The 46,024-nt window shown below is 66.7% G+C and carries 43 protein-coding genes and 1 pseudogene; 20 read left to right on the top strand and 24 right to left on the bottom strand.

Annotated features, from left to right (window positions below):
• The first annotated feature begins 147 nt into the window (after positions 1–147).
• Both A5784_RS08265 and A5784_RS08260 read left to right on the top strand, forming a co-directional pair.
• Positions 148–918, top strand: a complete 771-nt coding sequence (locus A5784_RS08265; protein WP_232005982.1) for an LpqN/LpqT family lipoprotein — start codon at positions 148–150, stop codon at positions 916–918.
• A gap of 50 nt (positions 919–968) precedes the next feature.
• Positions 969–2,009, top strand: a complete 1,041-nt coding sequence (locus tag A5784_RS08260; RefSeq protein ID WP_064944136.1) for an alpha/beta hydrolase — start codon at positions 969–971, stop codon at positions 2,007–2,009.
• 6 nt (positions 2,010–2,015) lie between these two features.
• Here A5784_RS08260 and A5784_RS08255 read toward each other — a convergent pair whose 3' ends face one another.
• The 6 genes from A5784_RS08255 to sfnG all read right to left on the bottom strand — a co-directional run bounded on the left by A5784_RS08255 (position 2,016) and on the right by sfnG (position 8,546).
• Entirely contained in the window at positions 2,016–2,666 is a 651-nt protein-coding gene (locus A5784_RS08255; RefSeq protein WP_064944134.1) for a hypothetical protein, read from the bottom strand.
• A gap of 11 nt (positions 2,667–2,677) precedes the next feature.
• The gene (gene purH / locus A5784_RS08250; protein ID WP_064944132.1) at positions 2,678–4,240 is read right to left on the bottom strand and encodes a bifunctional phosphoribosylaminoimidazolecarboxamide formyltransferase/IMP cyclohydrolase; all 1,563 of its coding nucleotides are present in this window, start codon (positions 4,238–4,240) and stop codon (positions 2,678–2,680) included.
• Positions 4,237–4,866: a phosphoribosylglycinamide formyltransferase gene (purN, locus tag A5784_RS08245; RefSeq protein ID WP_064944130.1), complete on the bottom strand. Its 630-nt coding sequence runs from the start codon at positions 4,864–4,866 to the stop codon at positions 4,237–4,239. The genes purH and purN overlap by 4 nt, the downstream gene beginning before the upstream one ends.
• 10 nt (positions 4,867–4,876) lie before the next feature.
• The gene (locus tag A5784_RS08240) at positions 4,877–6,322 is read right to left on the bottom strand and encodes a cell division protein PerM (RefSeq protein ID WP_064944157.1); all 1,446 of its coding nucleotides are present in this window, start codon (positions 6,320–6,322) and stop codon (positions 4,877–4,879) included.
• Between the two features lie 60 nt (positions 6,323–6,382).
• Positions 6,383–7,279, bottom strand: coding sequence for a DUF5336 domain-containing protein (locus tag A5784_RS08235; protein WP_064944128.1), 897 nt, complete (start codon positions 7,277–7,279; stop codon positions 6,383–6,385).
• A 136-nt stretch (positions 7,280–7,415) separates the two neighbouring features.
• Entirely contained in the window at positions 7,416–8,546 is a 1,131-nt protein-coding gene (sfnG, locus tag A5784_RS08230) for a dimethylsulfone monooxygenase SfnG (RefSeq protein WP_064944126.1), read from the bottom strand.
• A 119-nt stretch (positions 8,547–8,665) separates the two neighbouring features.
• On the opposite strand from sfnG, the gene A5784_RS08225 reads away from it, so the two are divergent.
• Positions 8,666–9,514, top strand: coding sequence for an LLM class F420-dependent oxidoreductase (locus tag A5784_RS08225; RefSeq protein WP_064944124.1), 849 nt, complete (start codon positions 8,666–8,668; stop codon positions 9,512–9,514).
• Between the two features lie 6 nt (positions 9,515–9,520).
• On the opposite strand, the gene A5784_RS08220 is transcribed toward A5784_RS08225, so the two are convergent.
• On the bottom strand, positions 9,521–10,255 hold the full coding sequence (locus A5784_RS08220) for a sensor domain-containing protein (protein WP_082944715.1): 735 nt from the start codon (positions 10,253–10,255) through the stop codon (positions 9,521–9,523).
• 51 nt (positions 10,256–10,306) lie between these two features.
• Complete coding sequence (locus tag A5784_RS08215) at positions 10,307–11,833, bottom strand: acetyl-CoA acetyltransferase (protein WP_064944120.1); 1,527 nt, start codon at positions 11,831–11,833, stop codon at positions 10,307–10,309.
• 164 nt (positions 11,834–11,997) lie between these two features.
• On the opposite strand from A5784_RS08215, the gene A5784_RS08210 reads away from it, so the two are divergent.
• The 4 genes from A5784_RS08210 to A5784_RS08195 all read left to right on the top strand — a co-directional run bounded on the left by A5784_RS08210 (position 11,998) and on the right by A5784_RS08195 (position 16,820).
• Positions 11,998–13,110, top strand: a complete 1,113-nt coding sequence (locus A5784_RS08210) for an ATP-binding protein (protein ID WP_064944118.1) — start codon at positions 11,998–12,000, stop codon at positions 13,108–13,110.
• 28 nt (positions 13,111–13,138) lie between these two features.
• Positions 13,139–14,215, top strand: a complete 1,077-nt coding sequence (locus tag A5784_RS08205) for a MarR family transcriptional regulator (protein WP_064944116.1) — start codon at positions 13,139–13,141, stop codon at positions 14,213–14,215.
• A 45-nt stretch (positions 14,216–14,260) separates the two neighbouring features.
• Positions 14,261–14,875 carry a TetR/AcrR family transcriptional regulator gene (locus A5784_RS08200; protein ID WP_197514665.1) on the top strand — a complete coding sequence of 205 codons (615 nt, stop codon included), beginning with the start codon at positions 14,261–14,263 and terminating at the stop codon, positions 14,873–14,875.
• A gap of 76 nt (positions 14,876–14,951) precedes the next feature.
• Positions 14,952–16,820 (top strand): S9 family peptidase, encoded by a 1,869-nt coding sequence (locus A5784_RS08195; protein ID WP_064944114.1) that lies wholly within the window; start codon positions 14,952–14,954, stop codon positions 16,818–16,820.
• A 72-nt stretch (positions 16,821–16,892) separates the two neighbouring features.
• Here the strand turns inward: A5784_RS08195 and sucD are convergent, their stop codons facing one another.
• The gene (sucD, locus tag A5784_RS08190) at positions 16,893–17,804 is read right to left on the bottom strand and encodes a succinate--CoA ligase subunit alpha (RefSeq protein WP_064944112.1); all 912 of its coding nucleotides are present in this window, start codon (positions 17,802–17,804) and stop codon (positions 16,893–16,895) included.
• Positions 17,805–17,827: 23 nt separating this feature from the next.
• Positions 17,828–18,991, bottom strand: coding sequence for an ADP-forming succinate--CoA ligase subunit beta (gene sucC, locus A5784_RS08185; protein ID WP_064944110.1), 1,164 nt, complete (start codon positions 18,989–18,991; stop codon positions 17,828–17,830).
• 313 nt (positions 18,992–19,304) lie between these two features.
• On the opposite strand from sucC, the gene A5784_RS08180 reads away from it, so the two are divergent.
• From A5784_RS08180 to A5784_RS08170, 3 genes are read left to right on the top strand one after another with little or no spacing between them, the layout of a single operon-like run.
• Positions 19,305–20,354 (top strand): M23 family metallopeptidase, encoded by a 1,050-nt coding sequence (locus A5784_RS08180; RefSeq protein WP_156750451.1) that lies wholly within the window; start codon positions 19,305–19,307, stop codon positions 20,352–20,354.
• Entirely contained in the window at positions 20,355–21,005 is a 651-nt protein-coding gene (locus A5784_RS08175; RefSeq protein WP_156750450.1) for a hypothetical protein, read from the top strand.
• Positions 21,002–21,460: a hypothetical protein gene (locus A5784_RS08170; RefSeq protein WP_156750449.1), complete on the top strand. Its 459-nt coding sequence runs from the start codon at positions 21,002–21,004 to the stop codon at positions 21,458–21,460. The genes A5784_RS08175 and A5784_RS08170 overlap by 4 nt, the downstream gene beginning before the upstream one ends.
• Here A5784_RS08170 and pcrA read toward each other — a convergent pair.
• Positions 21,457–23,790 carry a DNA helicase PcrA gene (gene pcrA, locus A5784_RS08165; RefSeq protein ID WP_064944104.1) on the bottom strand — a complete coding sequence of 778 codons (2,334 nt, stop codon included), beginning with the start codon at positions 23,788–23,790 and terminating at the stop codon, positions 21,457–21,459. The genes A5784_RS08170 and pcrA overlap by 4 nt on opposite strands.
• Before the next feature lie 71 nt (positions 23,791–23,861).
• On the opposite strand from pcrA, the gene A5784_RS08160 reads away from it, so the two are divergent.
• Positions 23,862–24,104, top strand: coding sequence for a chorismate mutase (locus A5784_RS08160; RefSeq protein ID WP_029372559.1), 243 nt, complete (start codon positions 23,862–23,864; stop codon positions 24,102–24,104).
• Here A5784_RS08160 and A5784_RS08155 read toward each other — a convergent pair.
• Positions 24,101–24,535, bottom strand: a complete 435-nt coding sequence (locus A5784_RS08155) for an Lrp/AsnC family transcriptional regulator (protein ID WP_064944102.1) — start codon at positions 24,533–24,535, stop codon at positions 24,101–24,103. The two genes, A5784_RS08160 and A5784_RS08155, sit on opposite strands and share 4 nt — an antisense overlap.
• A gap of 79 nt (positions 24,536–24,614) precedes the next feature.
• Here A5784_RS08155 and A5784_RS08150 point away from each other — a divergent pair, with 79 nt between their 5' ends.
• On the top strand, positions 24,615–25,316 hold the full coding sequence (locus tag A5784_RS08150) for an AzlC family ABC transporter permease (RefSeq protein ID WP_064944100.1): 702 nt from the start codon (positions 24,615–24,617) through the stop codon (positions 25,314–25,316).
• On the top strand, positions 25,313–25,651 hold the full coding sequence (locus A5784_RS08145) for a branched-chain amino acid transporter permease (RefSeq protein WP_156750448.1): 339 nt from the start codon (positions 25,313–25,315) through the stop codon (positions 25,649–25,651). Before A5784_RS08150 ends, A5784_RS08145 begins: the two co-directional genes overlap by 4 nt.
• Positions 25,652–25,657: 6 nt before the next feature.
• Here A5784_RS08145 and A5784_RS08140 read toward each other — a convergent pair whose 3' ends face one another.
• Entirely contained in the window at positions 25,658–27,691 is a 2,034-nt protein-coding gene (locus tag A5784_RS08140; RefSeq protein WP_156750447.1) for an SGNH/GDSL hydrolase family protein, read from the bottom strand.
• Positions 27,692–27,797: 106 nt separating this feature from the next.
• The gene (locus A5784_RS08135) at positions 27,798–29,246 is read right to left on the bottom strand and encodes an NAD-dependent succinate-semialdehyde dehydrogenase (RefSeq protein WP_064944098.1); all 1,449 of its coding nucleotides are present in this window, start codon (positions 29,244–29,246) and stop codon (positions 27,798–27,800) included.
• Between the two features lie 50 nt (positions 29,247–29,296).
• Between A5784_RS08135 and pgi the strand changes: the two genes are divergently transcribed.
• Positions 29,297–30,952, top strand: coding sequence for a glucose-6-phosphate isomerase (gene pgi / locus A5784_RS08130; RefSeq protein ID WP_064944096.1), 1,656 nt, complete (start codon positions 29,297–29,299; stop codon positions 30,950–30,952).
• 86 nt (positions 30,953–31,038) lie between these two features.
• Here pgi and A5784_RS08125 read toward each other — a convergent pair whose 3' ends face one another.
• On the bottom strand, positions 31,039–31,788 hold the full coding sequence (locus A5784_RS08125) for an SDR family oxidoreductase (RefSeq protein WP_064944094.1): 750 nt from the start codon (positions 31,786–31,788) through the stop codon (positions 31,039–31,041).
• Between the two features lie 29 nt (positions 31,789–31,817).
• The gene (locus A5784_RS08120) at positions 31,818–33,380 is read right to left on the bottom strand and encodes an MFS transporter (RefSeq protein WP_082944714.1); all 1,563 of its coding nucleotides are present in this window, start codon (positions 33,378–33,380) and stop codon (positions 31,818–31,820) included.
• A 193-nt stretch (positions 33,381–33,573) separates the two neighbouring features.
• On the opposite strand from A5784_RS08120, the gene A5784_RS08115 reads away from it, so the two are divergent.
• Both A5784_RS08115 and scpB read left to right on the top strand, forming a co-directional pair.
• Positions 33,574–34,893, top strand: coding sequence for an acetyl-CoA hydrolase/transferase family protein (locus A5784_RS08115; protein ID WP_064944092.1), 1,320 nt, complete (start codon positions 33,574–33,576; stop codon positions 34,891–34,893).
• Between the two features lie 7 nt (positions 34,894–34,900).
• Positions 34,901–35,671 carry a methylmalonyl-CoA decarboxylase gene (gene scpB, locus A5784_RS08110; protein ID WP_064944090.1) on the top strand — a complete coding sequence of 257 codons (771 nt, stop codon included), beginning with the start codon at positions 34,901–34,903 and terminating at the stop codon, positions 35,669–35,671.
• A gap of 5 nt (positions 35,672–35,676) precedes the next feature.
• Here the strand turns inward: scpB and A5784_RS39065 are convergent, their stop codons facing one another.
• A complete protein-coding gene (locus A5784_RS39065; protein ID WP_232005983.1) occupies positions 35,677–36,144 on the bottom strand; it encodes a zinc finger domain-containing protein in 468 nt (155 codons plus the stop codon).
• Positions 36,145–36,285: 141 nt separating this feature from the next.
• Positions 36,286–36,609: pseudogene (locus A5784_RS39060) on the bottom strand (DNA-formamidopyrimidine glycosylase family protein); the annotation flags it as partial.
• On the opposite strand from A5784_RS39060, the gene A5784_RS08100 reads away from it, so the two are divergent.
• Positions 36,574–38,307, top strand: coding sequence for an FUSC family protein (locus tag A5784_RS08100; protein ID WP_197514663.1), 1,734 nt, complete (start codon positions 36,574–36,576; stop codon positions 38,305–38,307). The pseudogene A5784_RS39060 and the gene A5784_RS08100 sit on opposite strands and share 36 nt — an antisense overlap.
• Here A5784_RS08100 and A5784_RS08095 read toward each other — a convergent pair.
• Both A5784_RS08095 and cobF read right to left on the bottom strand, forming a co-directional pair.
• A complete protein-coding gene (locus A5784_RS08095; protein WP_064944084.1) occupies positions 38,275–38,661 on the bottom strand; it encodes a phage holin family protein in 387 nt (128 codons plus the stop codon). The two genes, A5784_RS08100 and A5784_RS08095, sit on opposite strands and share 33 nt — an antisense overlap.
• Before the next feature lie 5 nt (positions 38,662–38,666).
• Positions 38,667–39,419: a precorrin-6A synthase (deacetylating) gene (cobF, locus tag A5784_RS08090; RefSeq protein WP_064944082.1), complete on the bottom strand. Its 753-nt coding sequence runs from the start codon at positions 39,417–39,419 to the stop codon at positions 38,667–38,669.
• Positions 39,420–39,543: 124 nt separating this feature from the next.
• Between cobF and A5784_RS08085 the strand changes: the two genes are divergently transcribed.
• Complete coding sequence (locus A5784_RS08085) at positions 39,544–40,797, top strand: diiron oxygenase (RefSeq protein WP_064944080.1); 1,254 nt, start codon at positions 39,544–39,546, stop codon at positions 40,795–40,797.
• Here A5784_RS08085 and A5784_RS08080 read toward each other — a convergent pair.
• Positions 40,781–41,953, bottom strand: a complete 1,173-nt coding sequence (locus tag A5784_RS08080; RefSeq protein ID WP_064944078.1) for an MFS transporter — start codon at positions 41,951–41,953, stop codon at positions 40,781–40,783. The two genes, A5784_RS08085 and A5784_RS08080, sit on opposite strands and share 17 nt — an antisense overlap.
• A 224-nt stretch (positions 41,954–42,177) precedes the next feature.
• Here A5784_RS08080 and A5784_RS08075 point away from each other — a divergent pair, with 224 nt between their 5' ends.
• Positions 42,178–42,915, top strand: a complete 738-nt coding sequence (locus A5784_RS08075; RefSeq protein ID WP_156750446.1) for an ATP-binding protein — start codon at positions 42,178–42,180, stop codon at positions 42,913–42,915.
• A gap of 45 nt (positions 42,916–42,960) precedes the next feature.
• Here A5784_RS08075 and A5784_RS08070 read toward each other — a convergent pair whose 3' ends face one another.
• The gene (locus A5784_RS08070; protein ID WP_064944074.1) at positions 42,961–43,680 is read right to left on the bottom strand and encodes a GAF and ANTAR domain-containing protein; all 720 of its coding nucleotides are present in this window, start codon (positions 43,678–43,680) and stop codon (positions 42,961–42,963) included.
• Positions 43,681–43,803: 123 nt separating this feature from the next.
• Between A5784_RS08070 and A5784_RS08065 the strand changes: the two genes are divergently transcribed.
• Positions 43,804–44,667, top strand: coding sequence for an LLM class flavin-dependent oxidoreductase (locus A5784_RS08065; protein WP_064944140.1), 864 nt, complete (start codon positions 43,804–43,806; stop codon positions 44,665–44,667).
• Between the two features lie 6 nt (positions 44,668–44,673).
• Here the strand turns inward: A5784_RS08065 and A5784_RS08060 are convergent, their stop codons facing one another.
• Positions 44,674–45,831 carry an ROK family transcriptional regulator gene (locus tag A5784_RS08060; RefSeq protein WP_064944072.1) on the bottom strand — a complete coding sequence of 386 codons (1,158 nt, stop codon included), beginning with the start codon at positions 45,829–45,831 and terminating at the stop codon, positions 44,674–44,676.
• Positions 45,810–46,024: hypothetical protein (locus A5784_RS39055; protein WP_232005981.1), on the bottom strand; the 215-nt coding region annotated here is incomplete at its 5' end. The genes A5784_RS39055 and A5784_RS08060, both read right to left, overlap by 22 nt.

Below are 46,024 nucleotides of genomic sequence, written 5' to 3'. Positions count from 1 at the left end.
CCCATGCCCCCGCCGCCGCGGCCGACGTCCCCGTCGAATCCGTCGAGCGCACCGGCGCCGCGGCCCACACCGCCGTCGGAGCCCCCGGTCTTCACCTCGTCGTGGTCCGTCGCAGAGCCTCCCCGCAAACCACCGACCAATCCTCCGATGCCTGCGCCCGCGACCAACTTCGGCCCGCCGCCGCTGCCGTACGTGGCACCGGTGAAGAAGTCGGGTGGCAAACGCAAAGGCCTGCTGATCGCGGGCGCAGTCGCTGCGGTCGTCCTGATCGTCGGCGGTGTCACGCTGGCGGTGACCTCGGGTGGCGACGAGGTTCCTCCCGGGCCGCAGACCACCACAGCCGCGGCGTCCACGAGCCCGACGACGACGGCCTCCACGCCCCCGCAGCCGCCCGGCCACTCGTACACCATCGCCGACTACATCCGCGACAACAAGATCGCCGAAACGCCCATTCACCGCGCCGACCCCGGCGCACCGGTGTTCACCATGCCCACCCCGCCGCCGTGGACCGACGCGGGCAACCGCACTCCGGCGTGGGCCTATTCGGCGATCGTCAACGACAGCGTGACCCCGACGGATCCGCCGTCGGTGATCTCGTTGATCTCCAAGCTCGTCGGTGACGTCGACACCAACAAGCTGCTCGAGTTCGCGCCGAACGAACTGCAGAACCTCGCGGAGTACGAGCCGGTCGGCGGGGTCACCCGCGGCAATCTCAACGGATTCCCGTCGGTGTCCCTCGGCGGCTCCTACGTCAAGGACGGCCGGCGCCGAGCGATCACCCAGAAGACGGTGACGATGCCGATCCCGGGTGGGGCGTTCGTGCTGCAGATCAACGCCGACTCGCTGTACCGCGACATGAGCTCGCTGACCGACATCAACAAGGTCATCGATGCTCAGGCCACCATCGTGATGCCCTGAGCCGACGTCGCGTTTTTGCCTGAACGGAGTTACCCGATACCCTCGGTATCGTGAATTCGCTAGATTGGCATTCTCGGCCGACAACAGCGCACTTCGGACCAGCCGCCTGGCAGTCCAGAGCCCTCGGCGTGGGGTCGGCGATATTCTTCCGACCGTTGCTGGGCCTGTTGACGCTGATCGGCCTAGCCGTCAATCGCGTCGCACCGGCGCTGCTGCAACGCGCTCATCTCGACGTGATCGACCGCCCGCTGCGCGTCGTCCCGGCGCTGCCGGGTACCGAGGTGACGCCGGTTGCGCTACCCAATTGTCCGGCGGAGTGGGTGGTGGCACCTGCTGCGCGCGCGACGAGCGACGCGGGTCAAGCGCTCGATTCCGAGCAGGTGATCGTGTACATGCACGGCTCGGCGCTGGTGACGCTCGGGCTGAACTCACACCGACGGTTCGTCTCGAAACTGTCGGCCAGCACCGGCGCCCGCGTGTTGAACGTGGGCTACCGACTTGCCCCGCAGGCAGGCATCGAGGAGGCGGTCGCCGACGGCCTCGACGCCTACCGGTACGTGCTCTCACTGGGCTACCAGCCCAATCGCATTGTGCTGGCCGGTGATTCGGCAGGCGGGCTGATCGCGGCCGACACCGCCATCGCCGCCCGCGACGCCGGCCTGGTGCCGCCTGCCGGTCAGGTGCTGCTCTCGCCGTTGACCTCGTCGGACATGCAGCTCAAATACCGTGCGCTGCAACAACATCGGGATGTGATGTTCCCATTCATGACGGTCAAGTTCATCTACGACGTGTTCGCGACCGTCAACGGCACCCGGCCCACCCCCGTCATGCCACCGGAAGCCGACCTGCACGGCCTTGGGCCATTCCTGCTTCAGGTCGGCACCCACGAAATGCTGCTCAACGACGCCTTCGCCCTGGCCGACCGGCTCACCGCAGACGGGATTCCCGTGTGGGTTCAGGTGTGGGAACGGGCAATGCACATGTTCCAGCTCAGCTTCGACGTTAACCCAGACGCCCGTCGAGCCGTCGACGAGATCACGTCGTTCATCGAATTCGTGACGGCCGAGGCGCAGGACGAAGTCAGCGCCTGACGCCGGCTAGGGGTTCTTGACCGGCAGCACCTGAAAGCCCGACACCATCATCTCGGAGTCACGCTTGTACGTCAGGTTGTCAGGGGCCGTGGTCTGCACCGTCAATCCTGCGCAGTACGTGCGCAGTTCACTGCGGTAGGCCACGAACAGCGCGATGGCCGGGTGCGGCTGCAGCACACCCATCTGCGGTATCTGGTAATTCACGGTCTGCGCCGGCAGCCCGCAGATGGTGATGTTGTCGACCTTCATGGCGCTCTCGGGCACGCCAAGCGTCCCAATCGACTTGCGCTGTGCGGCGAACACCTCGTCGGGCGTCATCGCATCGGCGACACTTTCCAGCGCGATCACGATGGTCGGCTTGAAATTGCCGTTCTGCAGGCTCGCGTTACTCATCGTGTAGCGCAGCAGATCGGTGTCGCGGCCTTCCACCCGCTCCCAGCCGGGAGGCTGCGGAATCCTGATGGTGGGCTCGTCGGCATCCACCCGGGGCACCGTGACCAGCGGCGCGTCAACCGGGTTGCATTTGAGCTCCCCGGTTTTCGCGGCCGCCAGCAGGTCTTGAGAGGCCACCGGATGACCGTCGACCAGATGCGTACACGACGTCAACACCAGCGCCGCAGCCGCCAGCGCAACGGCCTTCTTCGACGCAGTCGCCATGGTCGTCAATATTAGTGTGCGAAATGCCGTGCACCAGTGAGGTACAGGCTGATGCCGGCCTTGGCGGCCGCTTCGGTGACCACGTCGTCGCGCATGGACCCGCCCGGATGCACGATGGCCCGCACACCGGCCTGTGCCAGCGTCTCGAGCCCGTCGGGGAACGGGAAGAACGCATCGGAGGCCGCAACCGCGCCCACCACCCGGTCCCCCGCGCGCTGCACGGCCAGCGCCGCCGCATCGACCCGGTTGACCTGTCCCATGCCGACGCCGACGGTGGCGCCGTCCTTGGCCACCACGATCGCGTTGGATTTGACCGCCCGGCACGCCCGCCACGCGAAGGCCAGGTCGGTCAATGTCTGCTCGTCGGCGGGATTGCCGGTGGCCAGCGTCCAGTTGTTGGGGTCGTCGCCTTCGGCGTCAAGCGCGTCGCGGTCCTGCAGGAGCAACCCGCCACTGATCGGGCGCATCTCGATGCCTCCGACCAAAGGCTCTGACGCGACCAGGATGCGGATGTTCTTCTTGCGCGCAAGCACTTCCACCGCACCGGGCTCGTATGCCGGCGCGATGATGACCTCGGTGAAGATGTCGGCGACGGTCTCCGCCATCTCGACGCTGACCTCGGTGTTCGACGCGATGACGCCGCCGAACGCGCTGAGCGGATCGCACTCGTGGGCCTTGCGGTGCGCGTCGGCCACCGAGACCGACGAGATCGCGATGCCACACGGGTTGGCGTGCTTGATGATCGCGACGCAGATCTCTTCGTGGTCGAACGCCGCCCGCCACGCCGCGTCGGCGTCGGTGTAGTTGTTGTACGACATCTCTTTGCCGTGTAGCTGCTCAGCCTGCGCGAGGCCCGGCCACGCGGAATCGTCGCGGTAGACGGCGGCCTGCTGATGCGGGTTCTCGCCGTACCGCAACACCGCGCTGCGGTGCCAGGTGCCCGCGAACCAGGCCGGCAGCGGTTGCGCGGGCTCTTCCGGAGCCAGCGTCGAGGCCATCCAGCCGGCCACCGCGACGTCGTATTCGGCGGTGTGCCGGAACGCCAAGGACGCCAGGCGCTTTCGCTCGTCAAGGGTGAAACCCCCGGCCCGCACGGCGGCCAGCACCCCGTCGTAACCCAGCGGGTCCACCACCACGGCGACACTCGGGTGGTTCTTCGCCGCGGCCCGCACCATCGACGGTCCGCCGATGTCGATCTGCTCGACGCATTCGTCGACCGACGCACCGGATTCCACGGTCTCGGTGAACGGGTAGAGGTTGACCACCACGAGCTCGAACGCTTCGACGTTCAGTTCTTGAAGGGCGGCAAGGTGTTCCGGCTTGCGGGTGTCGGCCAGCAGGCCCGCGTGCACCCGCGGATGCAGGGTCTTCACCCGGCCGTCGAGCACCTCGGGGAAACCTGTCACCTCTTCGACCGGGGTGACCGGAACACCGGCCGAGGCAATGGTTTTCGCCGTCGAACCGGTGGAGACGATGCTCACCCCGGCCTCGTGCAGGCCGCGCGCCAGGTCGGCGAGGCCGGTCTTGTCGTACACGCTGATCAATGCGCGCCGGATCGGTCGCTTGTCGCTCATCCTATGGTCGCCTTTCGTCCGGTCCAGGTCACGCCGCGGGTTGCCAGCGCGGCCAGCACGTCCACCAAGAGTCGTCGCTCGACGACCTTGATGCGCTCGTGCAATGTCTCTTCGGTGTCCTCGTCGCGCACCTCAACGGCCTGCTGGGCGAGGATCGGCCCGGTGTCCACCCCGGCGTCGACCAGATGCACCGTGCAGCCGGTCACCCGTACGCCGTAGGTCAGTGCGTCGGGCACCGCGTGTGCGCCCGGGAAGCTCGGCAGCAATGCCGGATGGGTATTGACCACCCTGCCGTTGAAGCGCGAAAGGAACTGTGGTCCAAGGATTTTCATGAATCCGGCGGATACCACCAGATCGGGTTCATGGGCCTCGGTAGCGGCGGTCAACGCCTGGTCCCACTCGGCCCGGTCGGGATGGTCACCCAAGCGGACCGTGTAGGACTTCACGCCGGCGGCTGCTGCGATGTCGAGTGCTGCGCAGGCACGGTCCGTTCCGACCGCCACCACCCGGGCCGGGTAATCGTCGACGGCGGCTGCCAGTAGCGACGCCAGCAGTGATCCGGTGCCCGAAGCCAACACGACCAGGCGTGCGGGCGCACTCGGGGGCACATGTAGCGGTTGCTGCACGCGCAGCAGCCTAGTCGGCTCTGTCGTGGGGCGGATCGCCGGTCACGTCATGATCGGCGATGAAGTGCTCCTCGGGATCCTCCGGGTAGTGGCCGGAGCGGTCGGTGTCAGCGGCGGCGTCGCCACTCGACCACGCCACGATGGGCTCCTCATCGGGGGCGTCGACTTCCTCGACGTCGAGCGGCGGTTCCTCGTCACCACCGCGGTAGCCGCGCTGATACTCGGGCTCGATGTCAGTCTCGCGATCCTCCGGCTCGTCCGGCTCGTCCAGCGGTTCGTCGTCGTCGAACACCAGGGGTTCGGGTGCCGGCTCGGCGACCCGCCTGGGCCTGCGGGCGATGCCACCGGACATCGCCACCGTCAGCCCGCCGATGCCGGCGAACCACAGGAACACCGCAGGTCCGAACGTCGACTGGTCCACCCCGACGTCACCGAAATTGCCCAGCCGACCGCCCGCGGCGTACGCCAGCAGCGCCATCGCCAGCGCCGCGACCACCGATGCCACGCCGAGCTTGGCCACCGCGGGCAGCAGGGTCAGCGGCCGTCGCGCACACTGCTGCCCGAGCGCCACCCCCGATGCGGCCCCGACGATCAGCAGCGCCACCCACACGGGCCCGAGCGGCGGCGTGGGCAGCGCGGCCAGCACCGGGACCGCGGGGATGTCGCCGCCGAAGACGGTGAACGAACTGAACGTCGCCAACCCCACGTGGGCGCTCGAACCGACCGCGATGGCGGCCGTCCCGACGATCACATTGGGGATGTAGAGGATGGCCAGCAGGGTCAGGCTGAGCTGGCCGAGCACGGTGTCGGTGATGGCGTAGAGGTCGTGCATGGTGCCCCAGTGCACGACCAGCGAGGCCGCGGTGACCGCGCCGGACAGCCCGACCAGCGCGAGCACCCCCGCCATGGCCGCGCGCAACGCGTCGGGCAGCCAGTTCGGCAACGGCGACTGGCGCAGGGTGCGGCGGCCGACCTTCGATCCGACACCGAGCACCGCACCGAGCGCGTGCACGGCGAGCACTCCGGTGAAGGCTCGCAGCGCGCTCGGGGTCTGCAGCTCGGTGAGCACTGATGCCGCGTCGTGGATGACGGCAAGCATGACCGCGGCGATCAGCACAGGACCGCCCAGCGCCGAGGCCACCACCCAGCGGGTGACGAACCAGGAGGAGTTGGGCGCTGTGGCGGCCGCCGTGGTGCGCGCCGTGCCCCACACCATCAACAACACCGGCAGCAGCGGCATCACCCCGAGCACCCGACCGCCGATGGACACCGGAACCTGGTGCACCCCGAGCCACATGCTGGCGATCGCACCGAACGCGCCGGTCATGTCGCTGTTGGCGATCAGCAGCTGCAGAAGGGTGACAGCGGCGATGACCACCAACGCCACGACGGACGGACCGAATGCGACCCGAAGCAGTTCACGCGCCTGGCGTGTGCCGGCTGGCCGGTTGCTCACGGGGTTGGCCGCTCCTCGCAGATGATCACGCGTGCGCGGGTTGCGCACGCGCGGACCAGCTTACGACTGTGAGGGGCCGGATTGCTGTGAGGACGAGTGCTGCGTCGGTTGCTGCGTCGGAACCTGGGTGGTCGGCGCAGACGCGTTCGAGCTGCTCGACGACGGCTGTTGCTGCTGCGGCTGCCCGAACGCGGGAAAACCGGTCGGCGGGGTCGGCGGGCCGTTGTGGCCACCCGCGGGACCGCTCTGGGGACCGCCCTGAGGGTTCTGCTGAGCCTGGAATCCGCCCGTGTTGGGACCGCTGGGGTAGCCGCCGCCGTACTGCGACGGGTAGCCCGGGCGCTGCTGCTGCGGCGGGGCCTGCTGGTAGGGCTGGGCGCTGTGCTGTGGCTGGCTCTGCTGGCCGTAGTACTGCTGCGGGCCGCCGTACTGGCCGTACTGCGGGGCCTGCGGCTCGTACTGCGGCTTGGGCGCCGGCGGTGCGATGATGCCGGACTCCAGCAGCACCGCCCACAAAGCAAGACCGGTCTGCACCAGAGTGAGACCGAGAACCACCCAGTACGCCCAGGTCACTGTGTCGAGGGCCGCGATGACGTTGCGGATGACCAGCAGGAACCCGAACGTGGACAGCACTGCCACCAGCGCGGCGCGCTTCTTCTGCTTCGGCAGCAGACTCACCCCGGCCACGAGGGCCGCGAGCAGGGCAGCGTAGATGTCCCACTCACCGTGGGAGACCAACGAGAAGCCGCCCGTGGAGGTCTCGGTGAGACCGACGAAACTCAGCAGATAGGCCACCACCCCGAGGCCGGCGACGCCGCCGAGCAGATAGGTGGGCAACGGGTTCTCACCCGCAGGCGCGGCTGCTGCGGCAGGGGCAGCGGGCCGCCCGGGCTGCTGCTGCGGCGCACCGTACGGCGAGGTGGGCGGGTATCCGGGGCTACTGGGCGGATAGGACATGGAACCTCTCCTGTGCTGGTCGGGCGTCGCGTAGCGCGTTCACGCGGGCATCATCACGACCGCCTGAGTGCTTCGATCTTCCACGCTAGCGCACCCGGAGGTGTGGGTGGCACACGCTCCGGGTGTCATTCCGATCTCAAGCCGATACCAGAACAGGAGCATCGACCGAATCCTGTTCGGCCGCCTCGATTTCGCGCACCAGCGGCAACACCTTGGCGCCGAAATACTCGATTTCTTCTTGGAAATGCAGGAATCCGCAGAGGATCAGGTCGACGCCGCGTTTGCGGTACGCGGCAATGCGTTCCGCGATCTGCTCGGGCGTACCGATTAGCTGAGTACGGAATCCGTCGTTGTACTGGACCAGGTCCTCGAAGCTGGAGTCTGCCCACATCCCCTTCTTGTCGCCGGTCGAATTCCCGGCCTGCTGCACGGCGTTGTGGAACCCTTCCACCGCGGGTTTGTTGGCCTTCGCGATGATCTCCTTCAACGTCTCCTTCGCTTCCTTCTCTGTGTCTCGGGCAATGATGAAGCCGTTGAGCCCGAACCGCACTTCCCGGTTCGCGTCCCGGGCGTGGTCGCGCACCTCGACGACCTGCTCGGTCACCCCGTCGAAATCCTTGCCGTTGGAGAAGTACCAGTCGGCGTAGTAGCCGCCGTTGCGCCGAGCCGCGGTGGAGTTGCCGCCCTGGAACAACTCCGGGTTGGGACGCTCGGCGGTGTTGAGCGGCTTGGGCTTGAGGGTGAAGTCGTGGATGCGGTAGAAGTCGCCGCGGAAATCGACGTCGTCCTCGGTCCAGATCTTGCGCAGCACCTGCAGGAATTCGGCGCTGCGGCGGTAGCGCTCGTCATGCTCGAGCCACGGTTCGCCCAGGTGGGTGAACTCGTCCTTGAACCAGCCCGAGACCACGTTGACCGCGAACCTGCCACCGGACAGATGGTCGGCGGTCGCCCCGAGTTTGGCCAGCACGGCCGGTTGCCACAGCCCGGGATGAACCGCGGCGATGACCTTGAGCCGCTGGGTTGCCAGCAACAACGCGAGGCTGAAACTGGTCGATTCATGCTGGAACTCGGCACCGTAGCTGGCCTCGTAGCGCACCTGGCTCAGGGCGTACTCGAACCCGTTGTTCTCCGCGGTCTGCGCCAGTTTGGCGTTGTAGTCGTAATTCCAGTCGGTGCGCTGTTCGATGTCGCTGGTCACCAGCCCGCCACTGACATTGGGCACCCAGTAGGCGAACTTGACGTGGTCGGCAATGCGTTCGGTCGTCATGGCGTTCGATACCAGCAAACATCGCGCCGGCGGTCACGGGTAACACTCGCGCTGAACTTTTCATGGCGCCGCCATACCCCGGCCTTGCCCTTCGGACTAGAACACGTTCTAATTCTGGCATGGACTACGGGCTCGTTCTCTTCACCAGCGACCGCGGCATCGCCCCGGCGAAGGCCGCCAAACTCGCCGACGACCACGGTTTCACCACGTTCTACGTGCCCGAACACACGCACATCCCGGTCAAGCGCGAGGCCGCGCATCCGACCACGGGTGACGAGTCACTGCCCGATGACCGCTACATGCGCACCCTGGATCCGTGGGTTTCACTGGGCACGGCGTGTGCGGTGACCTCGCGCGTGCGGCTGTCGACGGCCGTCGCGCTGCCGGTCGAGCACGATCCCATCACCCTGGCCAAGTCCATCGCGACCCTCGATCACCTGTCCGGCGGCCGGGTCAGTCTCGGAGTCGGATTCGGTTGGAACACAGACGAACTCGCCGATCACAACGTTCCGCCGGCCCGTCGGCGGACCATGCTGCGCGAATACCTGGAAGCCATGCGTGCGCTGTGGACCGAGGAAGAAGCCTCCTACGAGGGCGAATTCGTGAACTTCGGCCCCTCCTGGGCGTGGCCCAAACCCGTGCAGGCGCACATCCCGGTGCTGGTCGGCGCAGCAGGCACCGAGAAGAACTTCAAGTGGATCGCGAGGTCGGCCGACGGCTGGATCACCACGCCGCGCGATTTCAACATCGACGAACCCGTGAAGCTGCTGCAGGACACCTGGTCGGACGCCGGCCGCGACGGCGCACCGCAGATCGTGGCGCTGGACTTCAAACCGGACGCCGACAAGCTCGCGCATTGGCGCGAACTCGGCGTGACCGAGGTGCTTTTCGGCCTGCCCGACCGCGCCGAGGCCGAAGTCGCCGGCTATGTGGAACACCTGGCGGGCAAGCTCGCCGCGCTGGTCTGACAGGGTTCAGCTGCCGATCTTGTCGAGCACCCCGTCCATGATCTTCTTGACCTCGTCGGCCAACGGCTTGCGGTCCTGAGTCTGCACCTCGACGAGCACGTTGCCCTTGACGGCCAACGCCCGGTCGATCACCTGGTCACCACCTTGCAGCGTGCTCTCCAGTGTGGTGATCCCGTTGCCCGCATCGGTGGGGCTCCCGAGCTTCCAGGTCAGCTGGATGCGGGTGTAGGTGAAATCCTTGCCCGCACAGTTGCGCAGCGTGTCGAGGTATTCGCTCATGGCTTTCTGGGCTTCGGCTGGGCTGTCGAACGTTGACACCGACTGGTCGACGGTCGGGGTGGCATCCGGCTTGGATTTGTTGGGACCCGTGCGCGTCTGGAAGATCGATGAGTAGCCGTTGCCTGCGTAGACCACCAACATCCCGCTGTACAGCGCCCCGAGACAGTCACGTGGCACGTAGCTTTCCCCGCTGTCACTGCTGTCCGGCTTCATCCACGACGAGGTCGTCACCATGTTGGGCAGTCCCACGATTCCGGAAACCACATCGGGAGTGAGCAGCAACGATTCGAGATTGCCGCCATCGATCACGGGACCCTTGCCCGCTGCCGGCCCGGCGGCGACACCGTCGACGGTTCGCGTGCACGACGCCGTGACCGCGGCGATGACCACCACAACCGCGGCCACCGCCGCCTGGCAACTGCGAGAATTCGGCCGCGGCATCCGATGACTGCCCAGGCTCATACGCTCAGCCTAAAGTGCAACCCCGAAATATGGGCTGCATCGCACAGTCAGTCATGACAGTGCCGCGCGGTTGCCCTTCTCCCCGGAGCGCACCACGATCGACGCGCCGAGCGGATCTCCGTCGCACAACAGCCCCAGCAGCGCCTCGTCTTTCGTCGTGGCGAGGAACCGGCTACCGTCAGAAGCCATCCGTCCGATGATGATGCCCGTCGGGACCTGCCAGTCGTAACGCACCGTGTAGGTCTCGACAGTGGCTGCGCCATCGGTCTTTTCGGTGATCGCCACCTTGGGCAGCCCGGTGATCTCGTCGCACAGCGCAGCACTGTTGTCCGCGACCCAATCGGCAGGCGCCGTCGAGTAGATGCCCACCGAGTACTTGCTCGCGATCCCACCGTTGGCCCCGACAAGCGCGAACTGCCCTGGCTTGTCCCGCATTTCGTTGACCGCCTCGGCGATGGCGTGCATCGAGTAGTTGTTTCCCGGCCCGCCGAAGAACGGCAGCCCGCCGGTGAGGGTCAGGCCACGCTCGTCGTCGGTGGCCAACCCGGTGCCGTCGCAGATATTGAACACCGGGAAGGGGAAACAGCTGTAAAGGTCGAATGCGGCCACCTCATCGAGCCCGATCCCCGCCACGCGCAGCGCCTCGCCGACCGCCGCGACCGACGCGGGACTGGCCCCGACATCGGCCCGCTCGAGCAGTTTCTGCTCTTTCATGTCTGCGTGGCCGTGCAGGTAGACCCACTTCTCCTCGGGCACACCCAGCCTGCGCGCCGATTCGACCGACATCAGCAGGACCGCCGCCCCCTGGTTGACCTGATCGCGAGCCACCATGAGCCGCGGGTACGGATCGCAGATCATCCGGTTGCTGTCGGTGACCGTGGCCAGCTCGTCGACCGACCGTTCCACCGGGGACGACGAAAAAGGGTTCTTGGCAGCCACTTTGGAGAACGGCGCAAACAACTCGGCCATGCTCTGCCGGTATGCGTCCACCGAGAGTCCCAGCCGGGCCCGCCGCGCGTTCTCCAGCAGCCCGTACTGCACCGGCGCGCCGATCAGCCCGTGGGCGATGGTGTATTCGTCGAAGATTCCGTCGTATCCGAGACCCCGGTCCTCCAACTGGCCGCCGACGATCTCGGTGAAATCGGGCTTATCGTCCCGCTTGGCGAAGAACCGCTCGGTGGACACCGCATCCGAGCCGAACAGCAGGACGACGTCGCAGCGCCCCGCCGCGATCGAGCCGGCGAATTCGGTGACCAGATGCTGAGGGCCCTGCCCACCGATGACCTCGAGGACAGCCCGGGCAGGTTCGGCACCGATGCGCCGCGCCACCGACCGCGGGTAGTTGTCGGACACTCCGAACGGAGGCGGTGTCGGCTTGGAGATCTCGAACTGCCGTCCCCCGGCGACGGTGTCGATGGCCCGGGCCACGATGCCCGCGTCGGCTCCGCAGTCTTTCAAGGCCGCTCTGGCGCCCTCGGTGGCCAGCTCGACCGAGGACATACCGCGGTAGTCGGAGGACCCGATGTGCTCGGTGAACTGCCCGACGCCGACGATGACCGGGGTGCGCTGATCGACCACTGTGAACAACCTCCTGACACGTGTTAATTCGCCACGCTAACGGATTGGGATTCGACGGTTCGGGTGGGTGTCTCGTGGATTTGCACGCCATGTTCGACGTACATCGTTCATGACGTACATCAACTCAGGCGTAGACTTCCGTCATGACTTGGCCCGTTCGCCCGATGTCCCTGGTGGTGGGCGGCATCGTGCCCCCGGCCAACGTCGTCGGCCGCGTCCGCGAGGAACAGGAGATTCTCGCGAGCCTGCCTGCCGGCGGCGCCGCATTGGTCGGCGACCGGCGGCACGGCAAGACGTCGCTTGCCCGGCTCGTCGCACACACCGCCCGCCGGCAGGGTCTGACGGTGGTCTCGGTGAGCGCCGAACGCCAAACCTACGCAGAATTCGTCACCGCGTTGGCGGGCGAGCTCGGCCGCATCGACAACGCGCTGCGCCACGAGGTCGAACGGTGGAAGGTCGCCTTCGTCACCGGACCGATCCGTTTCGAGCGCACCCAGGCCGAGGCCGCCCTCGATGATCTGTTGCAGCGCGCCGTGTCCCGCGCCGAGCGCGGACCGCTGGTGCTGTTCATCGACGAAGTCACCGTGCTGGCGCGCAACCTGGAACGCGAGAATCCCGGCGGCGGGGACGCGTTTCTGCATCTGCTGAGACGTTTCCGGCAGGACAACACGGGCCGGCTCGCCACCGTTCTGTCCGGATCGATTGGCTTTCACCATGTTTCGGAGGACGCGCTGAGCTCGGTGAATGACATCCGCAAAGTCACCGTCGGGCCGATCCGCCACGACCACGCCACGTATCTGGCGGAGTGCCTGCTGCTGGGCGCTCAGGTCGCCACCACCGACCGGCACCGCGTCGCCGAATCCATCGCGGCCGCGGCCGAAAACGTGCCGTACTACATCCAGCACCTGGTCGCGGCGTCGGCGCAGGCCGGGCTGGTCGACCCGGACCGCATACCCCATCTGTTGCGCGCGGCCATCATCGACCCGCACGATCCGTGGGACCTGCGGCACTACCGCGACCGGCTGCGCAACTACTACGGCGACGACGCCGTCGCCATCGCCGATCTGCTCGACATCTACGCACACTCGTCGGACGCGTTGAGTGTCGACGCGACAGCGCATCTGCTGCAGTCCGAGGGGTCCCCGATCCGCAACCGCGACCAACTCGTGTCGTTCATCGAACGCCTCGAGCAGGACCACTATCTGCGCCGGGTCGGCGACGACGATTGCTTTGCTTCGGGGTTGGTGCAGGCGGCGTGGCTGGCGATGAGGCGATGAGCGCTTGCGCGAAGAGCAGAAGACGGCGATGAGCATTCCGCTGTTCACTCCGGCCGCGGTCGATCCGGCCGAGCTCGACGCGCGCACCGTCGGGCGGACGGCGTTCCTCTCACGGCTGACCGACCGGATCGTCGACGCGGCGCGCGACGGCTCTCGGCCGCACACCCTGCTCATCGGCCCGCACGGCAGTGGCAAGACGCACACGTTGCACGTCGTGGTGCACCGTGCGCTGTCCCGCAGCGAGACAGCGAAAGACGTTCTGCCGCTGCTGCTCCCAGAGGACAGTCTCGCGATCGGAAGCTACGGCGATCTTCTCGTCGAGCTCATCCGATCGCGTATGCCCGAGGCTCGGGACCTGCGTGACGACGTCATCGGACTGGAACGCGCCATTCTCGACCTGGCCGACGGCCGAATGATCCTGGTGGCGATCGAGAACCTGGACCGGGTGTTCGAGGCCATCGGCGAAGCGGGCCAGGGCAGCCTGCGGGCGTGGGTCGAAACCTCTACCGCAGTCATGCTTTTCGCGACCGCGCCAACGCTCTTCCCGGGCGTCGCGTCACGCACTCACCCGTGGTACGGCTCGTTCATCGTGGAGGAACTCCCCGACCTGACCATCGACGAGGGAGCCGAGATCATCGCGCCGACCGGTGAAGTCGCCGACTACCTCCAGTCCGCCGAGGGACAAGATCGGCTGGCCGCCATCGAGCGGCTGGTCGGCGGCTCACCGCGCTTGTGGCAGATGGTCGCCAACGTCGCCGACGTACCGGCATTGCAGGCGTTGGAGCCGGTGATCGCCGCACTGCTGGACCGATTGGCACCGGCGTACCAGCAGCGGCTCTGGCAATTGCCGACCGGCGAGCAGCGCCTTGTGGTCGAACTCGCGCGCGGCAAGGGTGCTCGGACTGTGTCTGATCTGGCTGCCGCCGTGGGTGTTTCGAATCAGACCGCGTCCGCGGCGTTGGGCCGGCTGACAGCGGCTCGGTGGGTGGTCCGCGCCAAGTCGGAGGCGGGCGACCGCCGCGCCACGTGGTACGACCTGAGCGATCCGCTGCTGCGCCGCGTGGTGCAGTACCGCGAGGGAGGCCTTGACCAATCTGTCACTTAGTGACACAGTCGAGGTGTCACTAAGTGACAGATTGGGGTGAGGGCAATCGGCGATAAGCAGGACCAGGCACGCCTGGCGGTGTCGCGCATTGCCTGCGCCCTCTTCTGGGAACGGGGCGTGGCCGCAACGAGTGGCGATGACATCGCCGAAGCAGCCGGGCTCTCCACCCGCACGATCTGGCGCTACTTCCGCAGCAAGGAAAGTTGCGTCGAACCCCTGCTCGCAAAGTCGGCAGACCGGTTCGTGGCCAGCGCCCGCCGCTGGCCACACGAGCTGTCGTTGTCCAAACACCTTGCGGCAGACAGCATTGCGCATCCGCTGTCACCGCAGGACATCGAGGACGAGCTCAGCGCGATTCGGTTGGCCACCATGACGGCATCCGACCCCGCCCTGCGCACTGCGTACCTGATGGTCCACGACCGCATGGAGCGGGGGCTCATCCCGGTCATCGCCGACCGGTTGGGCCTGCCGGAAGACGACCTCACCGTGCGCCTGTGCGCGGCGGCCGTCACCGGCGCTTTCCGGGTCGTCGACGAGGACGTCAGTCGAGCGATCATCGTCGACGGCAAGCGGGTGAGCCAGAAGGAGGCACTCGCGCTCATGGACCGGGCCATCCGCGAAGCCACCAACGGCCGCCTTGGCGGCCCAGTCGCCCAGTAAATCCTTATCCCACAACCGAATACGCATCACGGGCATGCTCGCCCGTCGACCAAAGCTGCCTACCGAAGGGACTGCCATGACGCTACCCGAGCTCATCACCGTCGAAGACTTCTTCCGCCCACCTGTGCGCACCGCCGCGACGATCTCACCCGACGGCACCAGAATCGCCTATCTCGCGCCGTGGCGGAACCGGCTCAACGTGTGGATCGAGAACCTCGACGGGGACCCCGACCCGCGATGTGTGACGGCCGACGAGACCCGCAGCGTCTACATCTACCGCTGGACCCAGGATGCGCGCTGGTTGCTCTACCAACAGGACACGGGCGGTGACGAGAACTGGCACATCTTCCGCGTGGACCTTGAACATCCCGAGAGCCCCGCGGTTGATCTGACGCCGTTTCCCGGCGTGCGATCGGACTTCAACCTCCTCAAGGGGCGTCCGGGCAAGGCGATGGTCCAACTCAACAAGCGCAACCCGGAGTTGTTCGACGCGTACGAACTCGACATCGCCACCGGCGAACTCACGCTGCTCGCGGAGAATCCGGGCACCGTGATCGGCTGGATGTGCAGCCAGCACGGCGACCTCTTCACCTCGGTGCTGACCGCCGACGGCGATGTCGAACTGTCGCAATGGGATACCGGCACGAAGTCGTTGCGACCCATCAAGACCTACGACGGCACCGACTATCCCGTCGGTATCCATCCCGTGGCGATCGCCCCTGACGGCTCGGGCGTCTGGCTCGGATCCAACCACGGCACCGACCGAACCAGGCTGGCCCGCCTCGATGTCGCCACCGGCGTGGAAACCGAGGTGGACAGCCATCCGTCATTGGACCTGGCCGCCCAGATGGTCCTGCCCTCCCCGCTGATCCTCAGCGAGCGCACGGGCGAATTGGTCGGGGCCCGCTACTACGGCGAGCGCCAGGTGATCCACGCGCTGGACGCGGATTTCGCTGCGGTACTGGAGAATCTGAGTCAGCTCGGCGACGGCGATCTCGGTGTGATCTCGTCCGACAGCAGCGGGCGGCGGTGGGTCGTCAACTTCATGCATGACCGCGACCCGTACGTCACGTATTTCTACGACCACACCACGGGCGAGAGCCGAATGTTGTTCCGGCCCTACCCGAATCTGGATCCTGACCAGCTGGCCCCGATGACACCGGTCACCATCACCGCGCGCGACGGGCTGAACCTGCACTCCTATCTGACGCTGCCCGTCGGAGTGGATCCGGTGGACCTGCCGCTGGTGTTGCTGGTGCACGGGGGTCCGTGGTCACGCGACGTCTGGGCCTACCAGCCGGACGTGCAGATGCTGGCCAATCGCGGATATGCGGTGCTGCAGGTCAACTTCCGCGGATCCACCGGCTACGGCAAAGCTTTCACGAAGGCCGCGATCGGGGAGTTCGCAGGCAAGATGCACGACGATCTGATCGATGCCGTCGACTGGGCCGTCAAGCAGGGCTACGCCGATCGCGACCGGGTGGCCATCTTCGGCGGATCCTACGGCGGTTACGCGGCGCTCGTCGGCGTCACGTTCACCCCGGATGTGTTCGCCGCGGCCATCGACTACGTCGGGATCTCCAGTCTCGCGAACTTCATGCGCACGCTGCCGAATGTGGCAAGGCCGTTCCTGGCCACCAATTGGCACATGTACGTCGGCGACCCGAATGACCCGAAGCAGGAGGCCGATATGCTGGCCCGCTCCCCCATCACGAAGGTCGACCAGATCCGTACTCCGCTGCTGGTTGTCCAGGGCGCCAACGACTCCCGTGTCGTACAAGCCGAATCCGACAACCTCGTCGCGGCACTACGCGAGCGCGGGGTCGCCGTCGAGTACATGGTCAAGGACGACGAAGGCCACGGATTCCTCAACCCCGACAACCAGATCGACATGTACCACGCCGTCGAGCGCTTCCTCGCACAGCACCTGGGTGGTCGCGTCTAACTGCCGAGCAGACACAAATGTCCCCGACACGCCGAGCGTGCGGGGACATTTGCGTCTGCTCGCGAGGGAAAGTCAGCCCTCGAGGATGGCGCGGGCCAGTGCGGCGGTCTCCGACGGGGTCTTGCCGACCTTCACACCGGCGGCCTCCAAGGCCTCCTTCTTGGCGGCAGCGGTGCCCGACGAGCCCGAGACGATGGCGCCGGCGTGGCCCATGGTCTTGCCCTCCGGAGCGGTGAAGCCCGCGACGTAGCCGACGACCGGCTTGGTGACGTTGGCCTTGATGTAGTCGGCCGCACGCTCTTCGGCGTCGCCACCGATCTCGCCGATCATCACGATGATCTTGGTCTCCGGGTCCTTCTCGAACGCCTCGATGGCGTCGATGTGGGTGGTACCGATGACCGGGTCGCCGCCGATGCCGATGGCCGTGGAGAAGCCGAGATCGCGCAGCTCGTACATCATCTGGTAGGTCAGCGTGCCGGACTTCGACACCAGGCCGATCGGGCCCTTGCCGGTGATGTTGTTCGGCGTGATGCCGACCAGCGACTCGCCGGGGGTGATGATGCCCGGGCAGTTGGGGCCGATGATGCGCGTCTTCGGGGCCCGGTCGCCGCCCTTAGAAAGGTTGTAAGCCCACGCATACGCGCTGTCCTGCACCGGGATGCCCTCGGTGATGACGACCAGCAGCGGGATCTCGGCGTCGATGGCCTCGATGATGGCGTCCTTGGAGAAGGCCGGCGGCACGAAGGCGATCGACACGTCAGCGCCGGTCTCCTTCATGGCCTCGGCGACCGATGCGAACACCGGCAGCTCGATGTCGTTGCCGTCTTTGTCCTTGTGAGCAACCTTGGTGCCGGCCTTGCGGGCGTTGACGCCGCCGACGACCTGCGTGCCGGCCTTGAGCATCAGCGCGGTGTGCTTGGTGCCCTCGCCGCCGGTGATGCCCTGGACGATGACCTTGCTGTCTTTGTTCAGAAAAATCGACATAGCTGTGTTTCCCCTAAAGTCCGCTAGTTATTGGCCAGCTCGGCGGCCTTGTCGGCACCGGCGTCCATGGTCTCGGCCTGGATGACCAGGGGATGGTTGGCCTCGGCCAGGATCCGACGGCCCTCTTCGACGTTGTTGCCGTCCAAGCGGACGACGAGCGGCTTGTTGGCCTCGTCACCCAGGATCTGCAGCGCCTTGACGATGCCGTTGGCCACCGCGTCACACGCGGTGATGCCGCCGAAGACGTTGACGAACACACTCTTGACCTGGCTGTCGTTGAGGATGACGTCCAGACCGTTGGCCATCACCTCGGCCGAGGCGCCACCACCGATGTCGAGGAAGTTGGCGGGCTTGACGCCGCCGTGCTTCTCACCGGCGTAGGCGACGACGTCGAGCGTCGACATGACCAGGCCCGCGCCGTTGCCGATGATGCCCACCGCACCGTCGAGCTTGACGTAGTTGAGGTCGTTCTCCTTGGCCTTGAGCTCCAGAGGGTCGGTCGCGTCCTTGTCCTCGAACTCGGCGTGGCCGGGCTGCCGGAAGTCGGCGTTGGCGTCCAGGGTGACCTTGCCGTCCAGCGCCAGGATCTGGTCGTCGGGGGTGCGGACCAGCGGGTTGACCTCAACCAGGGTGGCGTCCTCCTTGACGAAGACCTCCCACAGCTTCTGGATGGTCACCGCGGCGGCGTCGAGCACCTCGGCGGGCAGGTGGCCCTGCTCGGCGATGGACCGCGCGAACGCCAGGTCGACACCCTTGACGGCGTCGACGGGCACCTTTGCCAGCCGCTCAGGCTTGGTGGCGGCGACCTCTTCGATCTCCATGCCGCCCTCGACCGAGCACATGGCGAGGTAGGTGCGGTTGGCGCGGTCGAGCAGGAAGGAGATGTAGTACTCCTCGGCGATGTCGCTCGCCTCCGCGACCAGCAGCTTCTTGACGATATGGCCCTTGATGTCCAGGCCGAGGATGTTCTGCGCGTGGGTGAACGCGTCGTCGGCCGTGGCGGCGTACTTGACGCCACCGGCCTTGCCACGGCCGCCCACCTTGACCTGCGCCTTGACCATGACGGGTTTGCCGATCTCCTCGGCGATGGCCTTGGCGCCTTCGGCGGTGTCGGTGACCCGGCCTGCCGAAGTGGGGACGTTGTGCTTGGCGAACAGCTCTTTCGCCTGGTACTCGAAAAGATCCATGTGTTTCCTCTATGAGGCGGTATCTGTCTGCGTTGACTTCGAAGCTGCCCGGTCGGAAGTATCACTGACGGGCCCGTGGGCACTTTATCCATCCCCTCGTGAGCCGTAAGCACCGCCTACCGACGATGTGGTATATCTCACCGGCCCCTGGCGGTGATACAGATCACATTCTGCAGCGGAATAGCCGGAGGAGTTGCCACCATCATTGGGATTTGGTTAACGTGCCTCTGGTCCAGATCACGCTGAGGTCACGACGAGAAGGATTTCTGGGTTGTCGCAGCATCGTTCGTCCGTATCTCCCACAGGGGTATCGATGAGCGCTCGGGACCGGAAAAACAACTCAGCCGATGCACTGGACGCCGCGGAAATCACCGACATCATCCCGTTCAACGAGTTCGGAAAACTCTCTGACCTGGAGTTCCACAGCTCTGGTGCGTTCGACCGGGAATCTCGCGTGATCCACGCCCCCGAACTCGATGACATGCACGACACCGATGACCTGATCCCCATCCGGTTGGCCGTGCCGTCGGAATTCCGCTCCGAATCCGGCAGCGACCGTGGCACCCGCGGCTCGAGCCACGCCTACCGCGACAACCACACCGACGTGAGTGACGGCAATGCCGCCACCGACGTCATCGACATGAGCAGCCGCCGCGGCGCTCATCGCAAGGAAACGCCCGGCCCCGTCAAGAGCCGCCTGCTGATCGCCGCCATGGCCGCGGGCGCCACCGCCGCAGGGGCCTACTCGTTGACCACCGGCACGCAGGCCAGCGCCGACGACACCATCGTCGCCTCCGGTGCCAACACCGCCCTCGCCGCCGGCTCGACGGGCTCGGTGGACGGCATGCAGATCGTCACTGTCGCCGCCGACAACACCTCCGCGGTGCACGCCGAAGAGATCACCAAGGCCGCCGCGTTCGCGCAGGAGCGCGCCGAGCGCGAGGCACGGCTGTCGCGCCCGCTGTTCGTGATGCCCACCAAGGGCTTCGTCTGGACCTCCACCTTCGGGTACCGCTGGGGCGTCCTGCACGCCGGTATCGACCTGGCCAGCCCGATCGGCACCCCCATCGCCGCGGTTTCCGACGGCGTGGTGGTCGACGTCGGCCCGACCGCCGGATACGGCGCCTGGGTCAAGCTGCGCCACGCGGACGGCACCGTCACGCTGTACGGCCACATCAACAGCTGGAACGTCAGCGTCGGTCAACGCGTCATGGCGGGCGATCAGATCGCCACCGTCGGCAACCGGGGTAACTCGACCGGCCCGCACCTGCACTTCGAGGTTCTGCTCAACGGCACGCAGCGCATCGACCCGGTGCCGTGGCTGGCGCAGCGCGGGCTCAGCCCGGGCAACTATGTTGGCTGAGTGAGCGACTCCGCCGACAACAGAGCCTCAACCGGCCCTTCCGACGATCAGACTCGCATCATCCGGCGACAGCCCGTCGACCCCGCGTCCGCCCCGATCGCGGCGCAGCACGAACCCAAGACCAGCATCATCCGCCGCCACCCGACCGGCGCCATCCCCACTGCGGCCGATGCCGAACCCCCGACCGGGTTGATCTCGCGCGACGCCGACGACCAGAGCCAGACCCGCTACATTCCCCGCGCCCGTCCGCTGGAGATTCCCCGCACCCCGGCCGGCGCCAACCCGCGCACGTCGGCCGCCGCCGCGACAGCGGGCATCCTCAGCGGCTGGGCCACCGCCATGATCGCCACCGACCTGATCGCCGGATGGTGGCGCAGCGACCGGCTGTTCTGCGTGGCAATCGGATTTCTCACGGCGATATCGGCCGCCGCCACCATCGGCGGGCTCATCGCCCTGCTGCTGCGCAAACGCATGGGCCGGCTGCTGATCGTCGTCGGCTCGATCATCGGACTGCTGATCTTCGGCAGCCTGTTCATCGCAGGCGCCAGGCTGCACCCGGTGGTGTACGCGATGCCGGTGCTGCCGGTGGCGGCCATCGCACTCACGCTGCTGCCGTCCACCCAGCGATGGGCAGCGGGGCCGCGACAGTGAATCTACCGACCTACCAACCTGTTTCGCCGCCACGCGGCAAAGGCGTCGCGATCACCACGACGGTGCTGGCCGTGCTCTGTGCGGGTGTCAACGTGCTGGCCGCCGCGAGCGTGGTGTTGATGCAACTTTTCTTCGAACTGCTCGACGCAGTGCAGAACTGGGACAGCCTGAAACCGGACGCCGAGCAGCAGCATTCGACGTCGGGGTGGTTCGCCGCGGCAGCCGCCGTGCTGATCGTCGCGGCGATCGCTCTGGTCGTGGGCGCGGTTCAGCTGATGCTGCGCAAGACGTCAGGACAGGTCACGGTGGTCGTGAGCGCGGTGGTCTCCGCAGTCGCGCTGATCGCCACCCCGCTGGCCTGGGCCACCGCGATGACGTTGAGCATCGCTCCGCTGATCACCGCCGGGTTGGCGTTGCTCCCCGGCATCAGACACTGGTGCAGACGAACCGGCTAGAGCTTCTGCACCGGTGCGTGGTTGTGCATCAGCTTGACCCGGCCCGCACTGCCGAAGTCGATCAGCGACATGGCGGTCTCGCCCATCCCTGAGACCTCCTCGACGCGTCCCAGGCCGTACTTGTCGTGGCTGACCCGGTCGCCAGGCTCCAGGACGATCAGGGGGCGGTTACGGGCCGTGGCAGGGCGTGCCGGGGCGGGGCGCGGAGCACCGTAGCGGCCGGCGTTACCGACGGGCGCGCTGAAGGCCGACGCGGGCTGCTCAACCCGCCGCCAGTTGATGAGTTCCTCCGGGATCTCCCGCAGGAAACGGGATTCCGGGTTGAGCATCGGCTGGCCCCACGACGAGCGGACCTTGGCCCGGCTCAGGTAGAGACGCTGCCGCGCGCGGGTGATGCCGACGTAGGCCAGCCGCCGTTCCTCGGACAGCTCGGTCGGGTCACCCAGTGCCCGCATGTGCGGGAACATGCCGTCCTCCCAGCCGGTGACGAACACCGCGGGAAACTCCAGCCCCTTGGCGGTGTGCAGCGTCATCATCGTCACCACCCCAGCGCCATCCTCGGGGATCTCGTCGGCGTCGGCGACCAGTGAGACGCGCTCCAGGAACTGAGCCAGCACACCGGTCTCGGGGATGTCCTCGTCGACCGGTTCGTCTTCGGCCAGGGCCTGGGCGTTGGCCAGGTCCGTGCTGAATTCGTGTGCGACGCTGACCAATTCGTTGAGGTTGTCGAGCCGGGCCAAATCCTGCGGATCGCTGGAGGCCTCAAGTTCACGACGGTATCCGGTGCGTTCCAGCACGGCCTCGACCAGATCGCCGAGCTCGCTGTCGAGCTTGCCGCGCAAGTCGTCGAGCAGTGCGACGAAACTCGCGATCGCCTTCTCCGAGCGGGTGTTGAGCATCGGCACCCGGCCCTCCGCGGCGGCCTGCAGCGCATCGTTGAAGCTGCCCCCGGTGTTCTCGGCGTAGACCGCGACGCACGCCTCGGCCCGGTCTCCGATGCCGCGCCGCGGGGTGTTGAGGATGCGACGCATGCTCACCGAATCACCCGGATTGTCCAGGACGCGCAGGTAAGCGACGATGTCGCGGATCTCCCTGCGCTCGTAGAAGCGCACTCCCCCAACCACTTTGTAGGGAATGCCGGCCCGGATGAACACCTCTTCGAGGGCACGTGACGAGTTGTTGGTGCGGTAGAACACCGCCACGTCGCCGTACTTCAGCCCCTCCCGGTCGGCCAGTGCGTCGATCTCCTCGGCGACGAACCGGGCCTCGTCGTGCTCATTGTCGGCCACATAGCCGACGATCAGCTCGCCCTGACCGGCGTCGGTCCACAGCCGCTTCTCGCGGCGGCCCGCGTTGCGGGCGATCACCGAGTTGGCGGCGTTCAGGATGGTCTGGGTGGAGCGGTAATTCTGTTCCAGCAGAATCGTCGTCGCGTCGGGATAGTCCCGTTCGAAATCCTCGATGTTGCGGATGGTGGCGCCGCGAAAGGCGTAGATCGACTGGTCGGCGTCACCCACCACGCAGAGCTCAGCGGGGGGCACGGTGTTGTCGGTGCCCTCGATGTCGTGTCCGACCAATTCGCGGACCAAGACGTACTGGGCGTGGTTGGTGTCCTGGTACTCGTCGACCAGGATGTGCCGGAACCGCCGCCGGTAGTACTGCGCGATCTGAGGGAAGGCCTGCAGGACGGCGACCGTCTCACCGATCAGGTCGTCGAAGTCCAGTGCGTTGGCCGCGCGCAGGCGGCGCTGGTACTCCGCATAGACCTGGGCGACGATGCCTGCCATCTCCTCGGCGGCCTCCGATGCCTCGGCCGCGGCCTGTTCCGGGCCGATCAGCTCGTTCTTCAGGTTGGAGATGCTGTTGGCCAGCAGGCGCGGCGAGTAGCGCTTGGTGTCCAGACCCATGTCCTTGCCGATCATCATCAGCAGGCGACGCGAATCGTCGGAGTCATAGATCGAGAAGTTGGAGTTCAGCCCAGGCAGCAGCGAGGCCTGGTTGCGCAGAATGCGCACACACGAGGAGTGGAAGGTGGAAATCCACATGTTCCTCGCCCGAGGCCCCACCAATCCGACGACGCGCTCGCGCATCTCCGCGGCCGCCTTGTTGGTGAACGTGATGGCCAGGACCTGCCCCACCCCGACGTCGCGCGCGGCGAGCAGATACGCGATCCGCCGCGTCAGCACCGCTGTCTTGCCCGATCCGGCACCCGCAACGATGAGCAGCGGCGAACCCTCGTGCAGCACGGCCTGGCGCTGCTGGGGGTTGAGCCCCTCCAGGAGCTGATCGGTCTCAGAAACAGTCGGGGAAGCGACGGGCGAGGTGGTCATATCGCCATCAAACTTACCGCCGCACCACGACAGTTTTGCGCTGGCACGGGCTTGACTGAGAGCATCGAGCCGTGCCTGACATCGATGAACTGCGTCGTGAGATCGACGAACTCGACGCCACCATCCTGGCCGCCGTCCAGCGGCGCACCGAGGTTTCCAAGATGATCGGCCAAGCCCGCATGGCGTCGGGCGGCACCCGCCTGGTGCACAGCCGGGAGATGAAGGTCATCGAGCGCTTCAGCGTGCTCGGGCCCGAGGGCAAAGACCTGGCGATGCTCCTGCTGCGCCTCGGCCGGGGACGGCTCGGCCACTAGGCCTTGAGGACCTTCATCGTCACGCGGGAATCCACGCGGGCGACCGCCGGGTCGGAGAACAGCTGGGTGGACAGCCAGCGCTCGTACTCCTCGGCGTCGGCCACCCGGACCCGGATCAGATAGTCGGGCAGGCCGAACATCCGACGCAGCTCGACGACCTCGTCCATCGCCACCAGCCGGGCCTCGAATTCCTCTACGTTGCGGTGGTTCTTGGCGACCAGCTCGGCATTGATGATGATCTCGAAGCCCTGCCCGACAGCGGCCGGGTCGACGACCGCGACGTAACCGGTGATGACCCCGTCGGCCTCCAGCCGCCGCACGCGCCGCAGGCACGGCGCCGGAGTCAGCCCCACCCGAGCGCCGAGTTCCTGGTTGGTGAGACGGCCATCTTTCTGGAGATGAAACAAGATTTCGCGATCAAGCCGATCCATAGCTGAATAGTGCACTGATATGAGCTACAGGGCAAGTACCGGCAATCAAATTGCGCGATATTCGCCATAAAATTGCTCCATGCAATCAACCGAGTGTGCCCCGCGGCCCCGCAGCGATTTTCGCGCGGCTGCCGCGGACGCCGGCGTCATCTGGCTCGGATTGCTGGCCCTCGGCGTCGGGTTCGGCCTGGTGGTGGCCGGCCTGGGCCTGCCGTGGTGGCTGGCGCCGGTCATCTCCGGAGTCGTCTTCGCCGGTTCGGCCGAGTTCATTCTCGTGGGCATGCTGGCCGCTGCGGCCCCGCTCGCGGCGATCGCCACAGCGACGTTCCTGGTGAACTCCCGCCACCTGTTCTACGGGCTGTCGTTTCCGCTGCACTGCGTCCGCGGCCGCATCGGCAAGGCGTACAGCATGTACGCGCTGTGCGACGAGGCGTACGCCTTCGCCACGGGAAAGGAGCCCGGCACGCTGACCGGCCGTCGCCTGCTGTGGACCCAGGCGGGGCTGCACATCTCCTGGGCCGGCGGAGCTCTGCTCGGCGCGGCCACCGGCGGGGCCCTGCTAGCCGGCATCAAAGGACTCGGCTTCATCCTGACCGCACTGTTCATCGTGCTGGCCATCGAGGGCTTCCGGTCCGACCGCGACAAGACCACCGCCCTGCTGGCGTCCGCAAGCAGCGCCGTCGCGCTGGTGATCGCACCCGGAGCGATGCTGCTGGTAGCGATGGTCACGTTCGCGCTCAGCCTCGGGGCCCGGCACAAGCTGATGGGAAGCCGGTCATGACCACGGCACTGCCCGTTCCATACCTGCTCGGCGCGGTCGCCGTGTGCGCGGCGATCACCTTCGGCTTGCGCGCACTGCCGTTCGCCGCGGTCGATACCCTCCGCCGGCTGCCGGTGGTCGAGAATATCGGCCGGTGGATGCCCGCCGGGGCGGTATTGATCCTCGCGATCTACAGCCTGCACGGCATCGGGGCCTCGACCTCGACGCACGGGATCGCCGAACTGTCAGGTGTCGCCGCGGTCGTCGCGCTGCAGCTGTGGCGGCGAAACATGGTGTTGTCGTTGGTCGCCGGTACCGCGATCTGTGTGCTGCTGACCAATACGCTGCCCGGCTGACTACCGCTACTTCCGAACCGGCGCCGGGGCCGGGCTTGGCGGTGACGGCGGGGTACGCAACGCGTCCGCCAACCACGGCGCAAGCCATTTGACCGCCTCAGCCGTGGGATGCACCCCGTCGCTACGCATCCTGATCCCGTCGATACGCGCGGTGTAGACCCCACCGGGATCGAGCTTGGCGTTGAAGTCGAGGACCTCGAAGTTCGGTCGGTTACCGACGACCGTGCGCAGTATCTTGTTCCACGCCTGCACTCGCGCGGGCTGGTCCTCGGGATAGAGGCTGCCGTCGGAGCGTTCACCGCGGCGGTTGTACGGAGCCGTCGTCACCACCACCCGCGCGCCCGTCGAACCCAGGATGTCCAGCGCACGCTGCAACTCGCCCTGCAGGTACTTGGTGAAATCCGGGTCACCGATATGCGTCCAGTGCCCCTGCCACATCCGGTCGACGGTCTCCCAGCGGCCGATCATCAACAACACGACGTCGGGCCGGTCATGGGTCACGCGCTGCGCCCAACGCTCCGGCCAGGTGTCGCATTCGGGCTTCTGGTTGAGGGTCTCCCCGCTGGACCGATACGGGCCGCCCCGGGCGATGCCGCAACCGATCGTGGTGTAGTCGTTGAAGTGCAGACCCGGGGTGGACGGCAGATAGCGCATCAGCGTCCACGCCACCGAGTCCCCGAACACCCCGACCACCTTGGTGTTGGGGTCGCGCAGCTGCGTATTGCCCACAGCGACCGGCACCTCGGCGCCGACATCTTCCTTGAGGGCGGCCGACATCACGTCGGGCCCGGTGCGTTCGATGGGCTGCGCGACGGGCAGGACGCCCATCGTCACCACGGCCGCCGTCGCCACCGTCGCCGCGGCCAGCCGCAGCATCGGCACATGCGCGGGACGCCAGCGCCGCACGGGCTGCTCGATCAGCCACCACGACGCGATGGCCGCCGCGAGCGTGACCGCGCACCGCAGCGCCAGCAGCGACCAGCTCGTCCACCCGGTGCGTTCTCCGTTGAGGATCAAGAAGATCGGCCAGTGCCACAGGTACACGCCGTAGGAAATAGCGCCGAGCGCCACGAGCGGACGCCAGGCCAATGCCTTGGCGACGTAGCCGTCCTGATCCAATGCGACCGGCGCGACCACAAGCACCGCGCCCACCGCGACGACGATCAGCAGGCCACGCCGGAAGTCTTCGGCGCTACCGGTGGCCACATGTGCGGCCGCTGCGAGCAGCGCAAGCCCCACCACCGGCAGCAGCCAGGCGACCCAGCGCAGCCGACGAGTGCGGATCAGCGTGCCGGACAGGGTCAGCGCCGACCAGTCCCGCACCAGCAGGGCCGCCGCGGCCGCCCCGACCAGCAGGGCCTGCACCCGCGTGTCGGTGCCGAAGTAGACGCGGTTGACGTCCTGGGTGCTGTCGCCGACCAGCAGGACGGCCTCGGCGGCCGATGCCACCACACCCGCTGCGGCGAGCCCGAAGACCGCCCATCGCACGGTTTGTGCCGAGCGGCGACGCAGCAGCAGTGCCACGCCCACCAACAGCAGCGGCCAGATGAGGTAGTACTGCTCCTCCACGCCCAGCGACCACGTGTGCTGCAACGGGGACGGGGTGCCGCCCTGGGTGAAGTAGTCGGCCTTCTGAAACACGAAGCCCCAGTTGGCAATCCAGAAGAGCGCGGCGACAGCGTCGTTGCGCACGCCTGCGACCGCGTCTGGCGGGAACAAGTCCCGCGCAGCGACCACGGCGAGCGTCATCACGAGCATCGCCGGCAGCAGCCTGCGCGCCCGGCGAACCCAGAATGCCTTGAGATCGATGCGGTAGGTGTTGCGATACTCGTCGAGCAGCAGCGAGGTGATCAGGAATCCGCTGAGCACGAAGAACATATCCACGCCGATGAAGCCGCCACCGAGTCCCGGGACGCCGCCGTGCGCGGCGACGACCAGCAGCACCGCAACAGCACGGATACCGTCCAGCGCCGGGATGTCGCGGCGGGCGGTGGTAGCCCGACGTACGGGAACCCGGACCGGCGCCGCAGTCACGTCCATGCCCTCCCGTCTAGGGTTCGAGCATGAAAGTTTAGGTGGCCTGCGGCGCCGAATCGGGAAGGCGCGCTGGGGAAATCCCTACCTGGATCGGCGCAATGTCCGCGGGCTACTTGGTCAGCGCAATGTACTTGGTATCGAGGTACTCCTCGATGCCCTCGGAGCCACCCTCGCGGCCGAAGCCGGACTCTTTGACGCCACCGAACGGTGCGGCCGGGTCGGAGATGATGCCCCGGTTCACTCCGACCATGCCGGACTCGATGCCCTCGGCCACCCGAAGCGCACGGTCGAGCGACTGCGTGTAGACGTAGGCGGCCAGTCCGTACTCGGTGTCGTTGGCAGCCTCGACGCCCTCGTCTTCGGTGTCGAATCCGATGATCGGCGCGACCGGACCGAACACCTCCTCCTTGAGGATGCGGGCGTCGGCAGGCACATCGGTGAGCACCGTGGCCGGGTAGAAATTGCCAGGGCCGCCGGGAGCGACGCCACCGACGGCGACCGTCGCGCCTCGCGACACCGCGTCGGAGACCAACTCGGTGACCGTGGCGACCTGGCTGGAATTGATCAGCGGGCCCAACGTGGACGACGGGTCGAGACCCTTACCGAGGGTGAACTCGCTCATACGCTTGACCAACTTGTCGGTGAATTCTTCGCGCACCGCGTTGGCGACGTGGAACCGGTTGGCGGCCGTACAGGCCTCACCGCCGTTGCGCATCTTGGCCAGGATCGCGCCGTCGACGGCAGCATCGACGTCAGCGTCGTCGAACACGACAAACGGCGCGTTGCCGCCCAACTCCATCGAGGTGCGCAACAACGCATCGGCCGACTGCTTCACCAGCGCCTTGCCGACACCCGTCGAACCCGTGAAGGTGAGCTTGCGCAGCCGGCCGTCGTCGATGAGCGCCGTGGTGACTCCGCGCGCATTGTTGGTCGGCAGCACCGAGAGCACACCCTTGGGCAGGCCGGCCTCGTCCATCAGCTGAGCCAGCAGCAACATGGTCAGCGGGGTTTCCTGCGCGGGCTTGACGATCATGGTGCAGCCGGCGGCGAACGCCGGGCCCATCTTTCGGGTACCCATGGCCAGCGGGAAGTTCCACGGCGTGATGGCGTAGCAAGGGCCGACGGCCTGCTTGGTGACGATGATGCGACCAGTCCCCGCAGGGCTTGCGGTGTAGCGCCCGTCGATGCGCACGGCCTCCTCGGCGAACCAGCGGAAGAACTCGGCGCCGTACTTCACCTCGCCCTTGCTCTCCGCGAGCACCTTGCCCATCTCGAGGGTCATCAGCGCGGCGATGTCGTCGGCACGTTCGGTGATCTTCTCGAAAACCGCCCGCAGAATTTCGCCGCGTTCCCGCGGAGCGGTGGCGGCCCAGTCGGCCTGGACCGCGCATGCGGCGTCGAGCGCGGCGATCGCGTCCTCGGCCGTGGCGTTGGAAACGGAGGCCAGGACCTGGTCGTCGCTGGGGTCGAGGACGTCGAAAGTTGAAGCAGCTTCCCGCTGCTCACCGCCGATCCAGAGTCCGGTTGGAACTGACTTCAGCAAGGCTGCGCTATCCATACCTCCATCATTTACTCCATTGACGTGCGCCGCACACTAGGGTTCTCCATATGAGCAAGAGCGCCGATATTTCGACCACTGCCGCGTGGCAAGCTTTGATCCGTCATCACGACAAGATCGGCCAGACCCACTTACGCGAGTTCTTCGCTGAGGATCCCGCCCGCGGCACCGAACTGGTGCTGACCGTCGGCGACCTCTACATCGACTACAGCAAGCACCGCATCACCCGCGAAACCATCAAACTGCTGCTCGACCTCGCCCGCACCGCCGACTTGGAACAACGCCGCGACGCCATGTTCGCCGGTGAACACATCAACACCTCCGAAGACCGCGCCGTCCTGCACACCGCCCTGCGCCTACCGGCCACCGCCGAACTCATCGTCGACGGCCAAAACGTCGTCGCCGACGTCCACGACGTCCTCGACCGCATGGGCGCCTTCACCGACAAACTGCGCTCCGGCGAATGGACCGGAGCCACCGGCAAACGCATCACCACCATCGTCAACGTCGGCGTCGGCGGCTCCGACCTCGGCCCGGTCATGGTCTACGACGCCCTACGCCACTACGCCGACGCCGGCCTCACCGCACGCTTCGTCTCCAACGTCGACCCCTCCCACCTGGTCGCAACACTAGACGGACTCGACCCCGCCACAACACTTTTCGTCGTATCCTCGAAAACCTTCTCCACCCTCGAAACCCTCACCAACGCCACCGCCGCACGACGCTGGCTGGTCAAAGCCCTCGGCGACGCCGCCGTAGCCAAACACTTCGTCGCCGTATCCACCCACAAAAAACTCGTCGACGAATTCGGCATCAACACCGACAACATGTTCGGCTTCTGGGACTGGGTCGGCGGCCGCTACTCCGTGGACTCCGCCATCGGCCTGTCCGTCATGGCCGTCATCGGCAAAGAACGCTTCGCCGAATTCCTCGCCGGCTTCCACCTCATCGACGAGCACTTCCGCACCGCCCCACTAGAAGCCAACGCCCCAGCCATACTCGGCCTCATCGGCCTGTGGTACTCCAACTTCTTCGACGCACAATCACGCGCCGTGCTGCCCTACACCAACGACCTCAACCGCTTCGCCGCCTACCTGCAACAACTGACCATGGAATCCAACGGCAAATCAGTGCGCTGCGACGGCTCCCCCGTCAACACCCAAACCGGCGAAATCTACTGGGGCGAACCAGGAACCAACGGACAACACGCCTTCTACCAACTCCTGCACCAAGGCACCCGACTCATCCCCGCCGACTTCATCGGATTCTCCCAACCCGTCGACGACCTCGCCACCGCCGACGGCAACGGCAGCATGCACGACCTACTCATGAGCAACTACTTCGCCCAAACCCAAGTACTAGCCTTCGGCAAAACCGCCGCCGAAATCGCCGCCGAAGGCACCCCCGCCGACATCGTCGCGCACAAAGTCATGCCCGGAAACCGCCCCACCACCTCCATCCTGGCCACCAAACTCACCCCCTCAGTCATCGGCCAACTCATCGCCCTCTACGAACACCAAGTCTTCACCGAAGGCGCCATCTGGGGCATCGACTCCTTCGACCAATGGGGCGTCGAACTCGGCAAAACCCAAGCCAAAGCACTCCTACCCGTCATCACCGCCGACCAATCCCCCACCAAACAAACCGACTCCTCAACCGACGCCCTCGTCCGCCACTACCGCGCAGAACGAGGCCGCAGCGCATAGCGGCGGTCACCACCTCCGGCGAGCAGACATCAAAGCTCCCGACACGCCGCGTTTCAGGGACTTTCGCGCCTGCTCACGGGGAAACGCTACGCAAATCGCTTCGTGTACTTGGGCGGCAGCAACCGCAACACCTGGGTCAGCGGAGCCCACGGCCATCGCGGTACCACGGCGCGGCCCTTCTCTTTCTCGATGGCCTCGACCATCGCGCGCACGCCGGTCTCGTTGTCGACCATGAGCATGGTCGAGTTCGCCTGGGCGGTCATCTCCGACTCGATGTAGCCGGGCTCGATGACCGTCACCCGGATCGGGCCTTTGTCGTACTCGGCACGCAGCGACTCGCCCAGCGATGACATGCCCGCCTTGCTGGCACAGTAGGCCGCTTTGCCGCCCGGCACGCCGCTGTTGCCGAGCACCGACGAGATCAGCACAAGGTGCCCGGAACCGGACTTCTTGAACATCTCCAGCGCCGACTCGATCTGTACCAGTCCTGCAACGAGATTGGTTTCCAGCGTGGCCTTATTGGCCCAGGGCTTGCCCTCACCCAGAGGCCAGCCCTTTCCGATCCCGGCGTTGACGATCACCCGGTCGATTCCGCCGAGTTCCTCGGACAACTCGCCGAACACCCGGGGCACCGCCTCGTGGTCGTTGACGTCGAGTGCCGCGACCGCCACCTTGATGTGCGGGTGACGATCTGCCAGCTCAGCTTTGAGTTCGTCGAGTCGGTCGGTGCGGCGCGCACACAACGCCAGGTCACGGCCCTTGGCTGCGAACTGCCGGGCCATGCCTGCGCCCAGGCCCGAGCTGGCACCGGTGATGAGGATCTTCTGGCGGGTCATGGCAGCAGGATAACCGAGTTAAACACCTGTCAAGAAATGTCTCCGGTGCCGGTGTCTTTGGGCCGTGGCCGCACGAGGACGAGCACGACGACAATCGCCACCACGGGCACTGCGGTCAGTATCCAGCCCAGCGTATGGATCGCCTCGACCATGCTCGCCTGAGCCCCTGCCACAATCTCCCGCGCCCGCTGCGGATCCAAAACGTTGGCGCCGCCGACCGCGCCGGGGCCGCCATGCGCCGCCCTCAACGCCTCACGCGCCTGATCGTCGGTGATCCCGGCGCCGGCGAGCTTGTCCCGGCCGGAGTGCAGAAACACCGTCGTGCCGATCAGCGCGAACACCGCAGGCCCCAGGGAGTAGGCAGCTTGGCCCACACCGCTTTTCACCGCAGAGACGGCGCCGCTCAACTCGACGGGAGCGGTTTCGAGCATGATGGTGGCTTCGATTGTCTCCGCGACGGCGGCGCCGACGGCGTTGAGGGCGACGGCCGCGAACAGGACCCACAGGGGGCTGTGTTCTCCGAGCCTGGTCAGGACCAGCAACCCGGCCAACAGCAGGAGCAACCCGGCGACCAGCACCGTGCGGCCACCCACCCGCGCGGCCGCACGGCCTGCCGCCGCCGCGCCGAGTGCCGACAGCAACGCCGCGGGTGCCATGAGAAGCCCCAGCAGAGTGGAGGATTCGTCACGGACGGAGACGAGATAGAACGCGAGCAGGATCGTCATGCCACCGCCCAAGAAATTGAAGCTGGCACCGGCGAAGACCGCGGCGTCGAACGCGCCGGACCGGAAGATCCGCATGTCGAGAGCGGGGCTGGGCGTGCGCAGTTCGTAGGCGACGAATCCGGCGCCCGCGGCAAGACCGAACGCTATACAGGCGATGGCGGTGGCATTCAGCCCGCCCTGCAGATGTGCCAGACCGTAGACCGTGGCCAGCAGTGCCGCCGCCACCAGAAGCAGGCCGGGCACGTCGAGCCTGCGGGCACCTCGCGGCGTTTCGGGCACGTACCGCAGGAGCAGCACCAAAGCGATGAGCGCCACCACTGGGGCCACGAGAAAGCCTGTGCGCCAACCGATGTGTGCAACCAGCAGGCTGCCGACGGCCGGCATCGGAACCGCGACGGCGAAACTCGCGCCCAGATGCAGTGAGATCGCGATCGCCCGGCGCGGCGGCGGGAAGACCACGTTGATGATGGCAAGTGACAGACCCAGCTGCAGCGCGAATGCCACACCGATCGCGGCGCGGGCGAATATCAGCACGGCGGCGTTGGGGGCTGCGGCGGCGAGGACACCGAACACCACGGTGCCCAACAGACCGATGGTGTACATCCGCTTCATGCCGTACTTGTCGCCGAGCGCTCCGGCTCCCAGCACGGTCGCGGCCAGCGTGAGCGTGGCGACGCTCGCGACGAAGCTTGCGGTACCGGCCGAGAGCTGCAGACCGGCGCGTACGGCGGAGATGTTGGCCGAGAGGATCACCGGGTCCGCGGCGGTGATGCTGGAGCCCAGCCCTGTCGCGAGGATCGTCATGGTCGCGGCGGTGCCCGACACCCAGGTGGGCTGATCTGCGGTGACTGTCAATTTCCCTCGCATGGCATCCGAGCGTTGAGGCGGACTCTCGGGCAATCTTGTCAGCGCTCGGTGAGCAGGACAACGATATCGAGCTTATTGACGGGGATGAAAGCGAAAGACGCTGGCGGTCATCGGAAAAATGGCCTCGCCGCCCGACGTGACGTGCTACAACTTCGGCTATCTACGGCGGCTCTGAGCAAAGGAGCACACCCCGGTGTCAGTCAATGCTGCGGAGCTGTACGCCGCGAAACTCACAACAGCCGAGAACGCCGTGTCGGCCATCGCGACCGGATCCACCGTGTCATGCGGGATGGCGATCGGCCAGCCGCCGGCTCTGCTGGCCGCGACCGCGGACCGCCTGCGCAGCGGCGATCTGGGACCCATCCGGCTCTACTACAAGATCGCCATGGAACCGCTGGGTAAGACACTGCTTGCCGAGGATGTCATCGAAAAGGTAGACGCCCACAGCTTTTTCGTCGGCGATCCCGATCACGCGACGATCAGGCGACAGGTGCAGAGCGGACACAAGCTGGTCAGCTTCGTCCCTGTGCATTTCAGTCAGATCCCGCGATTGTTCGAGGAATTCATCGACCTCGACACCTTCATGGTCACGGTGTCGCCGATGGACAGCGGCGGCTACTTCTCGCTGGGCACCAACAACGACTTCGCCTCGGTCGCCGCGCGCCGGGCCAAACGGCTGATCGTGGAAGTGAACCGCAACATGCCGCGGGTTTTCGGGCAGTCGCAGATCCATGTCGGCGAGGTGGCCTCGATCGTCGAGAACGACGTGCCGCTGATCGAGGCCGGCGCGGCCGAACCCTCGGCCGAGGGGCTGGCGATCGGCGCCCTGGTGGCTCCGATGGTTCCCGACGGCGCGACCATCCAGCTCGGCATCGGCAAGATCCCGGCCGGGGTGGCCTCGGCGCTCAAGAAGCACGCCGATCTCGGCCTGCACACCGAGCTCTTCTCGCCGGTCATGGCCGACCTCATCCGCGACGGCGTCATCACCGGTGCCCGAAAATCCCTCCAGCCGCACAAACACGTATACACCGTGGCCTTCGGCACGACGGATTCCTACGCCTTCATGAACGACAACTCGGCGTTCGAAAGCTACCCGTCGTCCTACGTCAACGACATCCGGACCATCGCGGCCCACGACAACTTCGTTTCGGTCAACACCGCCATCGAGATCGACCTCTACGGGCAGGTCAACGCGGAGTTCATCGGCGACCACGAATACAGCGGCTCCGGTGGCCAATTCGATTTCGTCAAGGGTGCGTCGCTGGCCCGCAACGGGAAGTCGATCATCGCCCTGGCGTCGACGGCCAAGCACGGCACCGTGTCGACGATCGTCCCCAAGGTCGCGATGGTGACCGATCCGCGCATGGAAGTCGAATGGGTGGTGACCGAATACGGTGCGGTGAACCTACGGGGCAAGTCGACCAAGGAACGCGCAGACGCGTTGATCTCGATCGCGCACCCCGACCATCGGGCTGAATTGACCGCCGCTGCACGCAAAGTCACGCTGATCTGAGCGCGCCGTGACCCTCATCCAAACCTCACTGGCCGATGCTATCGGCACCATCGCGTTCGACCGCGACACCAAACGCAACGCGTTGTCGGCTGAGCTGATCGCCGAAACGATCGCTGCGTTCGACGATTTCAAGACCCGACACGCCCGCGCGGTGGTGCTGCGCAGCGCGACCGCGGGCAAGGTGTGGTCAGCGGGCCACGATGTCGCGGAACTGCCTGTGGCCGACGTGGATCCGCTGCCCTACAGCGACCCGCTTGAGCAACTGCTGCGCGCGGTCAAAGCCTTCCCCGCTCCGGTCATCGCCATGGTGCACGGCTCGGTGTGGGGCGGTGCGTGTGATCTGGTGATCGCCTGCGATCTGGTGTACGGCGACGAGACTGCGGCGTTCGCCATCACGCCTGCCAAGCTCGGCTTGCCCTACAACGTCGGCGGATTCGTGAACTTCATGAGCCGCCTGCCGCTCAACGTCGTCAAGGAGATGTTCTTCTCGGCCGACCTCATCGGCGCCGAACGTGCCGAGCGGGTCGGCATCGTCAACCAGATCGTGCCGGCAGAACGATTGGAGGACACCGTCTACGCGATGGCGCGGACCATCACCACGCGGTCGTCGGCGGCGGTCGCGGCGGCGAAAGAATCCCTGCGAGTGCTGGCCCAGTCCGTGCCGGTCGATCCCGCGACATTCGAATACCTCCACGGCCTTCGGCGAGACGTCTACTTCGGTCCCGACTACCACGAAGGGACCCAAGCCTTTCTGGAAAAGCGGGCGCCGAAGTTCTGATCCGGCTACTTGAGCAGCCGCGACATCCGTCGGTCGGCCAGCACCTTGCCGCCGGTCTGGCACGTGGGGCAGTACTGAAAAGACTTGTCCGCGAAGGACACTTCCCGCACGGTGTCCCCGCACACGGGGCAGGGCAGCCCCGTGCGGGCATGCACGCGCAGCCCGGACCGCTTCTCGCCCTTCAGCGTTGCGGCCTGCTGCCCGACCGAGCGGGTCACCGCGTCGGTGAGCACCGAGATCATCGCATCGTGCAGGTCGGCCAACTGCGCCTCGGTGAGCTTGCCCGCGGTCGCGAAGGGCGACAGCTTGGCCACGTGCAGGATCTCGTCGCTGTAGGCGTTGCCGATCCCGGCGATCACCTTCTGGTCGGTGATCACGTTCTTGATGCGGCCGCTCTCGCCGGCCAGCGCGGCGCCCAGCGCGGCCTGATCCAATGCCAGCGCGTCGGGCCCGAGCGCCGCGATCTGGGGCACGTCGGACGGATCACGCACCACCCACACCGCCAGCCGCTTCTGCGTGCCGGCCTCGGTGAGGTCGAAGCCCTCCCCTTCGAGGTGCACGCGCAGCGCGATGGGCCCCTTGCCCGAGGGTTTGAGCGGGGTGGGCGAGAGCTTGTCCGACCAGCGCAGCCACCCGGCGCGGGACAGGTGGGTGATCAGGTAGAGCTCACCGGCCTGCAGCCCCAGGTATTTGCCCCACCGGGCGGCCCCCGTGACGGTCTGCCCGTGCAGCGCCGTCACCGGTGGGTCGAAGGTCTTGAGCACTGACAGCGCGGCCACGTCGATGCGCGTCACCGCCCGTCCGGTGGCATGGCGACGCAGGTGGTCGGCGAGGGCCTCTACCTCAGGCAACTCGGGCACGCCTTCCAGTGTGTCAGGCCGACACCGAGCATGCTGGTATCCATGCCAGACCGGCCCGCACCAAAACCGGTTTCCCATCCGCTGCGCAGTGTCTTCGTGCTCAACAGGGGCCCGCGACGCTTTCTCTTCGCGCTGCGCGCGGGGCTGTGTATGGCGGTCCCGGTGCTGGTCGGCTGGGCCGTGGGCGACACCGCTGCCGGGCTGATCGCGACCATCGGTGGGTTCACGTCGGTGTACGGCAGCGGCAGGCCTTATCTCAACCGCGGCATGTACCTGGGCACGGTGGTGCTGTGCTTCTCGGCCGCGGTGGCACTCGGGGATTGGGCGGCCGCGGCGCCGTGGCTGGCGGTGGGAACGGTGACGGTGATCGCGATGGTTGCCGCACTGGTGTGCAACGCGCTGGCGGTCGGGCCGCCTGGCGCCTACCTGTTCGTGCTGGCGTGCGCGGCGGGCACCGGCGTGGCCACGACCCACCTGTCACCGTTGCACCTGGCGGCGCTGGTGCTCGCCGGGGGTGCGTTCGCGTGGGTGGTTCACATGGCGGGAGCGCTCGTGCGACCGCGCGGCCCCGAGCGCGCCGCGGTAACCGCGGCCGCGTCCGCGATCGCCGAGTACATCGACACCATCGGTGACCGGCCCGCCGAGGCGTCCGCCCGGCACCGGGCCGCCACGCTGTTGCACACCGCGTGGATCACGCTGGTCACCTATCAGCCGGTGCAGCCCAAACCCGATGACACGCTGTACCGCCTGCGGGTGATCAACCGTCGGCTGCATGCGTTGTTCGCCGAGGCCATGCGCAGCGCCGACGCCGGCCGGCCGCTGCCGTTCGACGGGGCCGAGCTGGCCAGGCATCTGGCCACCGTGCCCGCCGACGCCTTCGTCGACGACCATGGCGCCGAAGGGGTTCCGCTCGGGCGGCCGAGCGCGGCGGCGTTGTTGCGCCGGGCCGCGACTCCGGGTTCGAATTCGCTGCGACTGGCCGCCCGCGTCGGAATCGCGGTCTTGGTCGCCGGCGCCTTCGCAGGCGCGTTGGGTATCAGCCACGCATATTGGGCGATGGCGACCGCGGTGCTGATGCTGCACCAGGGATTCGATTGGCTGCGCACCATCCAGCGCGGCGTCGAACGGACGCTGGGCACCTGGCTCGGGCTCGGCGTTGCCGGAGCGATCCTGGCCCTGCACCCACAAGGAGCGTGGTTGGCCTTGGTGCTGGGCGCATTGCAGTTCACCATCGAGATGTTCGTGGTGCGCAACTACACCCTGGCCGTCATCTTCATCACGCCTGCGGCGCTGACCATCGCGTCGGGCGGTGCTCCGGTCGCCAACCTCGGGCAGCTGTTGCTGGCGCGTGGCGGGGACACCCTGATCGGTTGTGCGGTAGCACTTTTCGTGTATTGGGTGACCGAACGTGGCCGTCCGCCTGCCGGACTCACCGCTGCCATCTCGGCGACCCTGGCCGCAGTCGACACGGTGATCGCGCACCTTGCCGCCGGCGATGTCATCTCACCGCCGGCCCGAACGGATCGCCGGGATCTGCAGCTGCAGGCCATGGGAATGCTGCCCGCGTACGACGTCGGTGTCGGCGGATCGGCCGCGCAACGCGCTGCCGCCGAACGCATGTGGCCCACGGTGGTGGTCGCCGAGCAGCTCGCCTACCGCACCCTGGCGGCGTGCTGGGCGTTGGAACACGACGGGGACACCGAGGCGGCCGCCGACACCGCCGCCGACCTGGCCGAGCAGCTCTCAGCGCTCGGGTTGCCAGACCAGCGACAGTAGCCAGCTGACGATCGACAGCACGATCGCCGCCCAGATCGCGGTCCACCAGAACTCGTTGATCTGCAGGCCCCAGTGGGTGGTGCTCTCGGTGATCCGCGACGTGATCCACAGCATGAGTGCATTGATCACGACGTGGATCAGCCCGAGGGTGAGGATGTAGAGCGGAATCGAGAGGATCTGCACGATCGGTTTGATGATGGCGTTGACGACGCCGAAGATCACCGCGACGACGAAGATGATGCCGACGCGCTGCAGCGTGGTGTCACCGCCGACGAAACTCATTCCCGGCACGATCAGTGTCACGATCCACAGCGCGACCCCGGTCAGCCCGGCGCGCAACAGAAATGAGGTCATGGGTGTCAGTCTGCCGATCGCAGTAGGTAGGTGTCCATGATCCAGCCGTGGCGTTCGCGTGCTTCGGCCCGTGCCGCGACGATCTGCTCGCCCACCTCGCCGACGCGGCCGGCGAACAGGATCTCGTCGGGCGTGCCCAGGTAGGCGCCCCACCAGATCCGGGTCTGCTGCGGGCATTCCCGGAACGAGCATTCGGCGTCGAGCATCACGACCGCAGTGCCGGAGACGCCCTCGTCGCGCAACCGGCGGCCCGTCGTGATCAGCACCGGCTCGCCGATGTCGTTGAGCGGAATGCGATGCCGCGCCGTCAGGGCCTGGACGGCAGTGATGCCAGGGATCACGTCGTAGTCGAATTCCACATGCTCGGCGACCCGGTCGAGGATGCGCAGTGTGCTGTCGTACAGCGCCGGGTCACCCCACGCCAAAAACGCACCGACCCCGTCTGGTCCGAGTTCGGTCTCGATGGCCCGAGCCCAGATCCTGGCTCGTTCGGCGTGCCAGTCGGTGACAGCGCTGGTGTATTCGCCGGTCGTCGCGCGCGGCGGATCGACCAGTTCGACGAACCGGTAGCCGGGTTCGCGGATGAACCGTTCGCAGATGGCCCTCCGCAACCCGACCAGTTCGTCGGTACCAGTGCCGCGTCGCGCAGCCTTGTCCATCGCGAAGAACACCTGGGTGTCGTTGAGCGCGGAAACCGCTTGTGCCGTGACGTAGTCGGGATCCCCCGCGCCGATGCCGATGACATGGATGTGGCGCACACCCGAAGGGTAACGATCCGGCCGCTCGCCAAAGTATGCGGTACCGTGGGTATTGACTAAATGTTGCGGAGAGCCCTAGTTTCGATGAGCAGCTTCGCTCCGGCCAGTCGAAGGGACGTCAACGGTGACATCTTCGGTCAGGGCGGCCAACGCCGCCACGCGTGACGAGTTCTCCGAGCGCCTACTCAAGGGTTCGGTGCGCAAATCCTACGCGCCGGTCGTTGACATCGACTGGGACGCACCTTTGGACCCGGACAAGTTCTACCTGCCCCCGAAGACGGTGTCGTTGTACGGAACACCGTTGTGGGACAGCATGACCCGCGCCCAGCAGATCGAGCTGTCGCGCCAGGAGCTGGTCAACACGCTCTCCGCGGGCATCTGGTTCGAGAACATCCTCAACCAGGCACTGCTGCGCAAGATGATGCATCAGGACCCCACCGCCCGCGCCACCCACTACGAGCTCACCGAACTCGGCGACGAAACCCGGCACATGGTGATGTTCGGCAGGGCGATCGAGAAGGTCGACGCCAAACCGGTGCGCCCGCGGCTCTACCAGCGCATGATCATCAATGCCCTGCCGTTCGCATTCCGCGGCTCGTTGCTGTGGGTGGCCGCGTTGATCGGCGAGGAGATCTTCGACTCGTTGCAGCGGCAGATGATGGACGATCCGGAGCTGCAGCCGATCATCCAGCGCCTCATGCGAATTCACGTCACCGAAGAGGCCAGGCACATCCAGTTCGCCCGCGACGGACTACGCAAGCGCACGCCGACGATGCCGTGGCTCACCCGCGCCTGGGTCGGCAATCTCAACGGGGTCGGCGGTCTGTTCTTCCGCTTCCTGTTCACCAACAAGGTGCAGTATCACCGCGTCGGTCTCGACGCCCGCGCGGCCCGCGAGATGGCCCGCGCCAGCACCCACCGGCACGAGACTCAGATCGCCGGGTTCGCCCCGCTGGGTGCGTTCCTGGAAGAGGTCGGGCTGATGGGCCCCATCGCGCGTCGATTGTGGCGCCGCACCGGGTTCCTGCCCGCCGCCGCACCTCGTGGCGTCGCGGCGCCGGCAAGCGCGGGTGCGGGCGCGGAGGCCGACGACGACGTGTACGACGGTGCCGCGACGCTGCAGATCGCCGACCAGGAACACCCCGTGCGGGTCCGCCTGACCGGGCACGTGGACCCCATCGACGGCCGATACCACTGGCGCGGAACGATTCTCGACGCACCGAACTCCGTCAGCGTCGGCCCCGTACGGCTTGCCATCGAATCGCGGTGCGTGGACGCGCGAATCACCGAACGTACCGCGCAGGGCAGCCATTCGATCGTCGGCGTCGGCGCGCCGCCGTTCGCCCTGCCGAACGTGGAGGTCACCGTCGCCGAGTGACGACAGTGGTGGCGAGCAACCCCACCGCGAACACACCGCCTGCGGCACCTGACACCAGTAGCGGCAGCTGCCCGGCCTGACCCGGAATCGCGTTCCAGAGCAGCCCTGCCCACAGTCCGGCGCCGAGCACGGCAAAACCGCTGAGGCCCTGGAAAACTCCCTGGGCACTGCCCTGCAGATCGGTGCCCACCAATGACGACACCCAGGCTTTGCCGACCCCGTCCGTGCAGCCGGTGAACAGTCCGTACGCCCCGATCAACAGCCAGGCCACGACGGTGTCGGTGGTCATCCCCAGGCCGGCGTAGCCGACGGCGAAGAACACCAAGCCGATGCCGAACACCGGCAACCGTCCGATCCGGTCGGCCAGCAGTCCCGCCGGGTAGCTGGAGACCGCGTACACCGCGTTGTAGGTCACGTAGGCCAGGATCACCTCAACGACGGAAAAGCCGATCTCGTTGAGCCGCAACAGCAACAGGGCGTCAGGGAAGTTCACCAGCCCGAACAGCACCAGCACGGCCGTCACCCGCCAGTAGCGACCCGGCAGATCCCGCACCCGCGCGAAGGTCGGTGTGCGCGCCGTGACGGGCTGCCGTCGTTTCTCCGCGACCAGAAACACCAGCACCACGCTGAGCACGGCGGGTACCACCGCGATCCACAGCAGCGGCGGGATCCGGTGATCGAGCAGTTCATAACCCGCGAGGCCCAGCAACGGGCCCACCACTGCTCCCAAAGTGTCCATGGCCCGGTGGAATCCGAACACCCGACCGCGGACGGACTCGTCGACATCGGCGACCAGCAGGGCATCCCGCGGGGCGCCGCGCACGCCCTTGCCGAGCCGGTCGACGACGCGGCCGGCGAGCACGCCGGGCCAGGCGCCGGCCGCAGCGACGATCACCTTGCCCAGCGCGGCCATGCCGTAGCCGGTCGCGATCAAGGGCCGCTTCGCAAACCGATCACCCAGCGGACCCGCCGCGAGCTTCGTCAGTGCGGCGGCCCCCTCGGCGGCGCCTTCGACGGCGCCGACCACCGAGGGTGGCGCGCCGAGGACAGCGGTCAGATAGATGGGCAGCAATGGATAGAGAAGTTCACTCGCGGCGTCCTGAAGAAACGACACCGCGGAGAGCACCCGCACATTGCGGGTAAGCCAGGGCCGCACACGGAAATCATGCCGTGTCGCGATGCATTGCCTCGGCGTAGGTTGGGTATCAGAGCACATAAGGTGCGCAATGACAGACATTGACGGGGTAACAGGAGTGGTCGCGGCCGGTGCGTCGGCCGGCGGCGCGGAGGCGTTGATCGAAGGTTCCCGTCGATTGCTCAGCGAACGAATGTCGCCGGCGACCCAGCGATCTGAGCATCATGGCTAGTTCGCGGAATCCGATGGCAGTGTCGACGCTCACCTGCGGTGGCAGCCGGCTTCTCCATGTCGACGGCGTTCTCGACGTCACCACATATCGAGAATTGCGCGACGTGGTCATCGAGACGGCATTGGAGGAGCCGACAGCCGTGCTCGTCGACGTGACCGAGCTGCACGTGCCGGCCGAGTGGGCGTGGTGCGTGTTCACCAGCGCTCTCTGGCACATCAGCATCTGGCCGGACGTCCCCCTGATTCTGGTCTGCCGCCACGCCTCCGGCCGTAGCGCCATCAGACGCAATGGCCTCACGCGGTACGTCCCGCTGTACTCGTCGGTGGACTCGGCGCCTGCGGCGATGCGCGCCGACCTCGAACCACCGCGTCGGCGGGCACGCGCTCAGTTGCCTGCGGTGCATTCCAGCCTGCGCCGCGCGCGGCAATTGGTCGCCGAATGGTTGATCAACTGGTCGCGAGGAGACTTCATTCCGGTGTCCGCCATCGTGGTGGACGTTCTGGTGGAGAACGTTCTGGAACACACCTTCAGTGCGCCGCGACTCACCGTCGAGAGCCGGGGTGACACCATCGCCATCGCGGTCTCCGACGACAGCCGGGCCCCCGCGGTTCGGCATGAGGATCCGTGCCGTGGCGGCGATACGGTCTCCGGACTTGCCGTGATCGCAGCGCTGGCCCGCGCCTGGGGCAGCACACCGACATCCAACGGCAAGACCGTGTGGGCGGTCGTCGGACCGGAGAATTCGCTGTAGTCCCGAGTGGGGTTCTCCTGCTACGAGGGCACGTTGCCGGCGCCTTCAGTCGTCGACCGAATCCGGGACGCGCTCCGCGTGCACGATCTCGTGCGCAATATCGACGAGAGGGGTGTTCGAGTTCTGCGACAGCCGCTTGAGCACCTCGAAGGCCTGGACGGCATCGATCTTGAAGCGTTCCATCAGCATGCCCTTCGCCTGGCCGATGATGTCGCGGGTAGCCAGCGCGCTGCGGAACTGTTCGTCACGCCGTAGCAGGTTCCACGCCAGCGCGGCGTGGGTAGCCACGATCAGACCGGCCTCTACCGCCTCGGCGTCGAATGCGTAGGGGCGCTCGGCATAGAAGTTGAGCGCACCCATCGTCTGCTGATCGGCGTACAGCTGAAACGCCATGATCGACCGGATCGGAGTCTCGTCGAGCGTATCCCGGCAGTAGGTGGTCCACCGCTGCTCCGTCTCGACATCGTCGACCTTGATGACGTGCTGTTCCCAGGCCGCGGTGAGGCAGGGGCCCTCCCCGGCCCGCTGCTGGAACTTGTCGAGAAGGATCGGGTACTCGCTCGTGGCCGCTGCCGTGTGGAGCTTGCCGTCCCGCGAGGCGATGGTGATGCCGGCGTGCTGGGCGGCCGCGATGTAGCTGACACCACTCTCGGCGAGCTCACCGAGAATCGCGTCGACGTCGAGGTCGGTGTGCGGCGTTTGCTGAATCTCACGGATCATGTCGCTGATCTGCAGAGCAATGGCTGCGGACGGGGTCTTTGACATCGAATACTCTCCGATCCGCCTCGGACGACAGTCACATCGCGAAAGGCAGGCCAGTCAATCGTATCCCTACGCCGGCGACAATTGACTCACGCAACTTCTAGAACACGTTCTAGTGTGGAGGCCATGCGGTTCACCTATGCCGAAGCCATGACCGATCCCACCTACTACATCCCGTTGGCCAAGGCAGCTGAAGCGGCCGGCTACCACGCCATGACGATTCCGGACAGCATCGCCTACCCGTTCGAGTCGGATTCGACATATCCGTACACGCCCGACGGCAACCGCGAGTTTCTCGACGGCAAGTCCTTCATCGAGGCGTTCGTGCTGGCCTCGGCACTGTGCGCGGCGACTACCACGCTGAAGTTCAACTTTTTCGTGCTCAAACTGCCGATCCGCCCGCCTGCCCTGGTCGCCAAGCAGGTCGGGTCGCTCAATGCGATGTTCGACAACCGGCTCGGGCTCGGCGTGGGCACCAGCCCGTGGCCCGAGGACTACGAGTTGATGGGCGTCCCGTTCACCAAGCGGGGTAAGCGCATGGACGAGTGCATCGACATCATCCGTGGGCTCACCACCGGTGAGTATTTCGAGTACCACGGCGAGTTCTACGACATTCCGAAGACCAAGATGACGCCCGCGCCGTCGAGGCCGGTGCAGATCCTGGTCGGCGGGCATGCCGAAGCCGCGCTGCGCCGGGCGGCGCGCTGCGACGGCTGGATGCACGGCGGCGGCACCGACGATCTCGACGTACTGATCAAGCGGCTCAACCGGATTCGTGAGGAAGAGGGACACACCGGTCCGTTTGAGGTTCACGTGATCTCGGCCGACGCGTTCACCCTCGACGGCATCAAGCGCCTCGAGGACAAGGGCGTGACCGATGTGATCGTCGGATTCCGGCTGCCTTACATCAAGGGTGAGGACACCGAGCCGCTGGACCGCAAGATCCGGCATCTGGAGAAGTTCGCCGAACACGTCATCGCAAAGGCGTAGCGACAGCTACAGCGCGTCGATGGCCTGTGGGCTGAGCACTTCATCGAGGACCATCGAGGCGCATCCGATGACCCCGGAGCGGTCGCCGTAGGTGGACGGCGCCACCTGCAGCGTGCGGGTGGCCAGCGCGGTGGCGTTGCCGTACAACGTTTCCCGCAGCCCGGCGACGAAGATCTCGTAAGCGCGTGCCATGTCGCCCGCGACGACGAGCACCGCGGGGTTGAGCAGATTGACCGCCGCGGCGATCACTTCACCGACGTGGCGTCCGCTGTCGCGGATCATCCGGCGCGCGTCGGCGTCGCCGTCATGGGCGAGCCGCACCAAATCACGCACGTGATTGACGCCGTCGCGGCCCAATTCGGCCACCAGCGCCCAGCCCCCGGCGATCGCCTCCAGACATCCGCTGTCGCCGCATCGGCATGGCAATCCGGCGGCCGCGGGGGTCTTGTTGTGTCCCAGCTCCCCCGCCGCCTGCACAGCGCCTCGCTGCAGCACCCCACCGGCGATGATGCCCGCGCCGATGCCTGTCGAGGCCTTGAGCACCAGCAGATCGTCGATGGCCCGGCGTTCGCCGTGACCATCTCGCGGCTCGCCGCGGTGCCGTTCAGTCAGGGCGATGACATTGACATCGTTGTCGACGACCACGGGAGCGTCCGTCAGTTCTCGAAGGTAGGGCCGTAGCTCGACCCCGTCCCAGCCGGGCAGGATCGGCGAGTCCAGGCTGGCGCCACGCACCCGATCGACGGTGCCCGGCAGGCTCACGCCGATACCGTAAACATGAGCGCCCGCCCGCGCGTCCATCAGCGCATCGAGACGCTTGACGACGTCGGGCATCAGATCCCCGGGCCCGAGGTCGGGCTGTTGATCGATGTCGGTGAGATCGAGGACGTCGCCGGCCAGATTGCATACGGCCACCCGGGTCCGGCTGCGGCCGATGGCCGCCGACAGCACCACACCGTTGTCGGCGTTGAACGACAGCAGTGCCGCGGGGCGCCCGCCGGTGGACGGAGCCTGCTCGGTCTCGACCACCAAACCGAGGTCGGTGAGCACAGCCACCCGCGCCGCCACCGCGGTTCTGGACAACCCGGTCAACTGGCCGATCTCAGCACGCGTGACGTCACGACGGTCGCGGATGAGAGCCATCACCTCGCCGACCGTGGACATGGTCCGAGCGTAACTTCGCTCACTTTGGCACGCAAAAGGCAAAAGTAAGTTGATGGAACATCAGAAGTGCCGATAGCGTTGCAGACGCCGTTCTCGCCAATGCCGTCCGAGAGCTCCCACCCCCGCCCTACCGGATATTTTTTTTTAATGTTTCGGGGTACTTCGTGTTTCTCACCGACATCGATCAACAGCC

It is taken from the genome of Mycobacterium sp. 852013-50091_SCH5140682 (genome assembly GCF_001665685.1).
In the GTDB taxonomy this organism is placed as follows: Bacteria; Actinomycetota; Actinomycetes; order Mycobacteriales; family Mycobacteriaceae; genus Mycobacterium.
This window is presented reverse-complemented; position numbering and strand designations above follow the sequence as displayed.

Bases quoted from the DNA above. Each gene is read 5' to 3' on its own strand.
- A5784_RS08060 (WP_064944072.1), bottom strand. From the start codon at position 45,831: ATGTCCACGGTCGGCGAGGTGATGGCTCTCATCCGCGACCGTCGTGAC.
- sfnG (WP_064944126.1), bottom strand. From the start codon at position 8,546: ATGACGACCGAACGCATTGCCGACCACGTCAAGTTCGCCTACTGGGTG.
- A5784_RS08210 (WP_064944118.1), top strand. From the start codon at position 11,998: ATGTCCCTGGTGGTGGGCGGCATCGTGCCCCCGGCCAACGTCGTCGGC.
- A5784_RS08125 (WP_064944094.1), bottom strand. From the start codon at position 31,788: ATGACCCGCCAGAAGATCCTCATCACCGGTGCCAGCTCGGGCCTGGGC.
- sucD (WP_064944112.1), bottom strand. From the start codon at position 17,804: ATGTCGATTTTTCTGAACAAAGACAGCAAGGTCATCGTCCAGGGCATC.
- A5784_RS08205 (WP_064944116.1), top strand. From the start codon at position 13,139: ATGAGCATTCCGCTGTTCACTCCGGCCGCGGTCGATCCGGCCGAGCTC.
- A5784_RS08100 (WP_197514663.1), top strand. From the start codon at position 36,574: ATGCCAGACCGGCCCGCACCAAAACCGGTTTCCCATCCGCTGCGCAGT.
- sucC (WP_064944110.1), bottom strand. From the start codon at position 18,991: ATGGATCTTTTCGAGTACCAGGCGAAAGAGCTGTTCGCCAAGCACAAC.
- A5784_RS08095 (WP_064944084.1), bottom strand. From the start codon at position 38,661: ATGACCTCATTTCTGTTGCGCGCCGGGCTGACCGGGGTCGCGCTGTGG.
- pcrA (WP_064944104.1), bottom strand. From the start codon at position 23,790: ATGACCACCTCGCCCGTCGCTTCCCCGACTGTTTCTGAGACCGATCAG.
- A5784_RS08065 (WP_064944140.1), top strand. From the start codon at position 43,804: ATGCGGTTCACCTATGCCGAAGCCATGACCGATCCCACCTACTACATC.
- A5784_RS08225 (WP_064944124.1), top strand. From the start codon at position 8,666: ATGGACTACGGGCTCGTTCTCTTCACCAGCGACCGCGGCATCGCCCCG.
- purH (WP_064944132.1), bottom strand. From the start codon at position 4,240: ATGAGCGACAAGCGACCGATCCGGCGCGCATTGATCAGCGTGTACGAC.
- A5784_RS08180 (WP_156750451.1), top strand. From the start codon at position 19,305: ATGAGCGCTCGGGACCGGAAAAACAACTCAGCCGATGCACTGGACGCC.
- A5784_RS08235 (WP_064944128.1), bottom strand. From the start codon at position 7,279: ATGTCCTATCCGCCCAGTAGCCCCGGATACCCGCCCACCTCGCCGTAC.
- A5784_RS08150 (WP_064944100.1), top strand. From the start codon at position 24,615: ATGCAATCAACCGAGTGTGCCCCGCGGCCCCGCAGCGATTTTCGCGCG.
- A5784_RS08220 (WP_082944715.1), bottom strand. From the start codon at position 10,255: ATGAGCCTGGGCAGTCATCGGATGCCGCGGCCGAATTCTCGCAGTTGC.
- A5784_RS08145 (WP_156750448.1), top strand. From the start codon at position 25,313: ATGACCACGGCACTGCCCGTTCCATACCTGCTCGGCGCGGTCGCCGTG.
- A5784_RS08140 (WP_156750447.1), bottom strand. From the start codon at position 27,691: ATGGACGTGACTGCGGCGCCGGTCCGGGTTCCCGTACGTCGGGCTACC.
- A5784_RS08120 (WP_082944714.1), bottom strand. From the start codon at position 33,380: ATGCGAGGGAAATTGACAGTCACCGCAGATCAGCCCACCTGGGTGTCG.
- A5784_RS08265 (WP_232005982.1), top strand. From the start codon at position 148: ATGCCTGCGCCCGCGACCAACTTCGGCCCGCCGCCGCTGCCGTACGTG.
- A5784_RS08255 (WP_064944134.1), bottom strand. From the start codon at position 2,666: ATGGCGACTGCGTCGAAGAAGGCCGTTGCGCTGGCGGCTGCGGCGCTG.
- A5784_RS08195 (WP_064944114.1), top strand. From the start codon at position 14,952: ATGACGCTACCCGAGCTCATCACCGTCGAAGACTTCTTCCGCCCACCT.
- pgi (WP_064944096.1), top strand. From the start codon at position 29,297: ATGAGCAAGAGCGCCGATATTTCGACCACTGCCGCGTGGCAAGCTTTG.
- A5784_RS08155 (WP_064944102.1), bottom strand. From the start codon at position 24,535: ATGGATCGGCTTGATCGCGAAATCTTGTTTCATCTCCAGAAAGATGGC.
- A5784_RS08075 (WP_156750446.1), top strand. From the start codon at position 42,178: ATGGCAGTGTCGACGCTCACCTGCGGTGGCAGCCGGCTTCTCCATGTC.
- A5784_RS08070 (WP_064944074.1), bottom strand. From the start codon at position 43,680: ATGTCAAAGACCCCGTCCGCAGCCATTGCTCTGCAGATCAGCGACATG.
- A5784_RS08135 (WP_064944098.1), bottom strand. From the start codon at position 29,246: ATGGATAGCGCAGCCTTGCTGAAGTCAGTTCCAACCGGACTCTGGATC.